General features: G+C 26.7%; 57 protein-coding genes and 1 other annotated feature (1 of these 58 running past the window's edge). Of the genes, 42 read left to right on the forward strand and 15 right to left on the reverse strand.

What is annotated here, in order from left to right; all coding sequences use genetic code 11:
* From CLTHE_RS01550 to CLTHE_RS01580, 7 genes are all read left to right on the forward strand, one after another.
* Nucleotides 1–692, forward strand: a 692-nt coding sequence (locus CLTHE_RS01550) for an urease subunit alpha (protein WP_143324012.1), incomplete at its 5' end; no start/stop codon positions are given.
* A gap of 18 nt (nucleotides 693–710) precedes the next feature.
* Entirely contained in the window at nucleotides 711–1,160 is a 450-nt protein-coding gene (locus tag CLTHE_RS01555) for an urease accessory protein UreE (RefSeq protein ID WP_080021686.1), read from the forward strand.
* Nucleotides 1,135–1,842 (forward strand): urease accessory protein UreF, encoded by a 708-nt coding sequence (locus CLTHE_RS01560; protein ID WP_002597139.1) that lies wholly within the window; start codon nucleotides 1,135–1,137, stop codon nucleotides 1,840–1,842. The genes CLTHE_RS01555 and CLTHE_RS01560 overlap by 26 nt, the downstream gene beginning before the upstream one ends.
* A 20-nt stretch (nucleotides 1,843–1,862) precedes the next feature.
* On the forward strand, nucleotides 1,863–2,471 hold the full coding sequence (gene ureG / locus CLTHE_RS01565; RefSeq protein ID WP_002597140.1) for an urease accessory protein UreG: 609 nt from the start codon (nucleotides 1,863–1,865) through the stop codon (nucleotides 2,469–2,471).
* A gap of 4 nt (nucleotides 2,472–2,475) precedes the next feature.
* Entirely contained in the window at nucleotides 2,476–3,333 is an 858-nt protein-coding gene (locus CLTHE_RS01570; protein ID WP_080021687.1) for an urease accessory protein UreD, read from the forward strand.
* A gap of 82 nt (nucleotides 3,334–3,415) precedes the next feature.
* Nucleotides 3,416–3,937: an AmiS/UreI family transporter gene (locus tag CLTHE_RS01575; RefSeq protein WP_080021688.1), complete on the forward strand. Its 522-nt coding sequence runs from the start codon at nucleotides 3,416–3,418 to the stop codon at nucleotides 3,935–3,937.
* Between the two features lie 156 nt (nucleotides 3,938–4,093).
* Nucleotides 4,094–5,305, forward strand: coding sequence for an ammonium transporter (locus CLTHE_RS01580; RefSeq protein WP_080021689.1), 1,212 nt, complete (start codon nucleotides 4,094–4,096; stop codon nucleotides 5,303–5,305).
* 96 nt (nucleotides 5,306–5,401) lie between these two features.
* On the opposite strand, the gene CLTHE_RS01585 is transcribed toward CLTHE_RS01580, so the two are convergent.
* A complete protein-coding gene (locus CLTHE_RS01585; protein ID WP_080021690.1) occupies nucleotides 5,402–5,686 on the reverse strand; it encodes a YciI family protein in 285 nt (94 codons plus the stop codon).
* A 107-nt stretch (nucleotides 5,687–5,793) separates the two neighbouring features.
* Between CLTHE_RS01585 and CLTHE_RS01590 the strand changes: the two genes are divergently transcribed.
* Together CLTHE_RS01590 and CLTHE_RS01595 are read left to right on the forward strand one after the other, a co-directional pair.
* The gene (locus CLTHE_RS01590) at nucleotides 5,794–6,396 is read left to right on the forward strand and encodes a TetR/AcrR family transcriptional regulator (protein WP_080021691.1); all 603 of its coding nucleotides are present in this window, start codon (nucleotides 5,794–5,796) and stop codon (nucleotides 6,394–6,396) included.
* Between the two features lie 101 nt (nucleotides 6,397–6,497).
* Nucleotides 6,498–6,959 (forward strand): peroxiredoxin, encoded by a 462-nt coding sequence (locus tag CLTHE_RS01595; protein ID WP_080021692.1) that lies wholly within the window; start codon nucleotides 6,498–6,500, stop codon nucleotides 6,957–6,959.
* 69 nt (nucleotides 6,960–7,028) lie between these two features.
* Here CLTHE_RS01595 and CLTHE_RS01600 read toward each other — a convergent pair whose 3' ends face one another.
* The 6 genes from CLTHE_RS01600 to CLTHE_RS01625 form a co-directional block, all read right to left on the reverse strand.
* Nucleotides 7,029–7,751, reverse strand: coding sequence for an LrgB family protein (locus CLTHE_RS01600; RefSeq protein WP_080021693.1), 723 nt, complete (start codon nucleotides 7,749–7,751; stop codon nucleotides 7,029–7,031).
* 24 nt (nucleotides 7,752–7,775) lie between these two features.
* Entirely contained in the window at nucleotides 7,776–8,156 is a 381-nt protein-coding gene (locus CLTHE_RS01605) for a CidA/LrgA family protein (RefSeq protein ID WP_080021694.1), read from the reverse strand.
* 181 nt (nucleotides 8,157–8,337) lie between these two features.
* Nucleotides 8,338–9,126, reverse strand: coding sequence for an ABC transporter permease (locus CLTHE_RS01610; protein WP_080021695.1), 789 nt, complete (start codon nucleotides 9,124–9,126; stop codon nucleotides 8,338–8,340).
* 3 nt (nucleotides 9,127–9,129) lie between these two features.
* The gene (locus CLTHE_RS01615) at nucleotides 9,130–9,885 is read right to left on the reverse strand and encodes an ABC transporter ATP-binding protein (RefSeq protein WP_080021696.1); all 756 of its coding nucleotides are present in this window, start codon (nucleotides 9,883–9,885) and stop codon (nucleotides 9,130–9,132) included.
* 14 nt (nucleotides 9,886–9,899) lie between these two features.
* Nucleotides 9,900–10,910, reverse strand: coding sequence for an ABC transporter substrate-binding protein (locus CLTHE_RS01620; protein ID WP_080021697.1), 1,011 nt, complete (start codon nucleotides 10,908–10,910; stop codon nucleotides 9,900–9,902).
* Between the two features lie 110 nt (nucleotides 10,911–11,020).
* Nucleotides 11,021–11,992, reverse strand: a complete 972-nt coding sequence (locus tag CLTHE_RS01625; protein WP_158082640.1) for an acyltransferase family protein — start codon at nucleotides 11,990–11,992, stop codon at nucleotides 11,021–11,023.
* A gap of 163 nt (nucleotides 11,993–12,155) precedes the next feature.
* On the opposite strand from CLTHE_RS01625, the gene ppaX reads away from it, so the two are divergent.
* The 3 genes from ppaX to CLTHE_RS01640 are packed head-to-tail and all read left to right on the forward strand — an operon-like array spanning nucleotide 12,156 to nucleotide 13,904.
* Nucleotides 12,156–12,806, forward strand: coding sequence for a pyrophosphatase PpaX (ppaX, locus tag CLTHE_RS01630; RefSeq protein WP_080021699.1), 651 nt, complete (start codon nucleotides 12,156–12,158; stop codon nucleotides 12,804–12,806).
* Nucleotides 12,806–13,156, forward strand: a complete 351-nt coding sequence (locus tag CLTHE_RS01635) for an arsenate reductase family protein (RefSeq protein WP_080021700.1) — start codon at nucleotides 12,806–12,808, stop codon at nucleotides 13,154–13,156. Before ppaX ends, CLTHE_RS01635 begins: the two co-directional genes overlap by 1 nt.
* Nucleotides 13,149–13,904: a flavin reductase family protein gene (locus tag CLTHE_RS01640; protein ID WP_080021701.1), complete on the forward strand. Its 756-nt coding sequence runs from the start codon at nucleotides 13,149–13,151 to the stop codon at nucleotides 13,902–13,904. The genes CLTHE_RS01635 and CLTHE_RS01640 overlap by 8 nt, the downstream gene beginning before the upstream one ends.
* A 20-nt stretch (nucleotides 13,905–13,924) precedes the next feature.
* Here the strand turns inward: CLTHE_RS01640 and CLTHE_RS01645 are convergent, their stop codons facing one another.
* On the reverse strand, nucleotides 13,925–15,268 hold the full coding sequence (locus tag CLTHE_RS01645; RefSeq protein WP_242945605.1) for a D-alanyl-D-alanine carboxypeptidase family protein: 1,344 nt from the start codon (nucleotides 15,266–15,268) through the stop codon (nucleotides 13,925–13,927).
* A gap of 189 nt (nucleotides 15,269–15,457) precedes the next feature.
* Here CLTHE_RS01645 and CLTHE_RS01650 point away from each other — a divergent pair, with 189 nt between their 5' ends.
* Complete coding sequence (locus CLTHE_RS01650) at nucleotides 15,458–16,192, forward strand: polysaccharide deacetylase family protein (protein WP_158082641.1); 735 nt, start codon at nucleotides 15,458–15,460, stop codon at nucleotides 16,190–16,192.
* Between the two features lie 9 nt (nucleotides 16,193–16,201).
* Here CLTHE_RS01650 and CLTHE_RS01655 read toward each other — a convergent pair whose 3' ends face one another.
* Nucleotides 16,202–16,930 carry a type 1 glutamine amidotransferase gene (locus CLTHE_RS01655; RefSeq protein WP_080021703.1) on the reverse strand — a complete coding sequence of 243 codons (729 nt, stop codon included), beginning with the start codon at nucleotides 16,928–16,930 and terminating at the stop codon, nucleotides 16,202–16,204.
* A gap of 12 nt (nucleotides 16,931–16,942) precedes the next feature.
* Nucleotides 16,943–18,301 (reverse strand): Mur ligase family protein, encoded by a 1,359-nt coding sequence (locus CLTHE_RS01660; RefSeq protein WP_040413606.1) that lies wholly within the window; start codon nucleotides 18,299–18,301, stop codon nucleotides 16,943–16,945.
* Between the two features lie 187 nt (nucleotides 18,302–18,488).
* Here CLTHE_RS01660 and CLTHE_RS01665 point away from each other — a divergent pair, with 187 nt between their 5' ends.
* From CLTHE_RS01665 to pflA, 16 genes are all read left to right on the forward strand, one after another.
* Complete coding sequence (locus CLTHE_RS01665; RefSeq protein ID WP_080021704.1) at nucleotides 18,489–20,195, forward strand: tetratricopeptide repeat protein; 1,707 nt, start codon at nucleotides 18,489–18,491, stop codon at nucleotides 20,193–20,195.
* Between the two features lie 90 nt (nucleotides 20,196–20,285).
* Entirely contained in the window at nucleotides 20,286–21,260 is a 975-nt protein-coding gene (locus CLTHE_RS01670) for a type I phosphomannose isomerase catalytic subunit (protein ID WP_002597161.1), read from the forward strand.
* Between the two features lie 63 nt (nucleotides 21,261–21,323).
* Nucleotides 21,324–22,460 (forward strand): hypothetical protein, encoded by a 1,137-nt coding sequence (locus CLTHE_RS01675; RefSeq protein ID WP_080021705.1) that lies wholly within the window; start codon nucleotides 21,324–21,326, stop codon nucleotides 22,458–22,460.
* Between the two features lie 107 nt (nucleotides 22,461–22,567).
* The gene (locus CLTHE_RS01680; protein ID WP_080021706.1) at nucleotides 22,568–23,428 is read left to right on the forward strand and encodes an undecaprenyl-diphosphate phosphatase; all 861 of its coding nucleotides are present in this window, start codon (nucleotides 22,568–22,570) and stop codon (nucleotides 23,426–23,428) included.
* A gap of 369 nt (nucleotides 23,429–23,797) precedes the next feature.
* Nucleotides 23,798–24,898, forward strand: a complete 1,101-nt coding sequence (locus CLTHE_RS01685; protein ID WP_002597164.1) for a 6-phosphofructokinase — start codon at nucleotides 23,798–23,800, stop codon at nucleotides 24,896–24,898.
* Nucleotides 24,899–25,029: 131 nt separating this feature from the next.
* Complete coding sequence (locus CLTHE_RS01690; RefSeq protein WP_002597165.1) at nucleotides 25,030–25,806, forward strand: serine hydrolase; 777 nt, start codon at nucleotides 25,030–25,032, stop codon at nucleotides 25,804–25,806.
* Between the two features lie 118 nt (nucleotides 25,807–25,924).
* Nucleotides 25,925–26,902 (forward strand): TDT family transporter, encoded by a 978-nt coding sequence (locus CLTHE_RS01695; protein ID WP_080021707.1) that lies wholly within the window; start codon nucleotides 25,925–25,927, stop codon nucleotides 26,900–26,902.
* A 210-nt stretch (nucleotides 26,903–27,112) separates the two neighbouring features.
* Nucleotides 27,113–28,042, forward strand: a complete 930-nt coding sequence (pyrB, locus tag CLTHE_RS01700) for an aspartate carbamoyltransferase (RefSeq protein WP_080021708.1) — start codon at nucleotides 27,113–27,115, stop codon at nucleotides 28,040–28,042.
* Nucleotides 28,036–28,458, forward strand: coding sequence for an aspartate carbamoyltransferase regulatory subunit (locus tag CLTHE_RS01705; protein ID WP_080021709.1), 423 nt, complete (start codon nucleotides 28,036–28,038; stop codon nucleotides 28,456–28,458). Before pyrB ends, CLTHE_RS01705 begins: the two co-directional genes overlap by 7 nt.
* Before the next feature lie 15 nt (nucleotides 28,459–28,473).
* Nucleotides 28,474–29,670 carry a dihydroorotase gene (locus CLTHE_RS01710; RefSeq protein ID WP_080021710.1) on the forward strand — a complete coding sequence of 399 codons (1,197 nt, stop codon included), beginning with the start codon at nucleotides 28,474–28,476 and terminating at the stop codon, nucleotides 29,668–29,670.
* A gap of 9 nt (nucleotides 29,671–29,679) precedes the next feature.
* On the forward strand, nucleotides 29,680–30,570 hold the full coding sequence (pyrF, locus tag CLTHE_RS01715; protein WP_080021754.1) for an orotidine-5'-phosphate decarboxylase: 891 nt from the start codon (nucleotides 29,680–29,682) through the stop codon (nucleotides 30,568–30,570).
* A complete protein-coding gene (locus CLTHE_RS01720) occupies nucleotides 30,570–31,304 on the forward strand; it encodes a dihydroorotate dehydrogenase electron transfer subunit (RefSeq protein WP_080021711.1) in 735 nt (244 codons plus the stop codon). Before pyrF ends, CLTHE_RS01720 begins: the two co-directional genes overlap by 1 nt.
* Before the next feature lie 13 nt (nucleotides 31,305–31,317).
* Nucleotides 31,318–32,214, forward strand: a complete 897-nt coding sequence (locus tag CLTHE_RS01725; protein ID WP_080021712.1) for a dihydroorotate dehydrogenase — start codon at nucleotides 31,318–31,320, stop codon at nucleotides 32,212–32,214.
* A gap of 27 nt (nucleotides 32,215–32,241) precedes the next feature.
* Entirely contained in the window at nucleotides 32,242–32,916 is a 675-nt protein-coding gene (gene pyrE, locus CLTHE_RS01730) for an orotate phosphoribosyltransferase (protein WP_080021713.1), read from the forward strand.
* A gap of 191 nt (nucleotides 32,917–33,107) precedes the next feature.
* Nucleotides 33,108–35,336 carry a formate C-acetyltransferase gene (gene pflB, locus CLTHE_RS01735; protein ID WP_080021714.1) on the forward strand — a complete coding sequence of 743 codons (2,229 nt, stop codon included), beginning with the start codon at nucleotides 33,108–33,110 and terminating at the stop codon, nucleotides 35,334–35,336.
* 66 nt (nucleotides 35,337–35,402) lie between these two features.
* Complete coding sequence (gene pflA, locus CLTHE_RS01740; RefSeq protein WP_080021715.1) at nucleotides 35,403–36,107, forward strand: pyruvate formate-lyase-activating protein; 705 nt, start codon at nucleotides 35,403–35,405, stop codon at nucleotides 36,105–36,107.
* Between the two features lie 42 nt (nucleotides 36,108–36,149).
* Here pflA and CLTHE_RS01745 read toward each other — a convergent pair whose 3' ends face one another.
* A complete protein-coding gene (locus CLTHE_RS01745; protein WP_080021716.1) occupies nucleotides 36,150–36,335 on the reverse strand; it encodes a hypothetical protein in 186 nt (61 codons plus the stop codon).
* 82 nt (nucleotides 36,336–36,417) lie between these two features.
* Nucleotides 36,418–37,032 carry a 3'-5' exonuclease gene (locus CLTHE_RS01750; protein ID WP_080021717.1) on the reverse strand — a complete coding sequence of 205 codons (615 nt, stop codon included), beginning with the start codon at nucleotides 37,030–37,032 and terminating at the stop codon, nucleotides 36,418–36,420.
* 176 nt (nucleotides 37,033–37,208) lie between these two features.
* Here CLTHE_RS01750 and CLTHE_RS01755 point away from each other — a divergent pair, with 176 nt between their 5' ends.
* Together CLTHE_RS01755 and asnA are read left to right on the forward strand one after the other, a co-directional pair.
* Nucleotides 37,209–38,159 carry an L-lactate dehydrogenase gene (locus tag CLTHE_RS01755; protein ID WP_080021718.1) on the forward strand — a complete coding sequence of 317 codons (951 nt, stop codon included), beginning with the start codon at nucleotides 37,209–37,211 and terminating at the stop codon, nucleotides 38,157–38,159.
* Nucleotides 38,160–38,432: 273 nt separating this feature from the next.
* Nucleotides 38,433–39,443: an aspartate--ammonia ligase gene (gene asnA / locus CLTHE_RS01760; RefSeq protein WP_080021719.1), complete on the forward strand. Its 1,011-nt coding sequence runs from the start codon at nucleotides 38,433–38,435 to the stop codon at nucleotides 39,441–39,443.
* Between the two features lie 37 nt (nucleotides 39,444–39,480).
* Here the strand turns inward: asnA and CLTHE_RS01765 are convergent, their stop codons facing one another.
* The gene (locus CLTHE_RS01765) at nucleotides 39,481–40,449 is read right to left on the reverse strand and encodes a biotin--[acetyl-CoA-carboxylase] ligase (RefSeq protein ID WP_080021720.1); all 969 of its coding nucleotides are present in this window, start codon (nucleotides 40,447–40,449) and stop codon (nucleotides 39,481–39,483) included.
* A gap of 229 nt (nucleotides 40,450–40,678) precedes the next feature.
* Between CLTHE_RS01765 and CLTHE_RS01770 the strand changes: the two genes are divergently transcribed.
* A complete protein-coding gene (locus CLTHE_RS01770; RefSeq protein ID WP_080021721.1) occupies nucleotides 40,679–42,319 on the forward strand; it encodes an LCP family protein in 1,641 nt (546 codons plus the stop codon).
* A gap of 122 nt (nucleotides 42,320–42,441) precedes the next feature.
* Nucleotides 42,442–43,089: a site-2 protease family protein gene (locus CLTHE_RS01775; RefSeq protein ID WP_080021722.1), complete on the forward strand. Its 648-nt coding sequence runs from the start codon at nucleotides 42,442–42,444 to the stop codon at nucleotides 43,087–43,089.
* A 36-nt stretch (nucleotides 43,090–43,125) separates the two neighbouring features.
* On the opposite strand, the gene CLTHE_RS01780 is transcribed toward CLTHE_RS01775, so the two are convergent.
* Nucleotides 43,126–44,637 carry a Ppx/GppA phosphatase family protein gene (locus CLTHE_RS01780; protein ID WP_080021723.1) on the reverse strand — a complete coding sequence of 504 codons (1,512 nt, stop codon included), beginning with the start codon at nucleotides 44,635–44,637 and terminating at the stop codon, nucleotides 43,126–43,128.
* A 170-nt stretch (nucleotides 44,638–44,807) separates the two neighbouring features.
* Nucleotides 44,808–45,023: a binding site (T-box leader), on the forward strand.
* Nucleotides 45,024–45,073: 50 nt separating this feature from the next.
* Here CLTHE_RS01780 and argS point away from each other — a divergent pair.
* Nucleotides 45,074–46,768 carry an arginine--tRNA ligase gene (gene argS / locus CLTHE_RS01785; protein WP_080021724.1) on the forward strand — a complete coding sequence of 565 codons (1,695 nt, stop codon included), beginning with the start codon at nucleotides 45,074–45,076 and terminating at the stop codon, nucleotides 46,766–46,768.
* Between the two features lie 92 nt (nucleotides 46,769–46,860).
* On the opposite strand, the gene CLTHE_RS01790 is transcribed toward argS, so the two are convergent.
* Nucleotides 46,861–47,769, reverse strand: coding sequence for a LysR family transcriptional regulator (locus CLTHE_RS01790; RefSeq protein ID WP_080021725.1), 909 nt, complete (start codon nucleotides 47,767–47,769; stop codon nucleotides 46,861–46,863).
* A 192-nt stretch (nucleotides 47,770–47,961) separates the two neighbouring features.
* Here CLTHE_RS01790 and CLTHE_RS01795 point away from each other — a divergent pair, with 192 nt between their 5' ends.
* The 8 genes from CLTHE_RS01795 to CLTHE_RS01830 form a co-directional block, all read left to right on the forward strand.
* Nucleotides 47,962–50,235, forward strand: coding sequence for a hydratase (locus tag CLTHE_RS01795; protein WP_080021726.1), 2,274 nt, complete (start codon nucleotides 47,962–47,964; stop codon nucleotides 50,233–50,235).
* Between the two features lie 328 nt (nucleotides 50,236–50,563).
* Complete coding sequence (locus tag CLTHE_RS01800) at nucleotides 50,564–51,382, forward strand: aldo/keto reductase (protein ID WP_080021727.1); 819 nt, start codon at nucleotides 50,564–50,566, stop codon at nucleotides 51,380–51,382.
* A gap of 149 nt (nucleotides 51,383–51,531) precedes the next feature.
* Nucleotides 51,532–52,677 (forward strand): sensor histidine kinase, encoded by a 1,146-nt coding sequence (locus tag CLTHE_RS01805; protein ID WP_080021728.1) that lies wholly within the window; start codon nucleotides 51,532–51,534, stop codon nucleotides 52,675–52,677.
* Between the two features lies 1 nt (nucleotide 52,678).
* The gene (locus tag CLTHE_RS01810; RefSeq protein WP_080021729.1) at nucleotides 52,679–53,317 is read left to right on the forward strand and encodes a response regulator transcription factor; all 639 of its coding nucleotides are present in this window, start codon (nucleotides 52,679–52,681) and stop codon (nucleotides 53,315–53,317) included.
* Between the two features lie 86 nt (nucleotides 53,318–53,403).
* The gene (locus CLTHE_RS01815) at nucleotides 53,404–54,339 is read left to right on the forward strand and encodes an ABC transporter ATP-binding protein (RefSeq protein WP_080021730.1); all 936 of its coding nucleotides are present in this window, start codon (nucleotides 53,404–53,406) and stop codon (nucleotides 54,337–54,339) included.
* Nucleotides 54,340–54,350: 11 nt separating this feature from the next.
* Entirely contained in the window at nucleotides 54,351–55,436 is a 1,086-nt protein-coding gene (locus tag CLTHE_RS01820; protein ID WP_080021731.1) for an ABC transporter permease, read from the forward strand.
* Nucleotides 55,433–56,494 (forward strand): ABC transporter permease, encoded by a 1,062-nt coding sequence (locus tag CLTHE_RS01825; protein ID WP_080021732.1) that lies wholly within the window; start codon nucleotides 55,433–55,435, stop codon nucleotides 56,492–56,494. The genes CLTHE_RS01820 and CLTHE_RS01825 overlap by 4 nt, the downstream gene beginning before the upstream one ends.
* A 197-nt stretch (nucleotides 56,495–56,691) precedes the next feature.
* On the forward strand, nucleotides 56,692–57,671 hold the 5' portion of the coding sequence (locus tag CLTHE_RS01830; protein ID WP_080021733.1) for an HD domain-containing phosphohydrolase. The gene runs 64 nt beyond the window's last position; only the first 980 of its 1,044 coding nucleotides appear in the window; it begins with the start codon at nucleotides 56,692–56,694; its stop codon lies beyond the right edge, outside the window.

Raw genomic sequence — 57,671 nt, forward strand, 5'->3', positions numbered from 1 at the left:
GAAAACAAACTATAGCTGCTGAAGATATTCTTCATGATATGGGAATATTCAGTATGATGAGTTCAGATACAATGGCTATGGGAAGAATTGGTGAAGTTGTAACTAGAACTTGGCAAACAGCTAGTAAGATGAAAGTTCAAAGAGGGGTTATGGAAGGTGACAAAGAAAATTCTGATAACAACAGAGTTAAGAGATATGTTGCTAAATATACAATAAACCCTGCTATAGCTCAAGGAATAAGTGAGTATGTAGGATCTGTTGAGGTTGGTAAAGTTGCAGACTTAGTTCTTTATGAACCAGCATTCTTTGGAGTTAAACCTAAAATGGTTATCAAAGGTGGAATGATTAATAACTCAATCATGGGAGAAGCAAATGCTTCAATTCCAACTTGTCAACCAGAACTTCCAAGATCAATGTTTGGAGCTTATGGAAAAGCAATGTCAAACACTTGTATAACATTCGTTTCTCAATATGCTTATGAACATGGAATCAAAGAAAAATTAGGATTACAAAAAGAAGTATTACCTGTTAAAGGAATAAGAAACTTAACTAAAGAAGATATGAAACTTAATGGAGAAATGCCTAAGTTAGAAGTTGATCCACAAACATATGACGTAAAAGTTGATGGTGAATTAATCACTTGTGAACCAGCAGATAAATTACCTTTAGCTCAAAGATACTTCTTATTCTAAGAGAGGAGAAGAAAAGCAATGATTTTTGAAAGAGTATTAGGAAATGTAGAAAATACTAATGTAGATGGATGCCACGTGGAAAAGGTATATCTAAATAATGAAGAAATGCTAAAAAGAATAATTAGAGTTACTTCAGATCACGGAAATGATTATGGAATTTCACTTTCACAAGGTGAAAAACTTAGAGATGGAGATATTCTAATGAATGATGGATACAATGTAGTTGTTGTAAAATTTAATTCAGAAGATGTTTTAGTAATAAAACCAAAAGATATGAATCAAATGGGAAAAATAGCTCACTATATTGGAAACAAACATTTACCTGCTCAATTTATGGATGGAGAAATGATAATCCAATATGACTATGTTGTTGAAGAAGATCTTAGATTAAGAGGAATAGATTTCTCAAGAGAAAATAAAGAATTAAAAGAGGCATTTAAGCATGTTGACTTCGCACACAAACACTAATTTAAAAGTGTTGCAGATAATGCAACTTTGTGATTCTAACTTCCCAATAGGATCATTCAATCATTCTTATGGAATGGAAACTTATCTTAGAGACAATAGAATTAAAAATACTGAAACTTTTAGATACTGGATAACAGCATTTTTTAAGAATCAGTTTATGTATAGTGATGGTCTTTCAATTAAGTTTTTATATGAATACTTAAAAAAGAAAGATACTAAAAAAATATTAGAATTAGATAGAAAAATAACAGTTCAATGTATGGCATATGAAACAAGAAATGGAAACAAGCTTGTTGCTAAGAGAATGTTAAGTTTATTTTTAGATCTATATGATTCTAATTTATTAAAAAAATATTCTGAGAAAATCAATAAAGGAAAAGCTTTTGGTCATCCAGCATTAGTATTTGGAATGCTTATGTATGAGCTAGAAATAAAGTGTGAGGATGCTATACAGTACTATATGTATAGCACTGCCTCAACTTTAATACAAAATGCAGTTAGAACAATACCTTTAGGACAAAAGGATGGGCAAATACTTTTAAAAGAATGCTCAGAAAGCTTTGATAATCTTACAAAAATTATTAATGAATTAGATGAAGACATGTTTGGGGCTAACGTTCCAGGTATTGAATTAGCTCAAATACAACATGAAACATTAATATTTAGATTATTTATGTCATAAAAAAGAAAGGTAGTGATTTTATGAAACCAGTTGTTATAGGTGTAGGAGGACCAGTTGGAAGTGGAAAAACACTTTTAATTGAGAGACTAACTAGACAAATGAGTAAAGAGTATGAATGTGCAGTAATAACTAATGACATTTATACAAAAGAAGATGCTAAATTTATGGTAAAAAATTCTGTATTACCAGAAGATAGAGTAATAGGAGTTGAAACAGGAGGATGTCCTCATACTGCTATTAGAGAAGATGCTTCAATGAACTTTGCTGCAATTGAAGAATTAAAAAATAAATTCAAAGATTTAGAAATAATATTCTTAGAAAGCGGTGGAGATAACTTAGCAGCTACTTTCAGCCCAGACTTAGTAGATTTTTCATTTTACATAATAGACGTAGCTCAAGGAGAAAAAATTCCTAGAAAAGCTGGTCAAGGAATGATAAAAAGTGACTTATTCATAATAAATAAAATAGATTTAGCACCATATGTTGGAGCAGATTTAGAAGTAATGAAACAAGATACATTACACTTCAGAAAAGAAAATACTTTCATGTTTACAAACTTAAAAACTGATGACGGATTAAATTCAGTTATTGATTGGATAAAAAGAAACTGCCTTTTAGAAGGAATGTAGTCTTATGAAGTCAATAGATACAAAACATGAAAATAAGGAAAATTATGATGCTTATATTGATTTAGTTTTAGCTAAGAGCGGAAATAAGACAATAACAACTACAAGAGCTTATGATGGAGTAATGAGAGTTTCACCAACACTTCATTTAGATAGAGAAGAAATATCAACTTATTTCTTAATTCAAATAGGTGGAGGATATGTTGAAGGTGAGAAATTCTTAAACAATATAGAAGTTAAAGAAAATGCTAGAGCTATAGTTACAACTCAAGCATCAGCTAAAATCTATAAATGTGAAAATAAGCTTGAAACATATCAAAAAACTAATATAAAACTAGATAAAAATAGTATATTAGAATTTGTAACTGATCCTGTTATTCTTTATAAAGATGCAAAATATAAGCAAGAAAATAATATATATATGGATGAAACTTCAACATTCATTTATACAGATGGTATAACTTCTGGATGGTCTCCAGATGGACAAGATTTTAAATATGATAGAGCAAAGTTACAGACTAATTTATATTACAATGGAGAACTTGTTTTATTAGATAATCTAGTTATGGAGCCAGCTAAATATGATATAAGTCATATTGGATATTTAGAAGGATATTTAAATTTTGGAACTCTATTAGTAGTAGACAAAAAGATTGATAAGAAATTTATAGAAGAAATGAGAAAAGAATTAGAAAATGTTGATCTTGATGTTAACTTTGGAGTTTCTTCATTAGAAGTTAATGGATTTATTCTTAGAGTTATTGGAAATATGACTCAGGATATAGAAAAAGTTATTAGTATTTGTCATGACTATGTGAGAAAAGAATTATTTAATTCAATTCCACTAGTTATAAGAAAATATTAGTTAAATTAAAGGTTATTATAATAACCTTTAATTTAGAAATTATATTTGGATTTTAAAATTTAATATTTAAGGAGGAATTATTATGTTAGGAGCAGTCCTTTTATACGTAGGATTCGTTTTAATGATAAATGGTATAGGTACTTTAACAAAAATACCACCAAAATCAACAGCAGTAATGAATATATTCACAGGAGCATTATCAATAGTTATGAACTTTGGTTCATTACTTATTGCACAAGCTCAAGGTGGAACTAATATGTCAGCATTCTATGCAGATGGAACAGGATTATTATTTGGATTTACATATTTATTTGTAGGAATTAATTCAATCTTTGACCTTGATAATAGAACATTTGCATGGTATTCATTATTTGTTGCAATTACTACTATTCCAGCTGGAGTAATTCAATGGAGAGAAGGCGGAATTTGGAACATTCTTATGGCTATTATTTGGTGGGCATGGGGAGTCCTATGGGTTACAGCACCAATAGAAACACTTTGGGGTAAAAAGCTTGGTAAATTTACACCTTGGTTAAGTATCATTGAAGGTATATTTACTGCTTGGGTTCCAGGATTCTTAATCTTAATAAGCGTTTGGAAATAAAATTTTAAAAATTAAATTACCATATCAATTGATATGGCAATTTAATTTTTTATATATGGTTATTAAGGCTTGGTAAAGATGTAATGCTAATTAACTATAAACATATAAAAAAATAAACTTAAAAATTATAGAATATAGAAGAAAGGGATGATTTTTTTGTTTAACGAAATTATACATAGTAATGAAACATTTATGATTATTTCTACTATATTAGTATTTCTAATGACTCCTGGATTAGCATTTTTCTATGGAGGATTAGTAGAAAAGAAAAATTCGCTTACAATAATGTTACAAATCTTCTTAGCTATAGGAGTTGTAGGACTTTTATGGATATTTGGAGGATTTAGTTTAGTATTTGGTAAAGATATACACGGAATTATAGGTAATCCACTTCAATATTTTGGATTTAAAAATATAACTTTTAATGTAAATGCACAATATGGTTCAACTATACCATTTTTATTATTCTTTATGTATCAATTAATGTTTGCTATAATAACTCTACCATTAATGACTGGAGCTATGGCAAATAGAATGAAAATTGGAGGATGGGTAATCTTCCTTATAGTATGGATGATATTAGTTTACTTCCCAGTTGCACACTGGGTATGGGGTGGCGGATTCTTAGCTAAAATGGGATTCGTAGATTTTGCTGGAGGAACAGTAATCCATGCTACAGCAGGATTCTCAGGACTTGCTGCAATTTTTATTCTTGGAAAAAGAAAAGTTGTTTCAGGAAAAGCACCTTTTAATTTAGGACTAGTAGCAATTGGTACAGCTTTATTATTATTTGGTTGGTTTGGATTTAACTCAGGTGGAGTTTTAGCAGCTAATGGATTGGCTTCTATAGCATTCACAAATACTGGTGTTGCAGCAATAACTTCTATGATTGTTTGGACAATAATAGTTTATATAGAAACTAAAAAATTCTCTTTATTAGAATTATTTGTTGGAGCAGTAGCAGGATTAGCTACAATAACTCCTGCTTCAGGATATGTAACTCCTGATTCAGCAGTTATTATTGGAGCAGTAGCAGCTATATTCTGTTTTGCTTGTGTAAAATTTGCAAAGAAAATGCAATGGGATGACGCATTAGATGTATGGGGAACTCATGGTATGGGAGGAGTTCTAGGAACTCTTGCTGTTGGTGTATTAGCAAATAGCTTAGTTAATGGAGTACATGCAAGCGTACATCAATTCCTTATCCAATTATTTGGTGTAGTACTTGTTTCAGTTTATGCTTTTGTTGTAAGTTTCATAGTTATAAAAATAATGGACAAAGTATTAGACATAAGAACAACTGAAGAACAACAAAGAATAGGATTAGACAAAACTTTACTTGGTGAAGAGTATAGTATAGATGATTAATAAGAAACCCTCAATGAATATATATTCATTGAGGGTTTTTATATTTAATAAATAAATTAATTAAATATATATTCTTATTATTTAGGAATGTATTATTTATAATATAGTTTTAAATTTATCTGAACACTTTGATGGAGTAAATTGAATTATTTCAAATTCAGCTAAATCTTTCCTAAAGAACACATCTTCTTTTATTATTTCCATAACATCTTCTTTATTTTCTTTATTACAAAGTATAATTCCACCATTTCTAGGTGTTTTTCTTCCAGAGCATAAAAAATTATTTTCTTTAAAATTTTTATCTAAATATTTTATATGCTCTTCTAAATTTTCATCAATTATATCCAAATTTACTTTATAAGTTAAGTTTATAATAAACATACTTGTAAACCTCCTAAAAATATATTATCATTATATAGTGACCACGGTCACTATAATATACTTTTTATAAATAAATGTCAAGCAAGCTTATTAAAGGGAGAATTAAGATGGAATCTATATCTAGAAAAAGACAAGGTGAATTAACTAAAGAAAAGATTTTTAAAAATGCCGTTAGATTAATTAAAGAAAAAGGATATAACGATGTAACTGTAAGTGAAATTTGTAAAGAATCTGGAGTTTCTAAAGGTGGGTTTTATGTTCATTATAAATCTAAAGAAGATATTGTAAGAGAAAGTTATTATAGTAATATGAATGATTATATTAATGATAGATTTTCAAAATTAAATAAAAAAACTTTATCTATTAAAGATAAAATAAAAATATTTTTAAATTTAGAATTAGAATTTGCCGAATATATAGGATATGAATTAACATGTTTATCTTATGTTATGAATTTAAATGAATGCACAAAAGGTGAAAGCAAACATTTTGAAAAAAGAGAGTTTTCATCTATATTAAAAGAGTGTATTTTAGAGGCTAAAGAGCAAGATATGCTTAAAGAGGACTTAAGTATTGATGAAGCATTTTTATTTATTGAGAGCGGAATTAGAGGGTTTATGGCGTCTTGGTGTTTTTCTAATAATAAATTTAATATTTCTTTATTAGGTAAAAAATATATAGATACAATTATTGAAAGCATTTTAATATAAATTATAATTTCAAATAATATGGAAAAATTTATATAATATTTGCAAATCTTCATTTAATATTATATAATAATTATTATTAAGAGAGATTAGGAGAGAAAGTTATGGAAAACAAAATATTAGAAATTGGAAATATGGCACCTGAGTTTAAAGCTATGGGTTCAGATGAAAAAGATCACAAATTAAGTGATTATAGAGGGAAAAGAGTTATACTTTATTTTTATCCAAAGGATAATACTCCAGGATGTTCTTTAGAGGCTCAAGATTTTAAAAAATATAATGAGCAATTTATAGATAAGAATACAGTGATAATAGGAGTAAGTAGAGACTCATTGAAATCACATAATAAATTTATAGAGAAATATGAATTACCTTTTCTTTTAATATCTGATGAAAGTGAAGAAGTATGTAATCTTTATGGAGTTATGAAAGAAAAAAATATGTTCGGAAAAAAAGTTTTTGGAATAGAAAGAAGCACTTTTATAATTGATGAAGAAGGAAAGATAGTAGATATTTATAGAAAAGTAAAAGTAAAAGGACACGTAGAAGAATTATTAAATAAATAATAAAAAAAAGACTTATGAAAGGATAGTTTCTAATTAGCCTTTCATAGGTCTTTTTATGTAACTTAAACTTTATATAACTGCAAATATCGCCATTCCAATTGAGAAAATAATTGGAGCTAATATAACAGTTATTATACCATTAACACCAATTGCAAGAGAACTCATAGCACCTTCAGTTTCACCAATTTCTAATGCTTTTGTTGTACCAACAGCATGTGATGAAGTACCAAGACAAAGTCCAACAGCAATTTTGTTTTTAATTCTAAATATTTTTGTGATAAAAGGTTGAATTATAGCACCTATAATACCAGTTGTAATAACAGCAAGAACAGTTACAGGAACTAAACCGTGAAGCTCTGCAGTTACTGATATTGCTATAGGAGTAGTTACTGATTTAGCCATTAATGAGGCAATCATTTTTTTATCTAATCCTACAAAGTGTGAAAGTAATAATATTGATATTATTCCTCCGCCGCTTCCACAAATAATTCCAACAAATATTGGAATAGCATTTTCCTTTAATCTATCAATTTGCTTATATAAAGGAACTGCTAATACCACAGTCGATGGTGCTAAAAATAGATTTATAAATCTTGCTCCATCATTATAAGTTTTAAAACTTATATGGAATACTAATAAAAATCCTATTACTAAAATTATGGCAATTAGCAAAGGATTAAATATTGGTAAATTTGTTTTTCTATATAATAAAACACCGATCTCATATGCTATAAGTGATATAACAATACCAAATAAAGCATTATTTATAATGACATTTGAGATAGTTGACATTTTTTACACTCCTTTTTAGTATGCCTATTTAATTTCTTTTAAATTGTTTTGTTTTTTCTTGTCCATTTTATTTGCAATAGCTTGAACTACTAATCCAGTGATTGTCATTGTTATAGCAGTAGTTACTAAACAAACTATTAGTATCTGAACAATATTAGCTTTTATTAAACCGAAAGAGTTCATTACGGCAACTCCTGCTGGTAAAAAGAAAAAAGCTAAATGGTCTAGGAAGAAATTACTTATTGTATTTATTTGCTCAAGTTTTATTATCTTTAAGCAAAGGGCTATAAATAATAAAATCATTGCAATTATATTCCCAGGGATAGGTACATGGGTTACAGCAGTAATTACTTCACCAATAATATATAATATTAAAATTATTAATGCTTCTCTAAATAGTTTCACTTGCTGTTCCTCCTTTACTATAATTTCATTAATACTGTATCACTTAAAGTTAACTAAGTAAATAAACTAAAAATGACAATAATAAAAGATTACATCATGAAAACGATGTAATCTTTTTATAGAAACTCTGAAAACCCTCATATCTAGAGGGTTATAGAGAAAAAGAGTTAAGAAAAATAATTTACTTTTTGTTCACAAAATATGCTTCTAAAATGCTAATTCCTTTATACATAAGAAAAGCGATAATTGACAAAATGACAATGCTCATCATTACCATGTCTAATTGTGATATTTGACCACCATAAACTATTAAGAAACCTAGTCCTTCTCTAGCTACTAAAAATTCTCCCATTATAACACCAACCCAAGATAATCCAAGATTTATTTTTAATGTTGATATTAGTACAGGAACAGAAGCTGGTAATATTAAATATCTTATTATTTGAAGTTTAGAAGCTTGAAATGTCTTCATTAAAAGAAGTTTTTCAGGGTCTATTTCATTAAATCCTGTTAATATGCTTAAAATTGTAGTTACTATGGATATTAATAATGCCATAGCAATTATTGCTGAAGTTCCATTACCAATCCAAAATAAAATAATAGGAGCTAGTGCAACTTTAGGCAATGCATTTAAAACAACTAGATATGGGTCTAATACTTTTGATACTTTAGGAAACCACCAAAGTAATATAGCTACTAAAGTTCCTATTAAAGTACCTAATAGAAAGCCTAAAATAGTCTCATATAAAGTTATTCCTATATGAGTTAATAATGTTCCATCTCTAAGAAATTCTAAGAATGAATTGACCATTCTAGTAGGTGAAGAGGTAAGGAAAGGATCTATGATATTTAGTCTGGCAAAGAGTTCCCAAAATAAAATAATTAGAACTAAAATTAAGCATCTAAAAAATGTTATTTTTCTTTTTCTTTTTTTAATATTTTGTAAATAAAGTGTATGCTCATTGCTCATAATTTAATCCTCCATTTCAGTCCAAATATGATTGAAGTAATTCTTAAATTCAGATGAGCTTCTTCTTTGGAAAGGTGTAAGTGATTTCTCAAAAGAAATATCTATAATTTCTTTAATAAAAGCAGGTCTTTTACTTAGTAATATAATCTTGTCAGAAGTTGAAATGGCTTCACTTATATCATGAGTAACCATAACGGCTGTTTTTCCTTCAGATTTTATTATTTCGTGAATGTCATTACAAACATTTAGCCTAGTTTGATAATCAAGAGCTGAAAAAGGTTCATCTAAGAAAAGAATGCTAGGTTTTAAAGCTAGAGTTCTAATTAAAGCTACTCTTTGCCTCATACCTCCAGAAATTTCAGATGGTTTATGATCTTTAAATTTTTCTAAATCATATTTTTTTATTAAGCTCTCTACATAAGATATATTTTCATCATTTAATACTCCTTTAATTTTTAAACCTAAAGTGATATTGTTAAATACTGATGTCCAAGGAAATAAATGATCCTTTTGAAACATATAGCCAATCTTATCTAAATTATTTTTTAAAGGACTATCATTAAATAGTATAGAGCCTTCAGATGGAACTAAAAGTCCACTCATTATATTTAATAATGTAGACTTTCCACATCCAGAAGGACCTAATATACATATATAATCTCCTTCATCTACAGTAAAACTAATATTTTTGATTGCCTCTATTTCGCCTTTTTCTGAATGATATCGCATTTTTATATTATCTATTTTTAATAAACTCATGTAAAACTCCGTTATTAATTAGTTTTTACATTTTCAGCAAAAGTATTATCAACGATATCAGAGAAAGCAGGTGTCTTTTTAATTAGGCTACTATCATAAGATTTTATTACATCTATAAGATTATTTAATCCTTCTTCACTTACTTTAGGATCTTTAGCTAAAGCATCAATTTTCTTATAGTTATCTATAACATTTATCATTATATCCATATCAGTACCAGGGAAAAATGAGATTATAGATTCAGCTATTTCTTTAGATGAATGAGAATGGAACCATTCTTGTCCTTTAGCTATAGCATTAGTAAATTTTTGAATTGTTTCTGGGTTATTTTCCATATAAGATTTAGAGGCAAAAAAGCAAGTATAAGTCATATTTCCTGCAGATTCACCAATTGAAGCCACTATTTTAGCATTTCCTTCTTTTTCAAGCATAGAAGCAGTTGGTTCAAAAAGTGCAACATAATCTCCAGTACCAGATTTAAAAGCACTTGCAGTAGCAGTAAAATCTAGATTTGTAAGTAACTTAACATCTGATTTAGGATTAATATTATTTTTTCTCATAACATATTCAAGAGCCATTTCAGGAACACCACCAGGTCTTCCACCAATTATTTCTTTTCCTTTTATATCAGACCATTTAAAATCTTTATCATTTCTTCCAACTAGAAATGATCCATCTTTTTGAGTAAGTTGTGCAAATAGAACAGGTAAATCTTCACGACCTTGATTATAAATATAAATTATTTGTTCAGGTCCGCAAAAACCAATATCAGCATTTTTAGAAAGGACATTTTGCATTACTTTATCAGCACCTTGTCCAGTAGAAAGATATATATCTAATCCTTCTTCTTCAAAGAATCCCTCATTTATAGCTATATACATAGGTGAATAAAAAACAGAACGAACAACTTCATTTAATCTAACTGTTTCTTTAGAAGAAGTTTTATCATTAGAACAACCACCTATAAAAACTATAGATATTATTAAAACTAATAGAGTAGATAAAATTTTTATTTTCTTTTTCATATTACATATCCTTATTATAATAATTAATTTTAATTTATGATATGACATCAAATGACAAAATGTTAAAATAAAAAAATTAGATATGCATTAATTTATGCATATCTAATTTATTATTTAGATTCAGATAATTCTTTATTTTTTTCTTTTATAGTTTTACTTAAATGTTGCATTCCAATAGATATTATAATGCAAATTAATACTACAGTTACACAGGATAACATACAGCTAAATAAAGTATTAAAATTAAGATATGGTAACATAGTATTAGCTACAGTTCCATGAAATAAATACATATAAAGAGACATTTTACCTAGTGAGGAAAGTGAAGTTCTTTTTTGTGGTATTATTGAAATTAAAAATCCACCTATTAAAAAGGCACCAATGTAGTGGAATGCTCTACAGAATAAAGGAAAAAGTCCTAAATCAATAAAATGCTCATAATTTGTATATTCAAATAGTAAATCTACAGGAATATAGTTTTGTAAAAAATAAAGTATAATCAATATGGTAATAGATCCAATTAATAAATAATTTCTATATTTTTTTATAGTTTCTATATATTCACGCTTGAACATCATACCAGCTATAAAAAATGGAAGAAAGAAAAATGTTCTAGAAAAGCTTCCATTACTTCCTACACTAGTATCAAAACCTATTATAAGTGAAAATATTATTGAACCTATAAGCCACAATTTTTCATTTTTTATATAATCAGAAATTATATACCATGCAGTTAAAGATAATAAATACCAGAATGTCCATTGTGTTGCAAGTAAAGTAAAATCTAATTCTCCGTGAAGTATATAATTGTAATATGCTACATAAAGGATTTGAGCTAGTACATATATAGTAAATATGTGTTTAACTTTTTGAACTGTTGTTCGCTTACTTCTTTTTGAAAAATATCCTGAAACAAAAGTAAATACAGGCATATGAAACATATATAAAAATAATATAAAATAATGTACATTTACATTAGTAGGAGAGGCTAATTCTAAAGTGTTACCTACTATGACAGCTATAATAAGAAAACCTTTTAAAGTGTCAAAGAAATAGTCTCTTTTGTTAATAGAAATTTCCAATATAAACCCTCCTTGTTAAAAAAGTTCATAAAAACTTAATTTATTGTTAAATTATATAATAAAAATAATTAATGTACAAACCTAATATTGGAAAATATATCGAAAGAAGTTTCCTATAAAATATGATATTATATATAAAAGAAAAATATTACGAGGTGATAAAATGATAAAAGCTGTTTTATTTGATTTAGATGGGACACTTTTAGATACAAATGAATTAGTATATAGAAGTTTTAATTATATTTTTAATGAAAAACTAAATTTAAATTTTGATAAAAATAAAATAGGAGAGAATTATGGGAGACCTTTAGAGGAATCTTTTTCTAAAATAACAGAAAATAAAGAAGAAATAGAAAGTCTTATTAAAGAGTATCGTAAATATAATTTAGAAATTCATGATGATCTTTGTAGACCTTTTATAGGAACAGAAATACTTTTAAATTTTTTAAAAGATAATGGAATAAAAATAGGTATAGTAACTTCTAAGAAAGAGGATGTAGCAAAGAGAGGTTTAGAAATATCTAATCTTATGAAGTATATAGATATTTTCGTAAGTCCAGAGCACACTAAAAAGCATAAACCAGATGGAGAACCTGTTATTTATGCTTTAGAAAAATTAGGAGTAAAAAGAGAAGATGCAATAATGGTAGGTGATAGTCCTTATGATTTATTAAGTGGTAAAAATGCTGGAGTTAAAACTTGTGGAGTAAATTATACAATGATAGATATAAATGAACTTAAAAAAGTAAATCCAGATTATTTTATTGATAATCCAACAGATTTAATAAAAATTATTGAAAAGGAAGAGTTTTAATGAACATTCAGATATTTGGAAGAAAAAAATGCTTTGATACAAAAAAGGTTGAAAGATATTTTAAAGAGAGAAGAATAAAATATTCATTAATTGATTTAGATGAAAAAGGAATATCAAAAGGTGAATTAAATAATATTAAAAGATGTATAAATATAAATGATTTAATTAATACAAATGCAAAGGACTATAAAAAATCTAATTTAGATAAAATAAGAGCAGTTGAAATGAAAGAAGAAATACTTCTTAAAAATCCAAAACTTATAAAATCTCCTATAGTTAGAAATGGGAAAGATTCTGTTTTAGGATATAATGTAGATAAGTTTAAAGAATGGGAGTCAAGTAATGAGTAAAAGAAAATTTAAGGGAAGTGTAGTTTTAAACCCAGTACCAGTTGTTATTATTTCAACTAAAAATAAAGAGGGAAAGGAAAATGTTTTTACAGTTGCTTGGACTGGAACAGTATGTACAAAGCCTCCAATGTTATCAATATCAGTAAGACCTAGTAGATTATCTTATGAATATATAAAAGAAACTATGAGTTTTGTTGTTAATATACCAAGTTCAGATATGGTTAAGAAAGTTGATTATTGTGGAGTTAGAAGTGGAAGAACAAATGATAAGATAAAAGAAATGGGATTTACTATGATACCTTGTGATGATATCGAAGGAAGTTATATAAATGAATGCCCTATATCAATTGAATGTAAAGTGAAGAGTATAGTTCCTTTAGGTACTCATGATATGATAATTGCTGATGTATTAAGTTCTCATATAGATGAAAGCCTTATGGATGAAAAAGGTAAAATACACTTTGAAAAAGGTGATTTAATTACATATTGTCATGGAGAATATTATAAAATGCCTCAAAATTCAATTGGGAAGTTTGGATATTCTGTTATGAAGAAAAAAACTCTAAAAATTAAAAATCAAGAAAAGAAATCTAAAGGTGAATTAAAAGAAAAAGATAATAAAAAAGATTTAAAGAAAAAATATAAAGATGAAAAAAATAGTAAGAAAAAGATTAATAACTTAAAAAATAAAAGTAAAAATTCTAGCATTTCAAAAAAGAATTCAAAGAAAAAAAGAAAAATAAAATAAGCAGCATTTTGCTGCTTATTTTAATATCTTCTTCTATAATTTGAATAAGAAGAATAACGGCTTCTTCTTGAACGTCTCTTATTTATTGTTCTAATAATAAATAAAATTATTAAAACTATTAAAGCTATACCTACAAGTACTCCTAAGTAAACAAATATGTTAGCTTTAATTAAATCAAATTTAGATATACCAATTGACCCTTTAACTGTTGTTTTATATTGACCAGAAACAAGAGTTAAATCTAAACTATCTTTTGAAGATGCCTTCCAAGCACTGTCCCCGTTGCTATTGAAAGTTATGTCAGTATGGTTTTTGTTAAATGTATTATTATACATCATAACATCTTGGTCTACAGTAACTGGTGCAGTTATTTCTTTAGTAGGACCAAAGAATCCAAAAAGTTTATACTTTAAAGTTACATCTTTAATAGATTGTCCGGACTTAATAAATACTTCAGGCTTTGCAGAATAACTATAGTTCATCATAGCTTCCATATCTTTGTATCTATTATCTGGGGTATGCATATCATTAGAGAATAATATTATCCCTAAAATTTCTCTACCATCTCTATTGTAAACACTAGCTAAACAGTTTCCAGCATCATTAGTTGTACCAGTTTTTCCAGCAATATTCCCATCTTTTCCAAGAAGTTCATTTCTGTTAACTAAATCAACTCTTTTGCCATTAATCATTATGCTAGAATTTTTTGTTTCCATAGTTTCCTTTACCCATGGATTGGCAAATGCCGCTTTTAAAAGAATTGCTAAATCGTATGCTGTAGTATAATGGTCAGTATCTTGAAGACCATTAGCAGTTACGAAATGTGTATCTTTCATACCTAATTTCTTAGCTTCTTCATTCATCATATTAGCAAAGTTTTTAGAATTTCCCCCAACATAATCAGCTATCATATATGCTGCATCGTTTGCAGAAAACATAAGTAATGCTTTCATAACATCCTCACCAGACATTTTTTGACCAACAGGAATACTAACTCCAGGCCAATTTGAATGTAATGAGTAAGGTGGTTGAATTGAAGCTTCTTTAGTAAAAGTAATTTCATCTGTTTTATTAGCATGTTCTGCAAAAAGTAATGCAGTCATAAGCTTAGTTAAGCTTGCAGGATAAGCTTTTGCATCAGCATTTTTTGAATAAATAACTTCCCCTGTTTTTAAGTCCATGCTTATTGCATATTTAGCTGATAAATTTGGACCTACATCATTGGTTGTAGCTTCAGTTGATATTTTTGTAGGAGTATCAGCATTAGCAATATTAGAAAAAGGTAAGAAAAATGATAGCATAAAAATTAAAGCTATCGTTTTAATAAGCAAATTCTTTTTTGAAAAAAAATTTGTTTTCGTCAAAGCAATCTCTCCATCTCATTTAATTTTATTTGGGACATATATAAAATGAGTATAACATTTAAAAAGTACAATAACAATAACGAAAAAATAATATAATTATTACAATTTATTAATAAAATTTATCATTTTAGGCAAACTAAAGACAGAGAGGGTGGTATTTTGAAAAAATTATATAAGTTTTTATTCGTTTTGGCAATTTTGCCATTAATTTTAACATTATTTAATAATATAACTGCATTTGGAGGTGAAATAAAAAAGACAGTTTATTTAACATTTGATGATGGACCATCAAAAAATAATACAGCAAGTGTATTGAATATATTAAATAAAAATGGAGTAAAAGGAAGCTTCTTTGTTGTAGGACAAAATGCAATTAAATATAAAGAGAATTTAAAGAATTTACAAAAGAGTGGTATGGGAATTTATCCTCATTGTAATGTTCATACTTATTCTCAAATTTATAAAAATAAAGATGCTTATTTTTATGATTTAAATTGTTGCAAAAATAATTTGAAAAATGTATTAGGTAATGATTATGATTTTAAATTTGTAAGATTACCAGGTGGAGCAACAAATGAAGTTTCAAATTTTAATATTAAAAATTCCATTTTAAAAGAACTTGATTATAAAGGAATAAATTATATTGATTGGAATGTTGATTCAGGAGATGCAGAAGCTGTTAGTGTATCAACAAACAAATTAAAAAGTAATTTTAAAAAAAATTGTGGAAAATACAAAGTAGAAGTAGTACTTATGCATGATACGGATGCTAAACATTCAACAGTTATGTCTCTTCAAGATTTAATAAATATATATAAGAGTAAAGGTTATGAATTCAAAACTTTAGACCAAATAACTGAAGATGAAATAGATTATTTAATACATACAAAAGTAGTAAATAGAGTTTATAAAGAAAAAAAGTAGATTTTTAATCTACTTTTTTTCTTTAAATCTATTTATTATATATTCTTTAGCTTTTAATTCTAAAGTATCATCAAGTTTTTCTAATTTTACTTCACCATATTTCTTTTCTAAAGCTAATGAAAGAATTTTATCTGCCAATTCAGGATTTTTTGAAAGTAATGATCCATGAAAATAAGTACAGAAAGTATTTTTATAAATACATCCTTCATATCCATCAGAACCATTATTACCATAACCTTCAACACATTTACCTAATGGTTTTAAATCATTTATATATGTTCTACCAGAATGATTTTCAAAACCTACATAAGTTTGATCAAATTCTTCGTTATATATAACTGTATTTCCAATAAATCTAGTGTCTCCACCTTCTGTGTAAATATTTAATATTCCAAGACCTTCTAGCTTTTCACCATTAGGAGCTCTATAATAGTTTCCAAGTAATTGATATCCTCCACAGATAGCAAGCAGTACTTTTCCATTTTCAACATATCTTTTAAGCTCTTCTTTTTTTGAGGATTTTAAGTCATCAGAAACTATAGATTGTTCATAGTCTTGACCTCCTCCAAAGAACACAATATCAAAATTATCAGCATTAAATTCATCATTGATAGAAGTGTTTATTATATTTACTTTTATTCCACGTCTTTCAGCTCTTTGTTTAAGAATAAGTATATTTCCTACATCTCCATAAACATTTAAAAGATCAGGATAAAGATGACAAATATTAATTTCCATATAATCTTCTCCTTACCAAAGTTTTTGAATGTATCCCTTTGAGTGAAGATACTTTCTATAATTTATCATAGCAGTATAAGTTGCAAGAATATAGAAGTTATTATCTTTAGAAGCTTTAATCATTTCAGTAAGTTTTTCATAATCAGCTTCAATTTTAAAGTTTTCTTCATTTAAACCAGCAATTTTAAGTCTTACTGCCATATCATACATTCTCATTCCAGAAATAAATACATCATTTATAGGTAGAGTATTAAGTTTTTCAAAGTCAACATCCCAAATCCAAGAAACATCTCTACCATCTGCATAGTTATCATTTAGCATGAAAAGACATGAGAAATCTTTTTTATTTAAGCAAAGAGTATCAAGTGCTTGATTATATCCAGCAGGATTCTTAACAAGTATAATTTTAGCTTGTTTATCTTCAATATTTATAACTTCTTGTCTACCAAAACTAGAATCTTGTTTACTTAAAGATTTTAAGATAGCTTCAGTTGGCATACCTAATTCTTTAGCCATAGAATATGCACAAAGCCCATTATAAATATTATAAACACCAGCTTGGCTTATTTTAACAATATCTTCATTAATCATAACCTCTGAACTATCAGTTTCTAAGTTTAATATTTCTTTTACTGAATATTTAAGTGGACTACGTTTATATCCGCAACTAGGACAATAAAAATCTCCAAGATGGTTATAAGTTATGTAGTTATATTCATAAGGAGCTTTACAAAACTTACAGAACTTAGCATCTGCATTTACATCAAGTTTAACTCCCTCTTTTACAGGAACAGAAAATCCATAGAATGAAGTTTCGTTAGGAATATCTAAATTTCCTAAAAGAGATTCATCACCATTTAAAATAAGTTTTGTTTTTGGAGTTTTTACTATACCTTCCATTATTTTTGAAAGAGTTGTATAAACTTCACCATATCTATCTAATTGATCACGGAATAGATTAGTGATAGTAAGAAGTTCTGGCTTTATATGTTCAGTTATGAACTTAACATTAGCTTCATCAACCTCAATTATTGCAAAAGCTCTTTTATTTGATTTACCAAATTTAAAATTGTCAACAAAACAAGCAACTATTCCGGCATACATATTAGCACCAGTATTATTAGTAATAACTCTACAACCACTTTCTTTTAATATGTTATAAATCATACTAGTTGTAGTAGTTTTTCCGTTAGTTCCTGTAATAAGTACAACTTTATAATCCTTAGCTACAGTTTTTAATATTTTTTTATCAAGTTTTAAAGCAACTCTTCCAGGAAAAGTACTTCCACCTTTTAAAAAGTTCTTTGATAGGAAAAGAACTAATTTACCTGCAAGTATGCTTATAATAGATTTTATATTAATAATATTCACCGTCCTTACTTTAATAAGTATTACCATTAATAATAAAAAAATATGATTATTTTTTTAAAATCTAAATATATATTAACTCTTATGTATATAGATTTCAATTAAAATAAACATTAAAAACTTATTAAGTGTAGAATTATTAACAAAATTTTGATAATATGAATAATATAAGGAGAAAATAGGGGGAGTTATGAGTAATTTTATAGAGGGTTATAAAAATCTTATTAAGAAAAAACCATATTTAGAAAGTGTATTTACAATATCAGGAGTATGTATATTTGCATTTTTAACTGCTTATATATGTAAAGTTTATTCTACAGAGGATGTAAAGGATACAAATTTAGTATTAAATGAAGAAGAAAGAAATTATTATGAAGGAAACTATGATGAAGCAATAGAAGAATTAAAGAAGAAAGAAGAAAAAGAAGATTGGCCAATTTCACTTATGAAACAAAGTAAAATTCAAGCAGTGAAAGGAGATATATTAGAGTCTAATTCTTTAGCTGAAAAGGCGTATATTCAAAGTAGAATTTCATTAGATGAAAATAGAAAATTAAAAAACAAAGATGAAGTAGCTAAACTGCTTAATGACATAAGCTTTACATATATTATGAATGGTGAAGTTTCAAGAGGAATAGAATTTGGAGAATTACTTTTAGATGAATATAGTGATAATGAAAATTTGAAAAAAACTCTTGCAACAGCTTATTTAGCTAATGGAGAGAATGAAAAATCTATAGAAATTTTAAATTCAATAGATATAAATAAAAAAGATAGTTATGAATTAAGTGAACTTGGAGAATTATATTTAATTTCAGGAGATTATAAAAAGGCTATTGAATTATTAAAAATAGCGTATAAAGAAGATAATACTAATGTAAATATTTTAGCTATATTAAAGGAATATAGTGAAAATAAAAATTTAAGAGCTTTTTTAGAAGAAAATGAAAAGGATAGCATAAATAATATATTTTTAGCACAAATAAATTTATATGATGAAAAGCTACATGATGATTCAATAATTAGAATAAATAAAATAGAAGATGAATCTCTTTTAAAGAAAGTATTAGAGTTGCAAGTAAGTGAAAAAGATTCTGATGAAGATAGAAGTAGTATCTTGCTAAAAGAGATAGAAGAAGAGTACAATGAAACTTATGGTGGTGCATATGTTCTTTCAAGAATTAATATAAAAAATGGAAATATAGAAGATGGAATTCATTATGGAAATAAGACAATAGAATTTAATGAAAATTTTGGAAAAGCATATGGTATTTTATTTTCCGAGGCTCTTAAAAATAGTGATAATATAGCAGATTCTATAGGAACTTATTTAAGAGAAGGGCTAGAAAAAAGTCCGTATAGTGTTCAATTAATAAAAGAAATAGCTAATTATTATAAAGAAAAAGGAGAACTTTTAATTAGTTATAATTACTACAAAATTGCTAGTAAATTAGAACCTTATAATGCTAGTAATCATATAAATCAATCTATATTAGAAGGGAAGCTTGAAGATGTTTCTGTAGCAAAAAATACAATAGAAGATGCAATAAATATAGATAAGGAAAATAGTGATTTATACAATTTTTTAGGAGTAATTTATTTAGAAACTGAAAATAGTGAGGAAGCTATAAAAAATATTAGAAAAGCATATGAATTAAATAATGATAATATAAAAGCATTAAATAATGCTGCTGTTTATTATACTAGATATGAAAAAAATATATTTAGAGCAAAAGAAAATATTGATTCAGCAAAAGATATGATAAATGATAATGTTGAATTAAAATTAAAAGAAACAATACTTAAAAATCAATCTCTTATAAATAAAACATATGAAGAAGTACAAAATTCAGATAGTGATAATTTTGAAATTGAAAATTTAGAACTATTAATATAATTTTAGTTTAAAAATAACAAAAAATATTTGAAAAAATAATATAGCTAATGGTAGAGATTGTTAACAGTTAAAGAAGAGGAGTGTATAGTAATGTATCCAATAAGATTTGAAAACTTATACTATGATAAAATCTGGGGGGGAAGAGATTTTGAAAATTTTAGAGATAATGTTCCAGATGGACTTATAGGAGAAAGTTGGGATATTGCATGTCATAGAAACGGTACTGGTGTTATAGAAAATGGAAGACTTAAAGGAATGAAATTTGATGAGCTTATTTATAAATATGGAAAAGAAGTTTTAGGTGATAAATTAAATACAGGAAAATTTCCTTTATTAATAAAACTTATAAATTCAAATGATAAGTTATCAGTACAAGTTCATCCAGATAATGAATACGCAGTGAAAGATAATGATTTAGGAAAAACTGAAGCATGGTATGTTGTAGATGCGAAAGAAGATGCAACATTAATTGTTGGAACTAAAGATTGTGATAAGAAAATTTTTGAACAAGCCTTAAAAGATGGAAATTTAAGTCCATATCTAAATAAGATAAATGTAAAAAAAGGCGATATGTTTTATGTGAAAAGTGGATTAGTTCATGCTATATGTGAAGGTGTAGTAATAGCTGAAATCCAACAAAATAGTGATACTACTTATAGAGTATATGATTATAATAGAGGAAGAGAAATCCATGTAGAAAAAGCATTAGATGTTATAGACTTTAATTTAAAAAGTGAAAATATTAAAGGTATTACTATTCATAAAGAAGGATATGATAAAACTATTCTTTGTTTAGGAGAATTTTTCACAATTCAAAAATATGAAATAGATAAAGAAGTAATTGAGGAAAGTGATAGAAATAGATTCTTTTTATTTACATGTGTAGATGGTGCTGGAGTGGTAGAAGGAAATGGAGAAGTTTTAAATATTAAAAAAGGTGATAGTTTCTTGATACCCGCTTATTTAGGAGAGTATAAATTAAAAGGAAAATTTACTTTACTAAAAAGTTATGTACCAGATATAGAAGAAGAAAAAAATAAAATTTTAAATGAAGTTATAAAGTAAAAAAATAGGGCTATTTAATAATAGCCCTATTTTTATAAAAACTTTATTGGGGGATGAGAAAATATGAGAAAAAAAATAAGGAAGATATGCTTAGTAGTAGTTATTTTAGCATTAGGAGTTATATATTTTAATAGTTTTGAAGATAAGAAGGGAATTAAGGTTACTAAATTTGATAATTTATATAATGAAGAAAGCATAAAAATATTTTATGAGCATATAAGAGATAAAACAAAAATTAATGAGAAAATAACTAAATTAGAAGAAACTTATTCTGTAAAAGAAATTAGTAATAAGGAAGATAATGAATTAGATAAAATATTAAAAACAACAGATATATTAAAAAATATTGGTGATTGTGATGATATTGAGGAAACAAAATATTTAAATGGATATGATATTTTAAGTAGTAAGTCTGCAAATAAAAGAAAAATATCTAAAAGAGATTCAGCAATAATTCAAAGAGATTTGATTTTAGCATTAGGATATGAAAGTAGGATAGGAATATTTAAAAAAGAAAAACCTCAATTTGAAAAAAATCCAGAATATTATATAGTCGAATATTGGAGTCCTGAGTTTAATAAATGGATACTTATTGATTTTGAGAAAAGAGGATATTTGAAAAAAGGTGATAAGCCTTTAGGAGCTATAGAGCTTTTAGAGGAAAAGGGAAAGGATTATCATTTTTATGGTAATTATAAAAGTAAAGATTATAAAAGAGATATAAAAGAATATCTTTCTTCTTATACTATTGCAATAGATAATACAGTAGAAAGAAAAGAGAGTAATTGTTTTATAACATATATTAAAAGTAATAAAGACATAGATTTACTTGCTAAAGGAGAATATTTACCACCTACAATATTTACTGAAAACGGATTTTTATATGAGAAATCACCATGGAATGAATATAAAAAAGATGACAAGAATACTTATATAATTCTTATGAAAAAAGATTTTGATGAAGATGAAAAAAATCTTACAAAAGAAGAATTAGATATAGAAAAAAATAAATTTATTCTTGGCGCATTTAAGAATGGAAAAGTGATTAAAAAATATAAATTAAAGCTAGATGATGGTGAATTTAAAGATATAAATGATTCATATACAGAAATAATTTTAAAAAAAGGATTAAATAAAATTCAAATTTCAGAAAATGGAAAAGAGATAAATTCAACAATAGAAATAAATAGAGAAAAATAAATATTAAATTAATAAAAATAATTTGAATTTTTATTTAATATAGACAAGATTTTGTTCAAGAATTATAATTTAATAGTCAGATAAAAAATTAAGTAGGGGGAAAATAGGTGGGGATAGATTTTATATTAATACTTAAAGCTATTGTAATTGGGATAGTAGAGGGAATGACTGAGTTTGTTCCTGTATCATCTACTGGACATATGATATTAGCAGGAAGCCTTATAGATTTTAGAGGAGAATTTGCTGATATGTTTACAGTAGTAATACAATTAGGAGCAATACTTGCAGTTGTTGTTTTATACTGGAAAAAAATTAGTAGCAGTATAGTAGAATTCTTCAAATATATCTTTACAAAAGGTAGAGAAGGAAAAACAGGTTTTAGATTTGGAATAAATGTAATAGTTGGTTCAATACCAGCAGCATTTGTTGGTTTTCTACTTCATGATGCAATAAAAGGACTTTTTAATCCACAATCTGTTATAGTTGGATTTATAGTTGGTGGTGTATTACTTTTAGTAATTGAAAATATTTATAGAAAAAAGAAACCAGAAGCAAGAGATATAGATGAAATCACTCCAAAGCAAGCACTTATAGTAGGAATAGCTCAATGTTTTGCAATGTGGCCAGGAATGTCAAGAAGTGCATCAACTATTATGGGGGGATGGATTGCAAAATTATCAACTCCAATTGCAGCAGAATTTTCATTTTTCTTAGCAATTCCAGCTATGGTTGGTTCAACAGGATTAGATTTATTTAAATTTGATTTTTCAATAATGAATACTTCTATGTGGATTGCTTTAGCAGTAGGATTTGTAGTAGCATTTATTGTTGCTTTAGTAGTTATGGATAAGTTTGTTTCTTATTTAAAGAAGAAACCAATGCAAGTATTTGCTATTTACAGAATAATAGTTGGTATATTACTTGCAGCTCTTGTATTTGCTAAGATTATAACTTTACCAGCACTTTAATTTATAAATCTAGTTAGTTTATCTAACTAGATTTATTTTTTTATAAAAAATTAAGAATTAAATCAATTTATATTTAAAATGAATATTTATAAAACATAAAACATATAATTTTCAAGAAAAAAGTTATAATTATTATTAAGAAAAGTATTGGAAAATAGTTGTAAAAGTATTTAGAAAAATAATATTTAAATATAAAGAGGAAAGTAAAAAATAACTTTTATAAAAAGGATAAATATGGTATTATAAAAAGAGAAGAAAATTAAAATTTTTCTAAAATTACCAAATTTTATATGTGGTGAATAGTTAAAATTTTTAAAAACAATTGTCAGAATATTTAAAAAACAGTTGGGTATAAGGGGGAATTGTAGAATGAATAACGGTGTAAAAAAAATTGCACTATTAACTGGAGGTGGAGATTGTCCTGGACTTAATGCGGTAATAAGGGCAGTTACTAGATCTGCTATCTTAAATCATGGATTAGAAGTAATCGGATATAAATTTGGTTATAGAGGTCTTTATAATAATGATTTTGTGAACCTTAATTTAGAAAATGTATCAGGAATACTTCATAGAGGTGGAACTATACTTTATAGTTCAAATAAAGATAATTTATTTGATTATCAAGTTGAAGAAAATGGAGTTAAAGTTAAAAAAGATGTTTCAGATGTCGCAGTTGAAAATCTTAAAAAAGAAGGTGTAGATGTATTAGTAGTAATAGGTGGAGATGGAACACTTACATCAGCTAGAGATTTTTCAAGAAAAGGAATAAAAGTTATAGGAGTTCCTAAAACTATTGATAACGATTTAGCATCAACTGATGTTACATTTGGATTTAATACTGCAATAGATGTTGCAACTGAAGCTTTAGATAGGCTACATACAACTGCAGAATCTCATCATAGAATAATGATATGTGAAGTTATGGGAAGAGGAGCAGGGTGGATAGCATTAGAATCAGGTATAGCTGGTTCATCTGACGTAATATTACTTCCGGAAATACCATATGATATTAATAAAATTGTAGATAAAATAAATGAAAGAAAAGAAGAGGGAAAACCATTCACTATAATTACTGTAGCAGAAGGAGCAAAACCTAAGGATGGAGAAGTGGTGGTATCTAAAATTGTAGAAGATAGCCCAGATCCAATAAGATTAGGTGGAATAGGAAATAAACTTGCAGAAGATTTAGAGAAAATAATAAAAGAAAATGAAGTTAGATGTACAGTTTTAGGACATGTACAAAGAGGTGGAAATACTTCAACTTATGATAGAATACTTTCAACAAGATATGGAGTTGGAGCAGTAGAATTAATTGAAAAAGGACTATTTGGAAATATGGTTTGCTTAAAAGGGGATAAATTATCTTATGATAGTTTAGAAAATGTAATTGGTCAAAAAACCAAAAATGTAGAAAAAGATTGTGAACTTGTAAAAACTGCAAAAGCAATAGGAATTTCTTTTGGAGATTAATATCATAATATATAAAAAAGGCAAGATTAAAACTCTTGCCTTTATATAACAAATTTTTAAAATAGTTCAAAATTTCTGAAAATATGTTATAATAAATATAGGACAGATAATTTTTAGAGCTGGAGGGTATTATGAAGGAGATAAAAAAATATTTAGAATCAAGAATTGGTATGTATTCATTCTATTTTGAAGATTTATCTAGTGGCTTCACATATGGATACAATGAAAACGTTCAAATGGTAAGTGCAGGTTGTATGAAATTACCTATTGCAGTTTCACTTATAAAAGATGTTGAAGATGGCAATGTAACTTTTTTAGATAAAGTAAATATAGATGTAGATGATAAAGTTTATGGTACTGGAATTATCCATGAATTTAATTCAAGAGATTATACTATATTTGAATTGTTAGTTGCAATGCTTATACAGAGTGATAATACAGCAGCTAATAAAATAATAGATATAGTAGGTATCGATAAAATAAATAAAGACATAAAAGAAATGGGATTAAAAAATACTGTCTTAAATAGAAAGACTGCTGATGAGCGTAGTAAAGTAGAAATTGAAAATTTTACGTCATCCAAAGATTTAGGAATAATTTGGAAACATCTTTATAATGGAACATTTTTAAATGAGAAAAATAGCACTATGCTTATAGATATATTAAGAAGACAACAAATAAAAAATAAACTTGCTTTATATATTCCAGATGATCTAAAATATGAAATTTCTAGCAAGACTGGAGATAAAAAAGGAGTCGAGAATGATACAGCTTTAATACAATTATCTAAAGGAAATTTTGTATTTACAGTATTATCCCAAGATATTCCAAACAGCGTATATGGGACAGTTACCTTAGCTAAATGTGGAAAGATGGCTTGGGATAGTATAATGAATAATTGGAATTAAAATATATTTAATTTAAAATAGATACAGATAAAAACATCTGTATCTATTTTTTTAATAAAAATGTTCTTTAAAAAATTATAATAATAGTTTAAAATAATTAACAGATAGGAGGTAACAAATGAGAAGTTTATTAAGAAAAATAGAAAACTATCCAATAGGTATGTGTGGAACAGCTTTAGGATTCATAACTTTAAGTAATTGTTACGATAATTTAGGATTTACATATATAAAATCAATAGCATTAATTTTTGCTATAATAGCAATTTATTTAATGGTTTTAAGAGGAGTATTTTATCCAAATAAAATTGTAGAAGAACTTAAAAATCCTGTAGCAGGAAGCTTCTATCCAACTTTTGATATGACATTGTTTTTAATATCTGCATCTACATATAGTATTTCACCTTTATTAGGAAAAATACTTTGGATTATATCTGTAGTAGTACATGCAGCCATTTTCCTAATATTCTTAGGTTTTAGAGCAAGAAAATTTAGATTAGAATATTTATTTCCAAGTTGGTTTATTATTTTAGTTGGAATGATAACAGGAACTATTGCAGGAAAAGATATGGGATATCCTACTGTATCAAAAATATTATTTTTAGTAGGACTAGTGCTTTATTTTGTGGCTTGGCCATTTGTACTTTATAGATTATTTAAAAGAAGAGATATTAAAGAAAATGACATGGCTACAATTGGAGTTTTAGCAGCTCCGGCAAGTCTTTGTATATTAGGATATTTTGCTTTAACAGATAATCCTAATATTTATTTACTAGGCATATTATTTATAACATCAATATTTAATTTAATATATGTATATATAAAAATGCCAAGATGCTTTAATAAAAAATTTGATGGTATACTAGCTGCATTTACTTTCCCACTTGCAATAAGCAATTTGGCTATTTTAAGAGTAGCGAGTTTTGCAGATTTTATGGGATATAGTACATGGGGAGTAATTCTTAGAGGAGCAGGAATTGCAGAATTAGTAATATCAACTGTTGTTATAGCTTATGTAATAATAAACTTTATAATATTATTTATAAAAGCTATAATTAGTAGTAAAAATAATAAAGAAAATTTAAAAACTGAAAATTAAGAGATAAACAAAATATTGACATATTATGTTTAACATGGTATCCTACAGAAAAGATAAAAAACCTTTAAGTTCATCCGAGAGATGAGTAAGGAAGTTAGATAGAATCTTTGAATGTGGAATTACTACGCCTTCCTTACAAAAGGAAGGCGTTTTTTTATAAAATAAATACCTTTAATTTTAACACTGAGAGGTTAAAAAGGAGTGATAGAAATGTTAACAAACAGACACTTAATTGATCCAATGGATTTTAAAGTGGAAGAACTAGATGAAATATTTAGTTTAGCAGAAAAAATAATAAAAAATCCTAAGAAATATTCTAAAATATGTGATGGCAAAATCTTAGCCACACTTTTCTATGAACCTAGTACACGAACAAGATTTAGCTTTGAAGCAGCTATGATGAGACTTGGAGGAAATGTATTAGGCTTTTCAGAACCAAATTCAAGTTCAGCATCAAAAGGAGAAACTTTAGCAGATACTATAAAGATGGTTTCAATTTATTCAGATGTTATTGCAATGAGACATCCAAAAGAAGGAGCTGCTAGAGTAGCAAGTCTTTATTCAAAAGTTCCAGTAATAAATGCAGGAGATGGAGGACATCAACATCCAACTCAAACATTAACAGACCTTTTAACTATAAAGAATCTAAAAGGAAATTTAAAAAATAAAACTATAGGATTATGTGGAGATTTAAAATTTGGAAGAACTGTACATTCTCTTATAAAAGCAATGTCTAGATATGAAGGAAATGAATTTATTCTTATATCACCAAAAGAGCTTAAAGTTCCAGATTATATTAAAGAACAAGTTTTAGAAAAAAATAATATAAAATTTAGAGAAGTAGAAGTTTTAGAAGATGTTATAGAAGAATTGGACATACTTTATATGACTAGGATACAGAAAGAAAGATTTTTTAATGAGGAAGAATATTTAAGACTTAAAGATAGTTATATATTAAATATGGAAAAAATGGATAAAGCAAAAAGTGACATGATAGTAATGCACCCACTTCCAAGGGTTAATGAAATAGATATGGAAGTAGATAATGATAGTAGAGCTTCATACTTTAAGCAAGCCGAGTTTGGAATGTATGTAAGAATGGCTCTTATATGTAAGCTTTTGGGGGTGGAAGAATGTTAAAAATAACAACTATAAAAAATGGAATTGTAATTGATCACATAAAAGCTGGATGTGGAATGAAAATATTTAATGAATTAGAACTTGAAAAAACAAATCTTAATGTAGCTTTAATAATGAATGTTGAAAGTCTTAGAATGGGTAAAAAAGACATTATAAAAATGGAATTAAAAGAAGGAATAGACTATGACATTTTAGCTATGATATCACCTAATATAACAATAAATGAAATAGAAAATGGAAAGATAAAAAATAAATTTAAACCAGAATTACCTACAAAAGTTATAAATAAAATAAAATGTACAAATATAAATTGCATAACTGTAGATGAGAAATATGTTCCTCAAAGCTTTATATTAGTAGATAAAGAAAAAGGAACTTACAGATGTGAATATTGTGACCATATAAAGAGACTATAAGGGGGGATTCTTAGGATGAATATATTAATAAAAAATGCTCACTTAATTGATTGTAATCAAAACTTTATTGGAGATTTATATATAGAGAACGGAAAAATAAAAGAGCTTGGAATAGATATAGAAAAAGAAGATGTAGAAACTATAGATGTAAATGGATTAGTTGTAATGCCAAGCTTTATAGATAGCCATGCACATTTTAGAGATCCAGGTTTTACTTATAAAGAAGATATAGAAACAGGATCATTAGCTGCCTTAAAAGGTGGATATACTGGAGTTTGTTTAATGGGAAATACAAGACCTATTTGTTCAAGCAAAGAAGTATTAGATTATGTAAATGAAAAAGCATCAGAATTAGGATTAGTAGATATTCATCAATGTGTGACTATAACTAAGAATTTTGATGGACAAACTATAGAGCATTTAGAAACTTTAGAAAATGATAAGAGAATAAAAGCAATTTCAGATGATGGAGTTGGTGTAGCAGATTCTAAAATAATGATGGATGCTATGAAAATTGCAAAGAAAAATGATTGGGTTGTAATGTCTCATGCGGAAACAAAAGAATTTTCAGGAGTTGATATGAGACTTGCAGAAAATATGATGACATGGAGAGATATAACTCTTGCAAAGGTTACAGGAGCCAAGCTTCATATGTGCCATGTAAGTACAAAAGAAGCAATGAAATATATAATAGATGGAAAATGTGATGGAATAAATGTAACTTGTGAAGTAACACCACATCATATAGCTTTAACAAAAGATATAAATGATTATAGAGTTAATCCACCTATAAGAGAGAGAGAAGATGTAGATTTTCTTTTAAAAGCAATTAAACATGGTGATGTTTATTGTATAGGAACAGATCATGCTCCTCATACAGAAGAAGATAAGAAAAAAGGTGCACCAGGCATGGTTGGACTAGAAACAGCTTTTCCTATATGTTATACAAAGTTAGTTAAAGACGGAGTAATAAGAATTAATAAGTTATCAGAATTAATGTCTAAGAATCCAGCAGAATTACTTAAAATGAATAAAGGAATGCTTAGTATAGGAATGGATGGAGATGTAGTTGTTCTAGATTTAAATAAAAAAGTGAAAATAAATTCAGAAAATTTTAAGTCAAAAGGAAAAAATACACCTTTTGAAGGTATGGAGTTTTTTGGTGAAGTAAAAATGACAATAAAAAATGGTGAAATTTTATATAGAGGATAGGTATTGTATATGAGAAGTAGAATTATTGATAAATTATATAAAAGAGTAGAAGAAAGAGGAGTAGTATGTGTAGGACTTGATACTTCACTAGATTATATTCCAGAATTTATAAAGAACGGTAAATCAGCTAGAGAAGCTATTTTTGAATTTAACAAAGGAATTATAGATGCAACTGAAGATGTTGCAAGCTGCTTTAAAGTTCAAATAGCTTATTATGAATCATTAGGAATTGAAGGATTATTAGCTTATAGAGATACACTAAAATATCTTAAAGAAAAAGATTTAATAACAATAGCAGATATAAAAAGAGGAGATATTGCTGCAACAGCTAAAATGTATGCAAAAGCTCACTTTGAAGGAGATTTTGAAGCAGATTTTATAACATTAAATCCATATATGGGAATGGATAGTATAGAGCCTTATATGTCATATATAGAAAAAGGTGATAAAGGAATATTCAGTCTTGTAAGAACATCTAATGAAGGCGCAAAAGATATTGAATATATAAAAAATAAAGATGGAAAAAATGTATATGATATTGTAGGAAAAAAAGTTTTAGATTTAGGAATGAAATTTATAGGTGAGTGCGGATATACACCAATGGGCGGAGTAATTGGATGTACTCATATAGAAGAAGGAGCAAAAATAAGAGAAAATTTAAAAGAAATGTTTTTCTTAATACCTGGATATGGTGCTCAAGGAGGAAAAGCAGAAGATGTAGCAATGTATCTTAATAATGGTAATGGAAATGGAGGAGTAGTAAATTCTTCAAGAGGAATACTTCTTGCATATAGAAAAAGTGGGGCTGATGAAAAAGATTATGCAAAATGTGCTAGGCAAGAGGCAATAAGAATGAGAGATGAAATAAAAATGGCTGTATTAAACAGGGGGAATTTATAATGAAATTCAAAGAAGTAGAAATATTAAGTAATGAAGAAATACAAAATGGAATATATAAAATGGTTGTAAAAGAAGAAGAAAATATAAAAGCGGGACAATTTTATATGCTTAAATGTAAAAATAAACTTCTTCAAAGACCAATAAGTATATGTGAAAAAGAAGGAAAAAACTTAATATTTTTATATGCAGTAGTAGGAGAAGGAACACGAGATTTCTCAATTATGAAAAAAGGAGAAAAAATTACTTTAACAGGACCTCTAGGAAATGGATTTGATTTAGAATTTAAATTAGACAAAGTTGCTTTAGTTGGAGGAGGAATTGGAATAGCTCCAATGCTTCAAGTTGCAAAAGAGATAAAAAATAAAAATAGTGCTAAACAATTAGATTTATATGCTGGATTTAGAGATGAAGTTTATCTTCTAGATGAATTTAAGGAATATGTAGATGAAATTAATATTTCAACAAATACAGGTAGTGTAGGACATAAAGGATTTGTAACAGATCTTTTAAAACCAGAAGAATATGATTTAGTTTTATGTTGTGGACCAGAAATAATGATGAAAAAAGTAGTTGAAATGTGCAAAGAAAGAGATACTAAAGTTTTTATTTCTATGGAAAAGCATATGGCATGTGGAGTAGGTGCTTGTCTAGTATGTACATGTAAAACTAAAGAAGGGTTTAAAAGGACTTGTAAAGATGGACCAGTATTTGATGGGAATTATGTAGAATTTTAAAAGGAGTGGTTAAATGTTAAAGGTAAACATAAATGGAGTAGATTTTAAAAATCCAGTAATAGGTGCATCAGGAACTTTTGGATTTGGACAAGAGTACAATAATTTTTATGATGTAAAAATACTTGGAGGAATTTCATCAAAAGGATTAACTATTAATCCTAAAGAAGGAAATGCAGGGATAAGAGTATATGAAACTCCAAGTGGAATGATGAACTCTGTTGGATTACAAAATCCAGGAATAGACCACTTTATAAAATATGAATTGCCAGAAATGAAGAAGTTAGGAACTAATATAATTGCAAATGTTGGTGGAGGGACTATAGAAGATTATGAAATGGCAATTGAAAAATTAAGAGGAACTGATATAGATATGATTGAATTAAACATATCATGTCCAAATGTAAAATCAGGTGGAATGGCTTTTGGAATAAAAAGTGAAGTAGCTTATGAAGTAGTAAGTAAAATAAAAAAAATAGCAGACAAGCCTCTTATGGTAAAACTTTCACCAAATGCAGAAGATATTGTACAAATGGCTATTAAATGTAGAGAAGCAGGAGCAGATTCTTTATCCCTTATAAATACATTAAAAGGAATGGCAATAGATATAAAAAATAGAAAGCCAGTATTTAATAATGTTTATGCAGGACTTTCAGGGCCAGCTATAAAGCCAATAGCCTTAAGAATGGTACATGAAGTGTCTAAAGCAGTAGATATACCAGTAATAGGACTAGGTGGAATTGAAAAATGGGAAGATGCAATAGAATTTATGATGGCTGGAGCTACTGGAATACAAATAGGTACAGTAAACTTTACTAATCCTATGGCTGGTAAAGAAATAATTGAAGGAATTGAAAACTTCTTAATAAAAGAAGGAATAAAAGATATAAATGAAATAATAGGAATTATTTAATAAATAAAATAATTGGAGGGGTCTAAGATGGAAAATTATAAAAAAGAGTTTATAGATTTTATGATTGAGTGCGGAGTATTAACATTTGGAGATTTTGTTACAAAAAGCGGAAGAAAAACTCCATTCTTTGTAAATACAGGAAATTATAAAAAAGGAAGTCAATTAAAAAGACTTGGAGAATTTTATGCAAAAGCTATAAAAGAAAATTTTGGAGACCAATATGATTTACTTTTTGGACCAGCATATAAAGGAATTCCATTAACAGTAACAACAACAATAGCTCTTTCAAATCTTTATGATATAGATGTTGATTATTGTTCAAATAGAAAAGAAATAAAAGATCATGGCGATAAAGGAATACTTTTAGGCGGAAAAATAAAAGATGGAGATAGAGTACTTATTGTTGAAGATGTAACTACAGCAGGAACTTCAATATATGAGACTATGCCAATTTTAAAAGAGCAAGGTGATGTAGATGTTAAAGGTCTTATAATCTCTGTAGATAGAATGGAAAGAGGTAACGGTGAAAAATCTGCTTTAGCTGAAATAAGAGAAAAATTTGGATTTAAAACTTGTGCAATAGTTACAATGAAAGAAGTAATAAATTATCTTTCAGAAAAAGAAATTGATGGTAAGAAAGTATTAGATGAAGAAATATTAAAAAGAATAGATGCCTATTATAAAGAATATGGAGCAAAATAAGTAGGAATGTTGAAAAAAAATAACAAATTGTAAAAATAAATTTACAATTTGTTATTTTTGTTTTAAAATTGATTTGTGGGACAAAGTGTTTGTTAATAAAAAAAGTTTATGGAAAATAATTCTTTAAATTAAAAATTTTATCAGACACGTTTACTCATAGACTTATTGTAATATATGGGAGGCGACATTTAATGTTTAAACAATGGGATGGATTTAAGTCAGGTAGCTGGCAAGAAAAAATTGATGTAAGAAACTTTATTCAAAAGAACTATAAAGAATATAAAGGGGACTCAAGTTTCTTAGCACCTATATCAGAAAAAACTTCAAAAGTATGGAAAATTTCAAGCGATTTAATCGTTGAAGAAATAAAAAAAGGGATAATAGACGTTGCTACTGATAAAGTGTCAGGAATCAATAACTATGAACCAGGATACATTGATAAAGATAATGAAGTAATAGTTGGTTTACAAACAGATGCTCCATTAAAAAGAATAGTAAATCCATTTGGTGGAATGAGAATGGTTCATACTTCATTAAAAGAATATGGATATGAATTAGATGAAAATATAGATAAATATTTTAATGATTATAGAAAAACTCATAACCAAGGAGTTTTTGATGCTTATACTAAAGAAACTAGAGCTGCAAGAAGCGCAGGTCTTTTAACAGGACTTCCAGATGCTTATGGTAGAGGAAGAATCATAGGAGATTATAGAAGAATAGCTCTTTATGGTATAGATTTCTTAGTAGAAGAAAAGAAAAAAGATTTAGATAACTTAACTGGGGATATGCTAGATGAGTTAATAAGATCAAGAGAAGAAGTTAGTGAGCAAATTAGAGCTTTAGCTGAAATTAAAGCTATGGCATTAACTTATGGAATAGATATATCAAAACCAGCTAAAGATGCAAGAGAAGCAGTACAATTTGTTTATTTAGGATATTTAGCAGCAGTAAAAGAAAATAATGGTGCTGCAATGTCATTTGGTAGAACAAGTACTTTCTTAGATATATTCATAGAAAGAGACTTAGAAGCTGGAACTTTAACTGAAAGTGAAGCTCAAGAATTAATTGATCAATTAATAATTAAATTAAGACTTGTAAGACACTTAAGAACTCCAGAATATAATGATTTATTTGCAGGAGATCCAACTTGGGTAACTGAATCAATTGGAGGAATGGGAGTTAATGGTAAATCATTAGTTACTAAAAACTCATTTAGATATCTTCATACATTAATTAATTTAGGACCAGCTCCAGAACCAAATATGACAATACTTTGGTCTCCAAATTTACCAGAAGGATTTAAAACATATTGTGCAGAAATTTCAATTAAGACAGATGCAATCCAATATGAAAATGATGAAGTTATGAGACCAATATATGGAGATGATTATGCTATAGCTTGTTGTGTTTCAGCAATGCAAGTTGGTAAGCAAATGCAATTCTTTGGAGCTAGAGCAAACCTTGCTAAAGCATTATTATATGCTATAAATGGTGGAGTAGATGAAAAGAAAGGAACTCTTGTTGTTCCAGGAATTGAAAAAATTCAAGATGAAGTTTTAGACTTTGAAACAGTTAGAGCTAACTATAATAAAGTTTTAGAATATGTTGCTAAGCTATATGTAGATACAATGAATGTAATTCACTATATGCATGATAAATATGCTTACGAAGCAGGACAAATGGCTTTACATGATACTAATGTAGGTAGATTAATGGCATTTGGTATTGCAGGACTTTCAGTAGCAGCAGACTCTTTAAGTGCAATTAAATATGCAAAAGTAACTCCTATAAGAAATGAAGAAGGAATAGCTGTTGATTTTAATATTGAAGGAGATTTCCCTAAATACGGAAATGATGATGATAGAGCAGATGATTTAGCAGTATATTTAACTGAAAAGTTCTCAACAGAGCTTAAAAAACATCCATTATATAGAAATGCTAAACACACATTATCAATATTAACTATAACTTCAAATGTTGTTTATGGTAAGAAAACAGGTTCAACTCCAGATGGTAGAAAAGCAGGAGAACCATTAGCACCAGGTGCTAACCCAATGCATGGAAGAGATGAAAATGGAGCTTTAGCATCATTAAATTCAGTTGCTAAAATCAGATATAATCCAACTTGTGAAGATGGAGTATCAAATACTTTCTCAATTGTTCCAGGAGCTTTAGGTAAAGAAGAAGAAGGAAGAAAAAATAACTTAGTTTCAATTTTAGATGGTTATTTTGTACAAGGTGCACATCACTTAAATGTTAATGTATTTGATAGAGAAACTTTAATTGATGCTATGGATCACCCAGAAAAATATCCACAATTAACTATTAGAGTTTCAGGATATGCAGTTAACTTTAATAGATTAACTAGAAATCAACAATTAGAAGTAATAAGCAGAACTTTCCACGAAAGCTTATAATTATATAAATATCCTCTACCATAAGGTAGAGGATATTTTTAAAATCTAGAATTAGGAGGATTTTAAATGATAAAAGGTAAAATACACTCAATTGAATCAATGGGACTTGTAGATGGACCTGGAATAAGAGTTATAGTATTTATGCAAGGTTGTGCATTAAGATGTAAATATTGCCATAATCCAGATACATGGGTAACTGAAGGAGGAAAAGAATATACTCCAGAAGAAATAGTAAATAAGATAAAGAGATTTAAAACTTATTTTGAAAGGTCTGGTGGAGGAGTTACTTTTTCAGGTGGAGATCCATTAAGACAACCAGAATTTTTAATAGAAACTTTAAAAAGATGTAAAGAAGAAGGAATACATACATGTTTAGATACTTCAGGCGTTGGTCTTGGAGAGTATGATGAAATTTTAAAATATACAGATTTAGTTCTTTTTGATGTAAAGCATGTAACTAGAGAAGGATATAAAAATGTAACTTTAATGGAAATAGATGAATCATTGAAATTCATCCAGGCTTTAAATAAAAATAATACAAAAGTTTGGATAAGGCATGTTGTTGTACCTAATCTTACAGATGGAGAAGAACATATATTAGAACTTAAAGAATTTATTAAAAAAATAAATAATGTAGAAAAGATAGAGCTTTTACCATATCATTTACTTGGTGTAAATAAATATACTACTATGGGAATAAAATATCCACTAGAAGGGGTTAAAGCTATGGATAAAGAAAAAATAAAAGAATATGAAGAATTATTAAAATAGGGATTAAGAAAATAAACTTAATCCCTTTAAATTATACTAATATTATATTTCATTTGCTTCTTTTTCTCTTTTTTCTTTTATTTTCTTTGGATCATAGAAGAGAAATATAGAAACAAAAGTTGATATGACTAATCCAGCTAAAACACTATTAGTAAAGCAGTAAAAAACATATGTTAAACATATTATACTAATAATAAAAAACATTGCAGTTTTTTTCTGATAATTCATAAAATTACCTCCCTGTAAACCCTCTTTAAATTAATTATAATTTACTTAAATGGATATTACAAGAAATAGATAGTATGAATTACTACTTACAATTTAATTTTTTAGTAAAGTATCCATGAGGAATTATTTTTTTCTTTAATCCTTCTATAACTAAAAGATAAGTAGCAGCTGTATCGAATCTAGCATCATGATAATTTCCACTACCTTCAAATAATTCATTTGCCTTTTTAGTTATTTGTTCATCAGTTATTCCTAAAAATTTAACTACTTCTTCAAGTTTAGGATTTTTAAAAGTTCCATTTGGTTTTAAAATCTTGCATATATCTTTATAGTATCCCATTGTACAGAATGTATCTTTAGGAACATAATCAGCACCCATAGGAAGAAGTTCGCTTTGCATAAATTTTATATCAAAATTTACATTGTGGCCTATTACAAAATCAGCTTCAAAGAAGTCATCCACAAATTCTTGTACTAAATCATCAAAATACATTCCATTTGAAAGCTCATAAAGTTTTTCAAGAGAAAAGCCATGAACTGCTTCAGCTCCTTCATCCATTTCATCAACTGTAAAAAAGAAATTTTTCCCTTTTGTAGTTTGTGGTTTAGTAGATGTATCTACAGTTATGTAGCTCAATTGACATATATGTCCTGGTCTAATACTAGTTGTTTCTGTATCGAAAAAAAGTAATTTCATTTTATGCCTCCAAAAAAATTTATATTATAATTATACATTAAAATTTACATAATAACAGTAAGAAGATTAATTCTTATTAAATCTGATTAAATTGATAAGAATTAAAGTTGAAAATTAACAGTAGAGAGGGTATAATCTAAATACTACAAAAGATAGCAATTGAGGAGGAAAAAAACATGTTAGTAGAAGGAAAAAGAAAAGTATCAATAATAGGAGCAGGATTCGTAGGAGCTACTACAGCTTTCGCACTTATGAATAGTGGGATAGCAACAGAAATTTGTATTTATGATATAAATATGGATAAAGCAATGGGAGAGGTAATGGACTTAGTTCATGGAACTTCATTTGTAAAACCAGTAAATATATATGCAGGATCATTAGAAGAAACTAAAGATTCAGATATAGTTATAATAACAGCAGGAGCAGGACAAAAAGAAGGAGAAACTAGACTAGACTTAATAGAAAAAAATTACAATATATTTAAAGGGTTTGTTCCAGAAATAGCAAAACTTAGTCCAAATTCAATTCTTTTAGTAGTTTCAAATCCAGTAGATGTTTTAGCTCATATAACTTATAAATTATCAGGATTCCCAAAAGAAAGAGTTATAGGTTCAGGAACTGTTTTAGACACATCAAGACTTAAATATGTTCTAGGAAAATATCTAAATGTAAATAATGGTAATATACACTCATATGTTATAGGAGAACATGGAGATAGTGAAGTTGTAACTTGGAGTAATGCAAGAGTAGCAGGAGAAGAAATAGACCTTTATGCTGAGCATGCTGAAGTTGATTGGGATGACGAAATAAAGAGAGTTATTGAAAATGATGTTAAAAATGCAGCATATGAAATAATTAGTAGAAAGAAAGCAACTTATTTTGCAGTTGCACTTGCTGTAAATAATATAGTTGAAGCTATATTTAGAAATTCAAATAGTATATTAACTGTTTCAACACTTTTTGAAGGTCAATATGGAATAAGTGATATGTATTTAGCTATACCAACTGTTGTAAGCAGTAAAGGAGCAACTAGATTAATAGATATTCCATTATCAAAAGATGAAGAAGAAAAGTTAAGAAAATCAGCAGAAATTTTAAAAGGTCATTTAGATAAATGTCATATATAATTTAGAAAAACAAATATTTTTGTAGTGAAAAAACTTTCTCGTTTTGAGAAAGTTTTTTTATTAATATTTAAAATATAGTATTTATATTAATATCATATTTTAAAATAAAGTATAAGTAGAAAAAATATCAAGAAAATTTCATTGGCATGATATTTTATTAAAAGTAAATGTTTTAAATTAAAAATATGAAATATATTAAATAGAATGAATATAATTTTTGAAAAAAGTTTTAGAGTTATATATAATAATATAAAAGGTTAAGGAGGCAATTTTATGATTATAGATGGAATAATAATACCAGAAGGATATAAAAGTACATCACTAATAGAAACAGAAAAAAATATAAAAGCAATAAAAGATTTTTTTGAAAGAAAGCTATCAGAAGAATTAAATCTTCTTCGTGTTTCAGCACCTCTTTTTGTTTATAAAGATTCAGGATTAAATGATGATTTAAATGGAGTAGAAAGACCAGTTAGTTTCGATGTTTTAAGTACAGGAAAAGAAGTTGAAATAATTCATTCTCTTGCGAAATGGAAAAGAAATAGTCTTTCAAGATATGGATTTAAAGAAGGATATGGACTTTATACAGATATGAATGCAATAAGAAGAGACGAGGATCTTGATAATTTGCATTCTATTTATGTTGACCAATGGGATTGGGAGAGAATAATAAAAAAAGAAGATAGAAATATAGAGACTTTAAAAGATATAGTAAAAAAAATCTATAAAGTATTTAAAGAAACAGAAGCTTTTGTAAATGAAAATTTAGTAAAACTAGAAAATATTTTACCAGAGGAAATACATTTTGTAACATCACAAGAGCTTGAGGATATGTATAGTGAATTAACTCCAAAAGAAAGAGAAGATTCTATTTGTAAAAAGTATAAAGCTGTATTTATAATTGGAATTGGTGGAGAACTTAAATCAGGAGAAAAACACGATGGAAGAGCACCAGACTATGATGATTGGTCATTAAATGGAGATATTTTATTTTGGAATGATATATTAGATAGAGCTGTTGAATTATCATCAATGGGAATTAGAGTTGATGAAGAAGCTTTAGAAAGACAATTAAAAATTGCTAGAGCTGAAGAAAGAAAAAAATTAAAATTCCACAAAGATCTTTTAGAAGGAAAGCTTCCATATACAATTGGTGGAGGAATAGGTCAATCAAGAATTTGTATGTATTTCTTAAGAAAAGCACATATAGGAGAAGTTCAATCATCTGTATGGGATGAAAAAAATATAAATGCATGTTCTGAAAATGGAATAGTTTTATTATAAAGAAATGTATATCTCAGTTTTTGAGATATACATTTTTTTATAAGTTTTTAAAAGTAACCTCACCGCTTAAAACAGGTCTAATTACTCCTTTAGAGTCTTTTATTATAAGTTCACCATTATCATTTATATCAATACAGGTTATTTCTTCACGAGAATTTAATGATACTAGAAAGCCTTTTTTATTTTTTATAATAGAATTATCTTTACATATAGATACAATTTCTTTTAAATCATATGTTTTTTCAAAATTCTTATAATATTTTTCGAAAATATTATAGAAAGTTCCAATAATTTCACTTCTGTTAAAAGTTTTGTTAAACTCAATTTTTAAAGAAGTTCCTGTTGTAAGATTATTTTCTTCAAAATATGATTTATCTATATTAACGTTTAATCCTAAACCTATAATTAAATAATTTATTTTATCCATATCACAATTCATAGTTGCAAGGATTCCACAGATTTTTTTATTATTTAAATAAAGGTCATTAGGCCATTTTATTTGAGTATTTATATTAAATTTTTTTAGAGTTAAATACATAGATACTACAGCTATTAAAGTTATTTTGTGAGCATGAATAGGCTCAAGGTTAGGCGAAAGTATAATTGAATTCCAAATCCCACCTTTAGGAGAAATCCAAACTCTATTAAATCTACCATGACCTGAATTTTGAGTTTCAGATATAACTACAGCTCCATTGATTACTTCTTTTTTACATAATTTTTTTGCATAAGTATTTGTTGAAGATATTTCATTGAAATAGTAAATAGTTTTTCCAATGAAGTCAGTTTCTAAATATGGGGTTATAGTAGTAGTATCTAATATATCAGGAGATGATATAAGTTTGTATCCTTTATTTCTTACACTATCTATTATATATCCACTAGACCTAAGTGAACTTATATGCTTCCAAACAGCATTTCTACTTATATTTAAATTTTTACTAATAGATTCACCAGAAATATAATTATCACTATTTTTTAAATAGGAAAGTACCTTATTTTTCATTTAATAATTTCCTCCAGCTTGTAAAATACTAATTTTATTATATGACAAAAAAAATATATTTTAAACAAAATGCGTAAATATATAATATAAAAAAAGCACAAACAGAAGGCATAATAAATAAATTTAAAAAAATATACTGGTTTTATTAAAAATAATTTATTATAATTAAAATATGAATAATATGTATAAATTTTAAATAATATGTATAACTGAAGATTAGGAGGATGGGATGAGTAGGAAAGAAAAAAAAGAAAAAATAAAAAAGACTAAATTGAAAAAAATATTAATAATAGTAGGGATAGTAATAGGAATTATAATAACTTTAGTTGGGGGAGGATATTTATATATAAGAAATAAAATATATAGTGATGATAATATACCGAAAGGTAGTAATGTTGATTTTAAAGAGGTAAATGGAATAACTAATATATTATTAATAGGAACAGATGCTAGAAGTTTAGACGAGCCAGCAAGATCTGATTCAATAATGATATTAACTATTGATAATAATATAAAAAAGATAAAGTTAACTTCTATAATGAGAGATACATTTGTAGATATACCAGGTCACGGAGAAAATAAAATAAATGCAGCTTTATCAATTGGAGGCGTACCACTTTTAATAGATACAATAAATCAGAATTTTTCTATGAATTTAGATAAATATTTAATGGTTAATTTCTGGGGATTTGAATCAATTATAGATATTTTAGGTGGAATAGAAGTAGATATAAAAGATTACGAAATTGATCAATTAAATAAATATATAGGAGAACAGCATGATGCTAAAGAAAAATCTCCTAAAATAGTTCATCCAGGAGTTCAATTATTAGATGGTCAACAAGCATTATCTTACGCGAGAATAAGAAAAACTGGTAATGGAGATTATGAAAGAACAGATAGACAAAGAAGAGTATTAAGTATAATAGCAGAGAAGTTTAAGGATGTAAGTCCACTTAAATATCCTTCTTTTATGACAGAAATGCTACCTCATATAAAAACTAATATAGAACCATTTGCTTTATTAAATTATGCATATACAGCATCTAAATTCCCAAGTTTAGATTTTGAACAACTAAGATTACCTTTAGAAGATTTATCTAAATCTTCACCAAGTTATAAAAGTTTTGGTTGGGTACTTTTAATTGATAAAGAGCAAAATGGTAAAGTTTTAAATGATTTTATTTATAAAGATATAAAACCAAGTTCAGAAAATTATAGTATTCAAGAGTGGAAAGATAAACTTAATACAGAATATTATGGACATAATTTTGATAGTAATTCAGGAGGCGCAAATCAAGTTAATAGCCCTTATGAACCTATGGATGAATATAATAGTTATGGAAGTAGTACTGGAACAGGAAGTACTGGAGGATCTACCGGAGGAAGTCATACTGGAACAGGAAATACTGGAGGATCTACAGGAGGAAGTCATAATGGAACAGGAAGCACTGGGGGATCTACAGGAGGAAATCATAATGGAACAGGAAATACTGGAGGATCTACAGGAGGAAATCATAATGGAACAGGAAATGCTGGAGGATCCTCAGGAGGAAACCAAAATGGAACAGGAAATACTGGAGGATCCTCAGGAGGAAGCCAAAATGGAACAGGAAATACTGGAGGATCCTCAGGAGGAAGCCAAAACGGATCAGGAAGCAATGAAGGATCTACAGGAGGAAGTCAAAATGGAACAGGAAATACTGGAGGATCCTCAGGAGGAAACCAAAATGGATCAGAAAGTACTGGAGGATCTACAGGAGGAAGCCAAAATGGATCAGGAGGAAGTTCTAATGAAAATAATTCTGGGACATCAGCAAAACCTAGTTCAGGAAATTCTCAAAATCAAGAACATTTAAATGCAGCATAATAAAATTAAAGCACCTTAAAAGGTGCTTTATATTTTCTTACAAAGTAATTAATACTATATACAATGATATGTTTATTATGATATAATAGTGAAAATAATATAAGACAAAAGGAGAATTTTGAATGATAAGAAGTATACAAGAAATAATATATTCAATACCAGCTATACTTTTAGCATTTACTTTCCATTCATATGCAAAAGCTAGAATGGCAGATAAATTAGGGGATAGAACACCAAGGATGCAAGGACGATTAAATTTAAATCCGTTAACACATATAGATCCAATAGGAACATTATTAATAGTAGTTTTTGGAATTGGATGGGCAAAACCAGTTGAAACAGATCCAAGAGCATATAAAAACTTTTATAAAGATGATTTAAAGGTAAGTTTAGCAGGGCCACTTGCAACTTTAGGTGTTGCATTTGTAGCTTCTATTGTATTAGCTATTCTTAATATAATAGCTTTTAAATTTAATATAGTTGGAACAATAATGTTTGTTATTATACAAATGACAAAATATGTTATAAGTATAAATGTTAGTCTCTTTGTATTTTATTTATTACCTTTACCAGGATTAGATGGTTTTAATATTTTTAGAGATTTAAGTCCAAAGAATTTTTATAAATATGCAGAACCTATGCTTAGAAATCAATTTCTTATTTTAATAGCAATAATTCTTTTAGCAGGGCCTATTATAAGGATACCAGCTAATTTAATATTAGATGTATTAAGTTGGTTTATACATTTAATAATAACTGTAATATTATAAATAAAAGCTACCAATTAATTTTGGTAGCTTTTTATTTTAAAATTTTTGAATTACTAATTCTTTTTTATAAAGATTTTTAAAGTATTTTGCTGCTCTCATTGCTTGATTTATTTCAAATTCTAAATCAACTCTAGAATTTAAATAAATTAAAACTTTATCTGAATTAATTATTACAGAAAAGTCTTTTACTGCTCCTTCAAGACTTCTATCTAAACCTTCAGCTATTTTTAAAATAGTTCCTATATAATCTATATGCTTAAGATCTGTTTTATTAAGAATTGAGTTGTATTGAGATAAAGGAAGCTTAAATTGGTTGTTTCTATGATATGCTGCAATAGCTGCACTCATAAGCATTTGTTTATGAGTTAATCCTTTTATTTCGGAGCTTAAAATTATATAAAAGCTATGTCTATGATGGTTGTAATAGTCAATACTAGTACCACAATCATGTAAAAGAGCAGCAGTTTTTAAAATATCATCAAATTCATTTCCAAGTTTATGAATAGGTTTTAATTCCTTAAATAACTTTTTAGCAATAAAATAAACTTGATGAGCATGGGATTTATTTAATTTAAGTTTATCCATTATTCCATTAATAGAATAATCAAGCATATTTTTTTCAGTAATATTAAAGTTATTAATTATATAATCATACATTAATCCGCCACTTAAACCATTTGAAGAAGCAATTACAGATTTTATATTTGATAGCTTTAATATATTTTTTAATATAAGAGTACCACCTACGATTATATTAGCTTCTCTTGTTTTTATTCCATCAATTGTTTTACGTGATTTTAAGTCTTTTTCTATTAAAAAATCAAAGTGATTAAAAACATCTACATCATACATTTCGTAATTATGAGCTACATCAAGAGGATATTTCTTTTTAGGTCTATCTATTCTACCTAAAGAACGAACTATAATATCACTAGAGATTATAGAATCAAATGAATTTTCCTTAATCCAAGCACATTCTCTTAATGGTTGAAGAGTTTCTTCTTCAGCACGCTGAATATCTTCTAATGAAATTTCATCAGCTAAATTATAATTTGATGTTATATTTAAATAACCAATAGGAAGGGAAAGACTTTCTTTAATTTTTCCATCCTTTACCCAAGAGATATGTGTTGAACAACCCTCAATATTTACTAAAAGAGAATTATCAAAATAAATACTATGTGATACTGCTAAGAAATTATAATTTATTTCTTCTTTAACAGTAAGAATCTTAATATCTATTGAAAGTAAATCTTTTATAAGGTCTGCTAAAAGATAGCTGTTAGTGGCCTCACGGAATGTTTCAGTTGCTACTGCAATTATTGTTTTAACACCAGATACTTGGCACATTGCTTTAAATGATTTAAGATTAGCAATGGTTACATTTAATTCTTCTTCAGATAATTTAGTATTATCTAATAAACTTGTGGTTAGTTTAGCAGAAGAATGAATTTCATTTAATATTTTAAAATAGCCATTATCATCAACTTCAGTAAGAGTTAAATTGAAAATGTCTACGCCTATTTCAATAATTCCTATTCTATTCATAACACTACTCCTTTTATTACATAAATTACTATAAATCTCAAAAGGTTTTTTTTATTTCGATTTATATTATTATACACCTTTTAAGATAATAAACATTTAAATTAAAGAATATTTAAGGGTTTATTGACACTATGATAATAAATTGTGTATAATTAACAAAAGAAATTTAAATAAATCCTTTGACGAGAAGAGTAACTTTATTAAAATTCTTTTAGCGAATTGGGAATTTGGTGTAAGCCCATAAGAAAGATAAAGTGAAGAGAGCCTCTGAGGAGCACCTGAAATGAGTAAGGATAGCCGCAAAGCAAAGATCTTTGCGTTAACAAAAAGAGAGGCACAAATTTTGTGCAATTAGAGTGGTACCGCGGAACTTATCCGTCTCTTAATTAATTTTAAGAGGCGGTTTTTTTATTATAAAAATACAGGAGGATATAAAATGGATTATAAACAAAAAATAGCTGAGCTTATAAAAACTCAAGTTGATTTAGAATTAGAAGATATTAAAAAACTTATAGAAATTCCACCAAAATCAGATATGGGAGATTATGCATTTCCTTGTTTCCAATTAGCAAAGGTAATGAGAAAAGCTCCAAATATGATTTCAGCTGAATTAAGTGAAAAATTAAGTAAAGATGGATTTGAAGAAATAAAAGCTTTAGGTCCATATTTAAATTTCTTTGTTGATAAAAGCTCTTTTGCTAAAACTACAATAGAAACAGTTTTAAATGAAGGAGATAAATATGGTTCTTCAAATATAGGTGAAGGTAAAACTGTTTGTGTTGAATATTCATCACCAAATATTGCAAAACCTTTCCACGTAGGACACCTTTTCACAACTGCTATTGGAAATTCTCTTTATAAATTATTTAAAGAAGAAGGATATAACGTAGTTGGGATAAACCACTTAGGAGATTGGGGAACTCAATTTGGTAAGCTTATATCAGCATATAAAAGATGGGCTGATTTAGATGCTTTAGAAAAAAGCCCTATAGATGAGCTTTTAAGAATATATGTTAAATTCCATAAAGAAGCAGAAAAAGATGAAAGTCTTGTTGATGAAGGAAGAATGTATTTTAAAAAGCTTGAAGATGGAGATAAAGAAGCTACAGAATTATGGCAAAGATTCAGAGAACTTAGCTTAAAAGAGTTTAACAGAGTTTACGACCTTTTAGGAGTTAAATTTGATTCATTAGCTGGAGAAGCTTTTTATAATGATAAAATGGATAAAGTTGTAGAAGGTCTTAAAGAAAAAAATCTTCTTGTTGAAAGTAATGGGGCACAAGTTGTAATGCTTGATGATTATAATATGCCACCTTGTATAGTATTAAAAGGTGATGGAGCTACTATTTATGCTACAAGAGACCTTGCAGCAGCAAATTATAGAAAAGAAAATTATAATTTTGATAAGAGTATATATGTAGTTGGAACTCCTCAAGCACTTCATTTTAAACAAGTATTTAAAGTTTTAGAACTTGAAGGAAAAGAATGGGCTAAAGATTGCGTTCATGTTGGATTTGGATTAGTTAAATTCCCAGATGGAGGAATGTCAACTAGAAAAGGAAATGTAGTATTATTAGATGATCTTTTAAGAGAAGCTGTAGAAAAAACTCTTGAAGTTATAAATGAAAAGAATCCAGAGCTTGAAAATAAAGAAGAAGTTGCTAAGAAGATAGGAATCGGTGCTGTTGTATTCACATATCTTAAAAACTCAAGAGAAAAAGATATTATCTTCGATTGGAAAGAAATACTTTCATTTGAAGGAGAGACAGGACCATATGTTCAATATTCATATGCTAGAGCAAATTCAATTTTAACTAGAGCTGGAGAAATAGACTATTCAAAAGTTGATTATTCAAAATTAAATTCAAAAGAAGAGTTTGAATTAATAAAAACATTAGAAAGTTTTAAAAAGAATATTCATAGTGCAATTGAAAAACTTGAACCATGTGTAGTAACTAGATATGCAATAGAAGTAGCTAAAGCATTTAATAAATTCTATAATGCACATTCAGTATTAAACTTAGAAGATGAAAGTTTAAAACAATCAAGACTTGCACTTGTTAAGGCTAGTTGCCAAGTAATTAAAAATGCACTAGCATTAATAGGAATAGAAGTAGTAGAAAAAATGTAATAAAAATATTCAAAAATCACACTATAAATATATAGTGTGATTTTTGTTAATAAAGAATTTGTGATATTAATTATTATAAATTAAAAAATAGATTAAATTATTTTTTTTACTATTTCAATATATTCTTTTGCATATTTGGATAGATAGAAACCTTTTCTATAAGCAACTACTAATTTAATTTTAGAATTTTTATTGCCTATAGAAAAATAGGAAGGTTTATTTTCTATTGACATATGTTTAAGGTGATTTTCTAAAACGAAACAAACTCCAAAATTAGAAGTCGCTAGCCTAACAGAAGCTTCTAAATTTCGTGTTTGAAAAATTTCGGAAGGTTTAAATTTATAATAACTAAATATTTTTTCTGCTATTTGGCGTGTTCTTTGACCAGGAAATTGTAGAATAAATCTTTCATTAAAAAATTTTCTTATATCAATCCAAGGAAATTTAAAACCTTCAATTGCTTTGCCTTCTTTACATAATGGATGATTATAACTTGTTACTAAAACTATCTCTTCATCTCTTAAAATTTCATAATCTAAATCTTTACTATTAATAGGGGTATTTAAAATAGCTATATCAGCTTCACCATTTAACAATAGACTTTCTAAATCAGATGAATAATCTTCAATTAAATTTATTTCTACATTAGGATATTTTTCTTTAAATTTTGGTATAGTAGATGGAATCATATATGAACCTCTTGTGTATGGAAAAGCTATGTTAAGTCTTCCTTTTTGGAGATCATTAATATCTTGTATTTGAGAATCTAATTTATCTTTCAATATTAAAATTTCTTTAGCATTTTTTACATAACATTCTCCAGCATAAGTTAATACAAATTTATTACCTAATCTATTAAATAATTTTATATTTAGATTATCTTCTAAATTTTTTATATATTTACTTAATGAAGGTTGAGATATGTATAAAGCTTGAGCTGCTTTAGTTATATTTTTATATTTACTTACTGCAATGACATAACGAAGTTCTTTAAAATCCATTAAGATCATCAACTCCTAAAATATTTATTTAAGATTATCATACATTAAAGAATAAAACTTAACAATAATACAATTAGATAATACATTATAGCTTTAATGAATGAAAAATATTCAAATAATGTATTGGACGAATATTTTTAGCTGTAATAGTATTAAATTAAATAAAAAAGTGGAAATGTTTGGAGTGATGAAATGATTACTTTAATAAAAGATAAGGTTTGGATTTTAAATAATGAAATTATAGAATTTGATAAAAATAATATTAATTATGAAATTTCTGATGAAGAAGGAAAAAACAATACAATAGCATGGCAAATAATTAGTTCTCATAATATATCAGGAGATAATAAACATTTGAAATTAAAGTTTGATTCTCTTACTTCACATGATATTACTTATGTTGGAGTAATTCAAACTGCAAAGGCAAGTGGTCTTAAGAAATTTCCAATCCCATATGTTTTAACTAATTGTCATAATTCTTTATGTGCAGTTGGAGGAACTTTAAATGATGATGATCATTTATTTGGATTAACAGCAGCAAAAAAATATGGAGGAATTTATGTTCCTCCAAATCAAGCAGTAATTCATCAATATATGAGAGAAGTAATGGCAGGTTGTGGGAAGATGATACTTGGAACAGATAGTCATACAAGGTATGGAGCACTTGGGACAATGGGAATTGGAGAAGGTGGAGGAGAAATAGTAAAGCAACTTCTTCAAAATACTTATGATATAGATAGACCAGAAGTAATAGCAATTTATTTACAAGGAAAACCTAAAAGAGGAATTGGACCACAAGATATTGCTTTAGCTATAATAAGAGAGGTTTTTAGTTGTTCTTTTGTAAAAAATAAAATAGTTGAATTTATAGGACCGGGAGTTAAAAATCTTTCAATGGATTTTAGAAATGGAATAGACGTAATGACAACTGAAACAGCTTGTTTAAGTTCAATTTGGTGTACTGATGAAAAGGTAAATGAATATTTTAAAATTCATAAAAGACCAGAAGATTATAAAGAATTAAGACCAAAGGATTTAGCTTTATATGATGGTTTAGTAAAGGTTGAACTTGATAAAATAGAATCTATGATAGCATTGCCTTTTCATCCAAGCAATGCTTATACAATAAAAGAGTTAAATGATAATTTAGAAGAAATATTAAAGGAAACAGAAAGAAAAGCTAACCTACAAATAATGAATTCTAATATAAAAGTAAATTTAAGAAATAAAATTATAGATGGAAGATTGAAAGTAGATCAAGGTGAAATAGCAGGATGTGCAGGTGGAATGTATGAGAATATTAAAGCCGCTATGGAAATTTTAAAAGGTCATCAACTTACTAATGATTATTATTCTTTAAATATATATCCAGCAAGTACTCCAATTTATACAAAAATTATGGAGGATGGAAGTGCTATAGAACTTATAAAAAGTGGAGCAATAATAAAGACAGCTTTCTGTGGACCATGCTTTGGAGCAGGAGATGTGCCAGCAAATGGCTCTTTATCAATAAGGCATACAACAAGAAATTTCCCTAATAGGGAAGGTTCAAAACCTAGTGAAGGACAGATAGCTACAGTTGCTCTTATGGATGCGCGTTCAATTGCAGCTACATCATTAAATGGAGGTTTTTTAACTGCCGCTACTGATTTAGATTTTGATGAATTCGAAAAAAAATATACATTTGATGATTCTTCTTATAGCAGAGTATATAATGGGTTTAGAAAAGAAAAAAAAGATGAGAAATTAATAGTAGGACCTAATATATCAGAATGGCCAGAAATGACAAGGTTAAATGAAAATATTTTATTAAAGGTAGCTTCAGTAATAAAAGATCCAGTTACAACTACAGATGAATTGATTCCTTCAGGGGAAGCTTCAACATATAGATCAAATCCAATTAAAATGGCTGAATTTACTCTTTCAAGAAGAGATCCAGAGTATTTACCAATTGCAAAGGAAATGAAAAATTTAGAAAAAGAAAGAATTGAATTCATTAAAGAAGGAAAAATAACTGATAATTTAAGAAAAGTTATAAATATAGTTAATAAAGGAAATGTAGAAGATTTTCTTTATAATACTTCATTTGGTAGTGTTATTTATGCTGTAAAACCAGGTGATGGTTCAGCAAGAGAACAAGCTGCTTCTTGCCAAAAAGTTTTAGGTGGACTTGCAAATATATGTGTGGAGTATGCTACAAAAAGATATAGATCAAATTTAGTAAATTGGGGTATAATTCCATTTACTGCTGATAAAAATTTAATAGCCGAACTTTCAAAAGAAGATTATATTTATATAGAAAATATTAAATCTAAACTTTTAAATGGAGATAAAACTGTTATTGCGAAATTAATAAAAAGTACAGAGCAAAAAAATATAGAATTAAGTATAGAAGATATTTCAAAAGAAGAAAAAGAAATATTATTAGAAGGATGCTTAATTAATTATTATAAAAATATAAAATAATATATTTAAAATATGTGGGATTAAATAAAAATTTTTTAGTTTAAATATAATTTAATATGGAGAGAACTTCTATAATATGTTTAAAAATATATAGAAGTTCTTTTTATATTAAAATATAAATAAATTAATTTTAGGTTATAATAGATAGTTTAATGTTATGTAAATGAGATTAAAATGAAAATTTATTTTTAAATTTTTACAAAATATTGAAAAAAGCTTTGGAAACGTATAAAATTATTTATAATATATAAAATTAGAAAAGTAAGCAAAATTTATTATAAATAATAGACAATATATTTGATGTATCTATATATAGGGAGGAGAAATGATGTTTGATAAAAGTGTAAAGTTGAAAAATGGTGTTTATATGCCAGTATTAGGCTTTGGGACATATAAGACTGAAGATGGGGAAAAAACTGTACAGGCTGTTAAAAATGCATTAAAAATTGGATATAGACATATTGATTGTGCATCATTTTACGGAAATGAAGCAAGTGTAGGAAAAGCAATTAGAGAGAGTGGAGTAAAAAGAGAAGATATTTTTATAACAAGTAAAGTTTGGAATACTGAACAAGGATATGAAAATACATTATTTGCTTTTGAAAAAACAATAAGTAAACTAGGAACAGATTATTTAGATTTATATCTTATTCACTGGCCAAAAGAATTAAATGAAGAGACTTGGAGGGCTTTAGAAACTCTTTATAAAGAAGGAAGAGTTAGAGCAATTGGAGTTTCGAATTTTAAAGAACATCATTTAGAAGAAATAATAGCTGGAGCAGAGATAGTTCCAATGGTAAATCAAGTAGAATTTCATCCAAGATTTCCTCAAGATGGATTATTAGAATTTTGTAAAAAAAATAAAATACAAGTTGAAGCATGGGGACCATTAATGAGAGGAAATGTCTTTGAAATAGATCTTTTAAAAGAATTAGCAGAAAAATATAATAAAACTATATCTCAGATAGTTTTAAGATGGGATTTACAAATGGGAGTTGTGACTATTCCAAAGTCAGTAAATAAAAAAAGAATAAAAGAAAATTCAAATATATTTGATTTTGAGCTTAGTGAAGCGGATATGGAAAAAATAAAACAATTAAATACTAGTGAAAGAATTGGGCCAGATCCTGATAACATAACATTTTAAATATAAAATTTTAATTATTATATAAGTTAAAATAATAGACTGTAGATTAAAATTTTGATAAAATTATTTTAACAAGGTATGGTATATATTATTTAAAAAGGAAAATCCTACAGTTTTATTCTGTAGGATTTATTTTTTAGGGGGAGCTTATGAGAAAAAGTAAAGAGTTACTTTTATTAAGATATTTATCTTTTTTTATTTTAATAATTCAAATGTTTAGTAACGAAGTAAAAGTAAAAGGATTAATTTTTATATTACTATTTTTAATAAATAATAATATAAGGTTATTTTATTTAAAAAGTGATTTAAAAATATCTTTATCAATTATTATAGAATTTTTATGTATTCCTATAGCTTGCTTAAATCTAGGTGGTAATATTATTTTTTGTTTAATTGGAATAGTGATAGATGTATTTTCTTTGAAAAATAAAATAATAAAAAATATTTTTATATTTATTATTTTAGTAATGTCTATATCACCAATATTAGCAAAAGGAACTGAAAATGGAATAATTAATTTATTAGTTATAGGTGTATTATTTATTCTTTTAAATTACATACAAAAACTTTATGATACAAAATTAAAGTCACAAAAGCTTTATGATAAATTAAGAATATCAGAAGAAAAACTTATAGAAGCTAATGAAGAATTAGAAGGATATTTAATTTCAATTGAAGAGTTAACTTTATTAAAAGAAAGAAATAGAATTTCTAGAGAAATTCATGATAGTGTTGGACATGCTTTATCTACTGCTATGATTCAGCTTTCAGCTATGGAAGCTGTTGCTAAAAAAGAAAACAGTACATTAGAAATAATGGCAAAAAATTTAAGAGATTTTATAAATGAAAGTTTTCAAGATGTCAAAAGAGCTGTAAGAGAAATTAAGCCAGAAGAATATCATTCATATGAAGGAGTTTTTAGAATTCAAGAAGTTTGTAGGAATTTTGAAAAGATGACTGGAGTAAAAATAAAGGAAACTATATCTAAAGGCGACTGGGGATTAAATTCAAAGCAAACATCACATTTATATAGGATAACACAAGAGATATTGTCAAATTCTTTAAGACATGGGAAAGCTGATAGAATAAGAGTTATTATGAACTTTACAGAAGATGAATTTATAATTTCATTTAAAGATAATGGAATTGGAATAGAAAATATAGAAGAAAAGGGATTAGGTCTTAAAAATATAAGAGAGAGAAGCGAAGAACTTGGTGGAAGTGTGTTTATGGAATCAAAATTAAACGAAGGATTTTTTGTTAAAATTATTGTGCCAAGAGAGAGGGAGGTTTAAAGTGAATAAGATTAAACTTTTAATTGTAGATGATGAAAAATTAATTAGAGAAGGGCTTAAGGTAATGTTATCATTGTTTGATGATATAGAAGTAGTTGGAACTTTAGAAAATGGATATAAGGCTTTAGAATTTTGTAAGGTAAATGAAGTCGATGTAGTTCTTATGGATATAAGAATGAAAGATTGTGATGGAGTTATGGGAACAAGACTTATAAAAGAACAATTTTCAAAAATAAAAGTTCTTATTTTAACAACTTTTAAGGATAAAGAATATATAAATGAAGCATTAAAGTATGGTGCTTTTGGATATCTTTTAAAAGATAGTTCTCATGATGTTATTTATGAAGGGATAAAGGCAGCTTATAAAGGAAATATGGTTGTGCATCCTGATGTGGCAACTGAAATGTTAAAAGGAAAAGATATAGTTAAAAATAATATAGAAAAATTTTCTCTTTCAGAGAAAGAAATAAAAATAATTGAGAATATAGGAAATGGATTAACAAATAAAGAAATTTCAGAAGTATTATTTTTATCAGAAGGAACAATAAAAAATAATATAACAAACATATTATCAAAATTAGAGCTTAGGGATAGAACTCAAATTGCGATTTTTGCATTTAAAAATGGAATAGTGACTTAAGTCATTTAAGTTATGACTTTAATATATATTTAACCTCCAAAATTTATCTTATTATAATATCAAGATGAATTTATGGAGGTTTTTTTATGGGTATAGTAAAAATAAAAAATGTAACAAAGAGGTTTGATGATAAATTAGTTTTAGATAATGTTAGTTTTGAGGTATATGAAGGAGAAATATTTGGGTTTATTGGTCCAAATGGTGCTGGAAAATCTACTTTAATAAATATAATGACATCTCTTTTATCTCCTGATAGCGGAGAAATAAAAATATGTGGTTATGATATTGTAAATGAAAGTATAAAAGCAAAAGAAAATATAGGATATGTTCCTCAAGATTTAGCTTTATTAGAGGGGCTTACAGCTTTTGATAATTTAGAATTTTTTGGAGCTTTATATGGATTAAAAGGAAAATTATTAAAAGAAAGAATAAATGAAGCTTTAGAAATATCCGGACTTATGGAAAAGAAAAAGGAAAAAGTGAAAAAGTTTTCAGGAGGAATGAAAAGAAGATTAAATATAGCTATTGGAATATTAAATCATCCTAAGGTTTTAATTCTAGATGAGCCAACGGTTGGGATTGACCCTCAATCTAGAAATCATATTTTTACTTTTATAAAAAGAATAAGTAAAGAATGGGGGACAACTGTTATTTATACATCTCACTATATGGAAGAAGTAGAGGAACTTTGTAATAGAGTTTTTATTATAGATTTAGGACAAGAAATAGCTTATGGAACAAAAAATGAAATTAAAAATTCAGTTTCTTCAAATAATAAAATTTCTATAGAATTAGAAAAAGTAAGTGGAGAAGTTATTTTAGATTTAAGAGAAGTTAAGGGAATATTAAATATACTGGATAAAGAAAATGAAATTATATTAACTATAGATAAAAATTTTAAAATGGGAAATGTTCTTTTAGTATTAGAAAATAGAAATATAGAGATAAAGAAGATAAGTTATGAGGAAGTTAAGCTTGAAGATATATTCTTAACTTTAACAGGAAAATCTTTGAGAGATTAGGAGGAAATAAAATGAGGTTATTATATTATATAAAAACTACATTAAAGGGACTAGCATCTAGTATTATTGTAACATCCTCATATTTTATTATTTTTCCAGTGATATTGGCTTTAGTAATGGGATTTACAAAAGAAATTAGTCATAGTAATCCAACGGACATAAAGAGATTAGAGATAAATATAATTGATGAAGATAATAGTAAGATGTCTAAGGAACTAGTGAATTTCTTAGAAAGTGATAATTTAAAAGACTTTTTAAAAATAGATTCTGAAGCTAAATCGAGTCTTACTATAAAAAAAGGATATGAAAATGAACTTTTATCATTAAAGAGTGGAAATTTAATTTTAAATCAAAAAGATAATAAAAATAGTTATGGAATAAATATTTTAAAGTCTATATTAGATAAATATCATGAAAATATTTATGCATCTTTAAAAAATGACAAAGGTTTAGAAATAAATAATATAAATAATTCTTCTGTTATAAAAACGAATATTATTGAAAAACAGGAAAGTAAAAATTTTTATAAAGAAACAATAGCTTCTATGATTGGATTTATAATTAGTACACTTATATATATGTTAAATAAATCTAATAAAGGAGAGATAGGTGAAAATTTATATAGAAGACTGATTTCTCTTCCTATAACAAAAGCTAAAATTTATTTATATGAAGGAGTATCAACAGGAGTATATGCATTTATAATAATTTTTATTTATATATTTTTCTTTAGATTATCAGGTATTGCGTTTGATGGAAATTTAATAGATTTATTAATATTAATTTTGACAGGAACATTTTTAGTAGTAGGTGTAGTTTCAGCATTACAATCTTTATTTGGTAAGAAACTTTCTAATATACTTGGTATGGGATTTTTTCTTTTATTTGTCTTTGCAGGAAAAGCATTTGGTGGAATTGGAAGAGGTTTAGGATTAGTTTCACCAATGGAGTATTTAGAAAGAGCATTTGAACAATATGTTTTAAATGGAAGCATACAGGGGTGTGAAAATTTGATAGGAATTACATTCTTAATATCAATTGCATTATTTTTAATAGGATTATTGAAAGTAAAGTTTATTAAGGAGAGAAGTATATGAAATTATTAAATCTTATTTTAGTAAATATAAAAAGGCAATTAAAAAATCCAGCAATATTAGTTATGTTGATTTTATTTCCTTTAGGAATGTTATTATTCTTAAATGGTTCAGATAATGAAAAAATAGAAAAGATAGGAATAATAAATAATGAAAATTCTATTCAATCAGAAAAGTTAATAAATAATCTAAAAGAACAATATGAAATAAGAGAATTAACAGGAAAAATAAATGATAATTTAGAATTAATTGAGAATAATGAGCTTATAGGTATATATGTTATTCCAAATGATTTTGAAAATAAATTAAATAAAGGAGAAATTCCTAATATAGAGGTTTATAAGAAAGAAGATTCTTTAGATACCTTAATGTCAGATAGTATAATGGAGAGCTTTATTAAAGATAGTCTAAAAGAAAAGAACAGTAATGGAATAACCGATAATTATATAAAAACAAAAATTGAAAAAAAAGAAATAAGTGATAAACAAAATGAAAGTTTTAATGTAATAATGATATGTTATTTTATGTTTATGGGTGGCTCTATTATATCAGAAGAGATTATTAATTTAAAAAATCAAAATGTATTAAAAAGAATGATTACTACTTCAAATACGGATAAAGAAATTTTAGGAAGTCTTTTTATATCTAGTTTTTTAATACAAGGAATATTAAGTTCATTATCATATATAATAGTAGTTAAATTATTAAAAGTTGAGAATTCAAATATACCTTTGGGGATATTAACTATATTTTTAAGTAGTATTGTTTCAACATCAATTATAATTGCAGTTACAAGGTGGATAAGAAATATAACTTTAGCAAGTCTTACAATGGTACTTTTTTCTCTAATAATGTTTTGCTTAGGTACATTTAATTCAAACACAGATTTTCTTAAAAATCCTCCAGCTATTTTTAAGGTTGGTATAATATCACCTTTTTATTGGATGTTAAAAATAATTGAAACAGGAAATTTAATAATTCCAGTTATAATTCTAATTTTAATGTCTTTAGTTTTCTTTACATTAGGTAGTTTTAAATTAAGAGATTTTGTAAAAGAATAGATTGAATTTGAAATTTATATAAAGTCTTTCTATGAATTAATTTTGTAGAAAGACTTATTTTTATAGTAATAAATGCTTCTTTAATACTATTTATATCTAATTATATATAGTTTTTAAAATAAAATAATTTTAATATATTAAAAAAATAGTAAAATACTGTATAATTATAAATGAGGTTAGGTTTTGGGAGGAAAAGGATGAAGAAGCATATTTTGATTGTAGATAATAATTTTCTCAATTTAAAACTATTAGAAAAATTTTTAGAGGGGCTTTATAAAATAACTTTAATGAATTCTGGTATAGAAGCTATAAAGTTTTTAATTAATAATAAAGTAGATTTAATATTAGTTGATATAAATATGCCCAATATGAATGGATACGAAACTGTAAAAAATATAAAAGGTAATGTTAATTTAAAAGATATTCCAGTAATATTTTTAACGTCAAAAGTAAACTATGAAATTGAAGTTAAAATAATAGAACTTGGAGCAGTAGATTTTATAAGAAAACCATTTGTAAAACAAATGCTAATAAATAAAGTTAAATTATACTTAGAATTGGAAAGCTGTAGACAAAATTTAGATGAGAAAATAAATGAAAAGATAGAAATAATAAAACGATTACAAGATGTAATAATTATATCTCTTGCAGAACTTGTTGAATGTAGAGATGAGAATACAGGTGGACATGTAAAGAGAACAGCTAAATATGTAAAAATATTAACTGAGGCTTTACTTGAAGAAAAAGTATATGAAGATATTTTAACTAAGGAGTATGCATATGATTTAATTAAATCAGCGCCACTTCATGATATAGGAAAGATAGGAATAAATGATGCAACTTTATTTAAGAATGGTTCTTTAGATGATGAAGAATTTGAATTTATGAAACAACATACTACTTTAGGAGCATTAGCACTTCAAAAAATGATTGAGGAATCAAATGGAGAAAGTTTTTTATATATAGCAAAAGATATGGCTAAATATCACCATGAAAAATGGGATGGAACAGGTTATCCTATAGGATTAAAAGGAGAAGAAATTCCACTTTGTGCTAGAATAATGGCGATTGGAGATGTTTATGATGCATTAACAACTAAAAGACCTTATAAAAAGGCATTTAGTCATGAGAAGTCAATTAAGATTATTTTAGAGGGAAAAGGAAGTAGCTTTGACCC

Source organism: Clostridium thermobutyricum DSM 4928, from assembly GCF_002050515.1.
GTDB classification, from domain to species: domain Bacteria; phylum Bacillota; class Clostridia; order Clostridiales; family Clostridiaceae; genus Clostridium; species Clostridium thermobutyricum.

Coding starts and splice junctions, on each gene's coding strand:
- CLTHE_RS01555 (WP_080021686.1), top strand. CDS start 711: ATGATTTTTGAAAGAGTATTAGGAAATGTAGAAAATACTAATGTAGAT.
- CLTHE_RS01560 (WP_002597139.1), top strand. CDS start 1,135: ATGTTGACTTCGCACACAAACACTAATTTAAAAGTGTTGCAGATAATG.
- ureG (WP_002597140.1), top strand. CDS start 1,863: ATGAAACCAGTTGTTATAGGTGTAGGAGGACCAGTTGGAAGTGGAAAA.
- CLTHE_RS01570 (WP_080021687.1), top strand. CDS start 2,476: ATGAAGTCAATAGATACAAAACATGAAAATAAGGAAAATTATGATGCT.
- CLTHE_RS01575 (WP_080021688.1), top strand. CDS start 3,416: ATGTTAGGAGCAGTCCTTTTATACGTAGGATTCGTTTTAATGATAAAT.
- CLTHE_RS01585 (WP_080021690.1), bottom strand. CDS start 5,686: ATGTTTATTATAAACTTAACTTATAAAGTAAATTTGGATATAATTGAT.
- CLTHE_RS01590 (WP_080021691.1), top strand. CDS start 5,794: ATGGAATCTATATCTAGAAAAAGACAAGGTGAATTAACTAAAGAAAAG.
- CLTHE_RS01595 (WP_080021692.1), top strand. CDS start 6,498: ATGGAAAACAAAATATTAGAAATTGGAAATATGGCACCTGAGTTTAAA.
- CLTHE_RS01600 (WP_080021693.1), bottom strand. CDS start 7,751: ATGTCAACTATCTCAAATGTCATTATAAATAATGCTTTATTTGGTATT.
- CLTHE_RS01610 (WP_080021695.1), bottom strand. CDS start 9,126: ATGAGCAATGAGCATACACTTTATTTACAAAATATTAAAAAAAGAAAA.
- CLTHE_RS01615 (WP_080021696.1), bottom strand. CDS start 9,885: ATGAGTTTATTAAAAATAGATAATATAAAAATGCGATATCATTCAGAA.
- CLTHE_RS01620 (WP_080021697.1), bottom strand. CDS start 10,910: ATGAAAAAGAAAATAAAAATTTTATCTACTCTATTAGTTTTAATAATA.
- ppaX (WP_080021699.1), top strand. CDS start 12,156: ATGATAAAAGCTGTTTTATTTGATTTAGATGGGACACTTTTAGATACA.
- CLTHE_RS01635 (WP_080021700.1), top strand. CDS start 12,806: ATGAACATTCAGATATTTGGAAGAAAAAAATGCTTTGATACAAAAAAG.
- CLTHE_RS01640 (WP_080021701.1), top strand. CDS start 13,149: ATGAGTAAAAGAAAATTTAAGGGAAGTGTAGTTTTAAACCCAGTACCA.
- CLTHE_RS01655 (WP_080021703.1), bottom strand. CDS start 16,930: ATGGAAATTAATATTTGTCATCTTTATCCTGATCTTTTAAATGTTTAT.
- CLTHE_RS01665 (WP_080021704.1), top strand. CDS start 18,489: ATGAGTAATTTTATAGAGGGTTATAAAAATCTTATTAAGAAAAAACCA.
- CLTHE_RS01670 (WP_002597161.1), top strand. CDS start 20,286: ATGTATCCAATAAGATTTGAAAACTTATACTATGATAAAATCTGGGGG.
- CLTHE_RS01675 (WP_080021705.1), top strand. CDS start 21,324: ATGAGAAAAAAAATAAGGAAGATATGCTTAGTAGTAGTTATTTTAGCA.
- CLTHE_RS01685 (WP_002597164.1), top strand. CDS start 23,798: ATGAATAACGGTGTAAAAAAAATTGCACTATTAACTGGAGGTGGAGAT.
- CLTHE_RS01690 (WP_002597165.1), top strand. CDS start 25,030: ATGAAGGAGATAAAAAAATATTTAGAATCAAGAATTGGTATGTATTCA.
- CLTHE_RS01695 (WP_080021707.1), top strand. CDS start 25,925: ATGAGAAGTTTATTAAGAAAAATAGAAAACTATCCAATAGGTATGTGT.
- pyrB (WP_080021708.1), top strand. CDS start 27,113: ATGTTAACAAACAGACACTTAATTGATCCAATGGATTTTAAAGTGGAA.
- CLTHE_RS01705 (WP_080021709.1), top strand. CDS start 28,036: ATGTTAAAAATAACAACTATAAAAAATGGAATTGTAATTGATCACATA.
- CLTHE_RS01710 (WP_080021710.1), top strand. CDS start 28,474: ATGAATATATTAATAAAAAATGCTCACTTAATTGATTGTAATCAAAAC.
- pyrF (WP_080021754.1), top strand. CDS start 29,680: ATGAGAAGTAGAATTATTGATAAATTATATAAAAGAGTAGAAGAAAGA.
- CLTHE_RS01720 (WP_080021711.1), top strand. CDS start 30,570: ATGAAATTCAAAGAAGTAGAAATATTAAGTAATGAAGAAATACAAAAT.
- CLTHE_RS01725 (WP_080021712.1), top strand. CDS start 31,318: ATGTTAAAGGTAAACATAAATGGAGTAGATTTTAAAAATCCAGTAATA.
- pyrE (WP_080021713.1), top strand. CDS start 32,242: ATGGAAAATTATAAAAAAGAGTTTATAGATTTTATGATTGAGTGCGGA.
- pflB (WP_080021714.1), top strand. CDS start 33,108: ATGTTTAAACAATGGGATGGATTTAAGTCAGGTAGCTGGCAAGAAAAA.
- pflA (WP_080021715.1), top strand. CDS start 35,403: ATGATAAAAGGTAAAATACACTCAATTGAATCAATGGGACTTGTAGAT.
- CLTHE_RS01745 (WP_080021716.1), bottom strand. CDS start 36,335: ATGAATTATCAGAAAAAAACTGCAATGTTTTTTATTATTAGTATAATA.
- CLTHE_RS01750 (WP_080021717.1), bottom strand. CDS start 37,032: ATGAAATTACTTTTTTTCGATACAGAAACAACTAGTATTAGACCAGGA.
- CLTHE_RS01755 (WP_080021718.1), top strand. CDS start 37,209: ATGTTAGTAGAAGGAAAAAGAAAAGTATCAATAATAGGAGCAGGATTC.
- asnA (WP_080021719.1), top strand. CDS start 38,433: ATGATTATAGATGGAATAATAATACCAGAAGGATATAAAAGTACATCA.
- CLTHE_RS01765 (WP_080021720.1), bottom strand. CDS start 40,449: ATGAAAAATAAGGTACTTTCCTATTTAAAAAATAGTGATAATTATATT.
- CLTHE_RS01770 (WP_080021721.1), top strand. CDS start 40,679: ATGAGTAGGAAAGAAAAAAAAGAAAAAATAAAAAAGACTAAATTGAAA.
- CLTHE_RS01775 (WP_080021722.1), top strand. CDS start 42,442: ATGATAAGAAGTATACAAGAAATAATATATTCAATACCAGCTATACTT.
- CLTHE_RS01780 (WP_080021723.1), bottom strand. CDS start 44,637: ATGAATAGAATAGGAATTATTGAAATAGGCGTAGACATTTTCAATTTA.
- argS (WP_080021724.1), top strand. CDS start 45,074: ATGGATTATAAACAAAAAATAGCTGAGCTTATAAAAACTCAAGTTGAT.
- CLTHE_RS01790 (WP_080021725.1), bottom strand. CDS start 47,769: ATGGATTTTAAAGAACTTCGTTATGTCATTGCAGTAAGTAAATATAAA.
- CLTHE_RS01795 (WP_080021726.1), top strand. CDS start 47,962: ATGATTACTTTAATAAAAGATAAGGTTTGGATTTTAAATAATGAAATT.
- CLTHE_RS01800 (WP_080021727.1), top strand. CDS start 50,564: ATGTTTGATAAAAGTGTAAAGTTGAAAAATGGTGTTTATATGCCAGTA.
- CLTHE_RS01805 (WP_080021728.1), top strand. CDS start 51,532: ATGAGAAAAAGTAAAGAGTTACTTTTATTAAGATATTTATCTTTTTTT.
- CLTHE_RS01815 (WP_080021730.1), top strand. CDS start 53,404: ATGGGTATAGTAAAAATAAAAAATGTAACAAAGAGGTTTGATGATAAA.
- CLTHE_RS01820 (WP_080021731.1), top strand. CDS start 54,351: ATGAGGTTATTATATTATATAAAAACTACATTAAAGGGACTAGCATCT.
- CLTHE_RS01825 (WP_080021732.1), top strand. CDS start 55,433: ATGAAATTATTAAATCTTATTTTAGTAAATATAAAAAGGCAATTAAAA.